At 50.1% G+C, this 56,870-nt stretch carries 55 protein-coding genes and 2 tRNA genes (2 of these 57 cut by a window edge); 37 read left to right on the plus strand and 20 right to left on the minus strand.

Annotation, left to right across the window (positions count from 1 at the left end; genetic code table 11):
- From bamA to ACF8PK_RS02450, 13 genes are all read left to right on the plus strand, one after another.
- Positions 1–2,146 carry the 3' portion of an outer membrane protein assembly factor BamA gene (gene bamA, locus ACF8PK_RS02390; protein ID WP_004724882.1) on the plus strand. 263 nt of this gene lie to the left of the window's left edge, so the window shows 2,146 of its 2,409 coding nt (coding positions 264–2,409); the start codon falls outside the window, past its left edge; it ends in the stop codon at positions 2,144–2,146.
- A 14-nt stretch (positions 2,147–2,160) separates the two neighbouring features.
- Entirely contained in the window at positions 2,161–2,670 is a 510-nt protein-coding gene (locus ACF8PK_RS02395; RefSeq protein ID WP_004724881.1) for an OmpH family outer membrane protein, read from the plus strand.
- Positions 2,671–2,680: 10 nt separating this feature from the next.
- Positions 2,681–3,715: a UDP-3-O-(3-hydroxymyristoyl)glucosamine N-acyltransferase gene (lpxD, locus tag ACF8PK_RS02400; protein WP_014204560.1), complete on the plus strand. Its 1,035-nt coding sequence runs from the start codon at positions 2,681–2,683 to the stop codon at positions 3,713–3,715.
- Positions 3,716–3,831: 116 nt separating this feature from the next.
- The gene (fabZ, locus tag ACF8PK_RS02405; protein ID WP_004724879.1) at positions 3,832–4,263 is read left to right on the plus strand and encodes a 3-hydroxyacyl-ACP dehydratase FabZ; all 432 of its coding nucleotides are present in this window, start codon (positions 3,832–3,834) and stop codon (positions 4,261–4,263) included.
- Position 4,264: 1 nt separating this feature from the next.
- The gene (gene lpxA / locus ACF8PK_RS02410) at positions 4,265–5,053 is read left to right on the plus strand and encodes an acyl-ACP--UDP-N-acetylglucosamine O-acyltransferase (protein ID WP_004724878.1); all 789 of its coding nucleotides are present in this window, start codon (positions 4,265–4,267) and stop codon (positions 5,051–5,053) included.
- A 125-nt stretch (positions 5,054–5,178) separates the two neighbouring features.
- Positions 5,179–6,318: a lipid-A-disaccharide synthase gene (gene lpxB, locus ACF8PK_RS02415; protein WP_055466480.1), complete on the plus strand. Its 1,140-nt coding sequence runs from the start codon at positions 5,179–5,181 to the stop codon at positions 6,316–6,318.
- 15 nt (positions 6,319–6,333) lie between these two features.
- Positions 6,334–6,954, plus strand: coding sequence for a ribonuclease HII (gene rnhB / locus ACF8PK_RS02420; RefSeq protein ID WP_004724876.1), 621 nt, complete (start codon positions 6,334–6,336; stop codon positions 6,952–6,954).
- Positions 6,955–7,028: 74 nt separating this feature from the next.
- Positions 7,029–10,508, plus strand: a complete 3,480-nt coding sequence (gene dnaE / locus ACF8PK_RS02425) for a DNA polymerase III subunit alpha (protein WP_392439952.1) — start codon at positions 7,029–7,031, stop codon at positions 10,506–10,508.
- Positions 10,509–10,552: 44 nt separating this feature from the next.
- Positions 10,553–11,512, plus strand: coding sequence for an acetyl-CoA carboxylase carboxyl transferase subunit alpha (accA, locus tag ACF8PK_RS02430; RefSeq protein ID WP_004724871.1), 960 nt, complete (start codon positions 10,553–10,555; stop codon positions 11,510–11,512).
- Between the two features lie 141 nt (positions 11,513–11,653).
- Positions 11,654–12,952, plus strand: coding sequence for a tRNA lysidine(34) synthetase TilS (gene tilS / locus ACF8PK_RS02435; RefSeq protein WP_392440603.1), 1,299 nt, complete (start codon positions 11,654–11,656; stop codon positions 12,950–12,952).
- Between the two features lie 66 nt (positions 12,953–13,018).
- Complete coding sequence (locus ACF8PK_RS02440) at positions 13,019–13,330, plus strand: cytochrome c (RefSeq protein WP_014204566.1); 312 nt, start codon at positions 13,019–13,021, stop codon at positions 13,328–13,330.
- Positions 13,331–13,440: 110 nt separating this feature from the next.
- Positions 13,441–13,779: a nitrogen regulatory protein P-II gene (gene glnB / locus ACF8PK_RS02445; protein WP_038150877.1), complete on the plus strand. Its 339-nt coding sequence runs from the start codon at positions 13,441–13,443 to the stop codon at positions 13,777–13,779.
- A gap of 220 nt (positions 13,780–13,999) precedes the next feature.
- Entirely contained in the window at positions 14,000–14,863 is an 864-nt protein-coding gene (locus ACF8PK_RS02450) for an endonuclease/exonuclease/phosphatase family protein (protein ID WP_392439955.1), read from the plus strand.
- On the opposite strand, the gene ACF8PK_RS02455 is transcribed toward ACF8PK_RS02450, so the two are convergent.
- The 3 genes from ACF8PK_RS02455 to gloB all read right to left on the minus strand — a co-directional run bounded on the left by ACF8PK_RS02455 (position 14,832) and on the right by gloB (position 17,908).
- A complete protein-coding gene (locus tag ACF8PK_RS02455) occupies positions 14,832–15,518 on the minus strand; it encodes a YIP1 family protein (protein ID WP_041942492.1) in 687 nt (228 codons plus the stop codon). The genes ACF8PK_RS02450 and ACF8PK_RS02455 overlap by 32 nt on opposite strands.
- Complete coding sequence (locus tag ACF8PK_RS02460) at positions 15,515–17,077, minus strand: LysM peptidoglycan-binding domain-containing protein (protein WP_038150855.1); 1,563 nt, start codon at positions 17,075–17,077, stop codon at positions 15,515–15,517. Before ACF8PK_RS02460 ends, ACF8PK_RS02455 begins: the two co-directional genes overlap by 4 nt.
- A 72-nt stretch (positions 17,078–17,149) precedes the next feature.
- A complete protein-coding gene (gene gloB, locus ACF8PK_RS02465) occupies positions 17,150–17,908 on the minus strand; it encodes a hydroxyacylglutathione hydrolase (protein ID WP_038150853.1) in 759 nt (252 codons plus the stop codon).
- A gap of 37 nt (positions 17,909–17,945) precedes the next feature.
- Here gloB and ACF8PK_RS02470 point away from each other — a divergent pair, with 37 nt between their 5' ends.
- Complete coding sequence (locus tag ACF8PK_RS02470; protein ID WP_004724854.1) at positions 17,946–18,680, plus strand: class I SAM-dependent methyltransferase; 735 nt, start codon at positions 17,946–17,948, stop codon at positions 18,678–18,680.
- A gap of 18 nt (positions 18,681–18,698) precedes the next feature.
- On the opposite strand, the gene rnhA is transcribed toward ACF8PK_RS02470, so the two are convergent.
- On the minus strand, positions 18,699–19,166 hold the full coding sequence (gene rnhA, locus ACF8PK_RS02475; RefSeq protein WP_004724848.1) for a ribonuclease HI: 468 nt from the start codon (positions 19,164–19,166) through the stop codon (positions 18,699–18,701).
- Positions 19,167–19,225: 59 nt separating this feature from the next.
- On the opposite strand from rnhA, the gene dnaQ reads away from it, so the two are divergent.
- Positions 19,226–19,966, plus strand: coding sequence for a DNA polymerase III subunit epsilon (gene dnaQ / locus ACF8PK_RS02480; RefSeq protein ID WP_004724846.1), 741 nt, complete (start codon positions 19,226–19,228; stop codon positions 19,964–19,966).
- Positions 19,967–19,974: 8 nt separating this feature from the next.
- Positions 19,975–21,225, plus strand: coding sequence for a TIGR03503 family protein (locus tag ACF8PK_RS02485; protein ID WP_014204571.1), 1,251 nt, complete (start codon positions 19,975–19,977; stop codon positions 21,223–21,225).
- Between the two features lie 106 nt (positions 21,226–21,331).
- On the opposite strand, the gene fadE is transcribed toward ACF8PK_RS02485, so the two are convergent.
- On the minus strand, positions 21,332–23,776 hold the full coding sequence (gene fadE / locus ACF8PK_RS02490; protein ID WP_392439960.1) for an acyl-CoA dehydrogenase FadE: 2,445 nt from the start codon (positions 23,774–23,776) through the stop codon (positions 21,332–21,334).
- A 301-nt stretch (positions 23,777–24,077) separates the two neighbouring features.
- On the opposite strand from fadE, the gene lpcA reads away from it, so the two are divergent.
- Positions 24,078–24,653: a D-sedoheptulose 7-phosphate isomerase gene (lpcA, locus tag ACF8PK_RS02495; RefSeq protein ID WP_004724840.1), complete on the plus strand. Its 576-nt coding sequence runs from the start codon at positions 24,078–24,080 to the stop codon at positions 24,651–24,653.
- Between the two features lie 82 nt (positions 24,654–24,735).
- A complete protein-coding gene (locus ACF8PK_RS02500) occupies positions 24,736–25,581 on the plus strand; it encodes a class II glutamine amidotransferase (RefSeq protein WP_014204573.1) in 846 nt (281 codons plus the stop codon).
- Between the two features lie 83 nt (positions 25,582–25,664).
- Here the strand turns inward: ACF8PK_RS02500 and purN are convergent, their stop codons facing one another.
- Positions 25,665–26,303: a phosphoribosylglycinamide formyltransferase gene (gene purN / locus ACF8PK_RS02505; protein ID WP_014204574.1), complete on the minus strand. Its 639-nt coding sequence runs from the start codon at positions 26,301–26,303 to the stop codon at positions 25,665–25,667.
- A 3-nt stretch (positions 26,304–26,306) separates the two neighbouring features.
- Positions 26,307–27,347 (minus strand): phosphoribosylformylglycinamidine cyclo-ligase, encoded by a 1,041-nt coding sequence (purM, locus tag ACF8PK_RS02510; RefSeq protein ID WP_004724837.1) that lies wholly within the window; start codon positions 27,345–27,347, stop codon positions 26,307–26,309.
- 317 nt (positions 27,348–27,664) lie between these two features.
- On the opposite strand from purM, the gene upp reads away from it, so the two are divergent.
- Complete coding sequence (gene upp, locus ACF8PK_RS02515) at positions 27,665–28,291, plus strand: uracil phosphoribosyltransferase (protein ID WP_038150875.1); 627 nt, start codon at positions 27,665–27,667, stop codon at positions 28,289–28,291.
- A gap of 65 nt (positions 28,292–28,356) precedes the next feature.
- On the opposite strand, the gene rluF is transcribed toward upp, so the two are convergent.
- The 3 genes from rluF to ACF8PK_RS02530 all read right to left on the minus strand — a co-directional run bounded on the left by rluF (position 28,357) and on the right by ACF8PK_RS02530 (position 30,345).
- Positions 28,357–29,391 carry a 23S rRNA pseudouridine(2604) synthase RluF gene (rluF, locus tag ACF8PK_RS02520; protein WP_392439964.1) on the minus strand — a complete coding sequence of 345 codons (1,035 nt, stop codon included), beginning with the start codon at positions 29,389–29,391 and terminating at the stop codon, positions 28,357–28,359.
- Positions 29,392–29,477: 86 nt separating this feature from the next.
- A complete protein-coding gene (smrA, locus tag ACF8PK_RS02525) occupies positions 29,478–30,056 on the minus strand; it encodes a DNA endonuclease SmrA (RefSeq protein WP_004724831.1) in 579 nt (192 codons plus the stop codon).
- 148 nt (positions 30,057–30,204) lie between these two features.
- A complete protein-coding gene (locus ACF8PK_RS02530) occupies positions 30,205–30,345 on the minus strand; it encodes a DUF3149 domain-containing protein (RefSeq protein ID WP_004724828.1) in 141 nt (46 codons plus the stop codon).
- A gap of 230 nt (positions 30,346–30,575) precedes the next feature.
- On the opposite strand from ACF8PK_RS02530, the gene ACF8PK_RS02535 reads away from it, so the two are divergent.
- A tRNA-Pro gene (locus tag ACF8PK_RS02535) sits at positions 30,576–30,652 on the plus strand.
- A 104-nt stretch (positions 30,653–30,756) separates the two neighbouring features.
- On the opposite strand, the gene ACF8PK_RS02540 is transcribed toward ACF8PK_RS02535, so the two are convergent.
- Positions 30,757–31,629 carry a TraB/GumN family protein gene (locus tag ACF8PK_RS02540; RefSeq protein ID WP_238820938.1) on the minus strand — a complete coding sequence of 291 codons (873 nt, stop codon included), beginning with the start codon at positions 31,627–31,629 and terminating at the stop codon, positions 30,757–30,759.
- A gap of 460 nt (positions 31,630–32,089) precedes the next feature.
- On the opposite strand from ACF8PK_RS02540, the gene ACF8PK_RS02545 reads away from it, so the two are divergent.
- Positions 32,090–34,741, plus strand: a complete 2,652-nt coding sequence (locus tag ACF8PK_RS02545) for a beta-N-acetylhexosaminidase (protein WP_154180313.1) — start codon at positions 32,090–32,092, stop codon at positions 34,739–34,741.
- 63 nt (positions 34,742–34,804) lie between these two features.
- Here ACF8PK_RS02545 and ACF8PK_RS02550 read toward each other — a convergent pair whose 3' ends face one another.
- Together ACF8PK_RS02550 and ACF8PK_RS02555 are read right to left on the minus strand one after the other, a co-directional pair.
- Positions 34,805–35,248 carry a DUF411 domain-containing protein gene (locus tag ACF8PK_RS02550; protein WP_392439967.1) on the minus strand — a complete coding sequence of 148 codons (444 nt, stop codon included), beginning with the start codon at positions 35,246–35,248 and terminating at the stop codon, positions 34,805–34,807.
- Positions 35,249–35,329: 81 nt separating this feature from the next.
- A complete protein-coding gene (locus ACF8PK_RS02555; RefSeq protein WP_392439969.1) occupies positions 35,330–38,095 on the minus strand; it encodes a heavy metal translocating P-type ATPase in 2,766 nt (921 codons plus the stop codon).
- A 226-nt stretch (positions 38,096–38,321) separates the two neighbouring features.
- Between ACF8PK_RS02555 and gltX the strand changes: the two genes are divergently transcribed.
- Positions 38,322–39,749, plus strand: coding sequence for a glutamate--tRNA ligase (gltX, locus tag ACF8PK_RS02560; protein ID WP_014204581.1), 1,428 nt, complete (start codon positions 38,322–38,324; stop codon positions 39,747–39,749).
- 274 nt (positions 39,750–40,023) lie between these two features.
- A complete protein-coding gene (locus ACF8PK_RS02565) occupies positions 40,024–41,022 on the plus strand; it encodes an OmpA family protein (RefSeq protein WP_392439971.1) in 999 nt (332 codons plus the stop codon).
- 84 nt (positions 41,023–41,106) lie between these two features.
- Here the strand turns inward: ACF8PK_RS02565 and ACF8PK_RS02570 are convergent, their stop codons facing one another.
- The gene (locus ACF8PK_RS02570) at positions 41,107–41,613 is read right to left on the minus strand and encodes a Fe3+-citrate ABC transporter substrate-binding protein (protein WP_004724816.1); all 507 of its coding nucleotides are present in this window, start codon (positions 41,611–41,613) and stop codon (positions 41,107–41,109) included.
- Between the two features lie 308 nt (positions 41,614–41,921).
- Between ACF8PK_RS02570 and ACF8PK_RS02575 the strand changes: the two genes are divergently transcribed.
- Positions 41,922–42,116, plus strand: coding sequence for an ogr/Delta-like zinc finger family protein (locus tag ACF8PK_RS02575; protein ID WP_392439974.1), 195 nt, complete (start codon positions 41,922–41,924; stop codon positions 42,114–42,116).
- Between the two features lie 204 nt (positions 42,117–42,320).
- Positions 42,321–42,887 carry a hypothetical protein gene (locus ACF8PK_RS02580; protein ID WP_392439976.1) on the plus strand — a complete coding sequence of 189 codons (567 nt, stop codon included), beginning with the start codon at positions 42,321–42,323 and terminating at the stop codon, positions 42,885–42,887.
- Between the two features lie 25 nt (positions 42,888–42,912).
- Here ACF8PK_RS02580 and ACF8PK_RS02585 read toward each other — a convergent pair whose 3' ends face one another.
- Positions 42,913–44,322, minus strand: a complete 1,410-nt coding sequence (locus tag ACF8PK_RS02585) for an adenylate/guanylate cyclase domain-containing protein (protein ID WP_392439977.1) — start codon at positions 44,320–44,322, stop codon at positions 42,913–42,915.
- An 836-nt stretch (positions 44,323–45,158) separates the two neighbouring features.
- Between ACF8PK_RS02585 and ACF8PK_RS02590 the strand changes: the two genes are divergently transcribed.
- Positions 45,159–45,305, plus strand: coding sequence for an ogr/Delta-like zinc finger family protein (locus ACF8PK_RS02590; protein WP_392439979.1), 147 nt, complete (start codon positions 45,159–45,161; stop codon positions 45,303–45,305).
- Positions 45,306–45,417: 112 nt separating this feature from the next.
- Here ACF8PK_RS02590 and ACF8PK_RS02595 read toward each other — a convergent pair.
- Positions 45,418–45,494, minus strand: a tRNA-Arg gene (locus tag ACF8PK_RS02595).
- 54 nt (positions 45,495–45,548) lie between these two features.
- On the minus strand, positions 45,549–46,682 hold the full coding sequence (locus ACF8PK_RS02600; protein WP_038150825.1) for a flagellar assembly protein FlgT: 1,134 nt from the start codon (positions 46,680–46,682) through the stop codon (positions 45,549–45,551).
- Between the two features lie 163 nt (positions 46,683–46,845).
- Between ACF8PK_RS02600 and ACF8PK_RS02605 the strand changes: the two genes are divergently transcribed.
- Both ACF8PK_RS02605 and flgP read left to right on the plus strand, forming a co-directional pair.
- Positions 46,846–47,481 carry a FlgO family outer membrane protein gene (locus tag ACF8PK_RS02605; RefSeq protein WP_014204584.1) on the plus strand — a complete coding sequence of 212 codons (636 nt, stop codon included), beginning with the start codon at positions 46,846–46,848 and terminating at the stop codon, positions 47,479–47,481.
- A gap of 6 nt (positions 47,482–47,487) precedes the next feature.
- The gene (gene flgP / locus ACF8PK_RS02610) at positions 47,488–47,925 is read left to right on the plus strand and encodes a flagellar assembly lipoprotein FlgP (protein ID WP_370447163.1); all 438 of its coding nucleotides are present in this window, start codon (positions 47,488–47,490) and stop codon (positions 47,923–47,925) included.
- Between the two features lie 95 nt (positions 47,926–48,020).
- Here flgP and ACF8PK_RS02615 read toward each other — a convergent pair whose 3' ends face one another.
- The 3 genes from ACF8PK_RS02615 to flgA all read right to left on the minus strand — a co-directional run bounded on the left by ACF8PK_RS02615 (position 48,021) and on the right by flgA (position 49,731).
- On the minus strand, positions 48,021–48,446 hold the full coding sequence (locus tag ACF8PK_RS02615; RefSeq protein ID WP_392439982.1) for a flagella synthesis protein FlgN: 426 nt from the start codon (positions 48,444–48,446) through the stop codon (positions 48,021–48,023).
- 31 nt (positions 48,447–48,477) lie between these two features.
- Positions 48,478–48,801 (minus strand): flagellar biosynthesis anti-sigma factor FlgM, encoded by a 324-nt coding sequence (gene flgM, locus ACF8PK_RS02620; RefSeq protein ID WP_004724805.1) that lies wholly within the window; start codon positions 48,799–48,801, stop codon positions 48,478–48,480.
- A gap of 162 nt (positions 48,802–48,963) precedes the next feature.
- On the minus strand, positions 48,964–49,731 hold the full coding sequence (gene flgA, locus ACF8PK_RS02625) for a flagellar basal body P-ring formation chaperone FlgA (RefSeq protein WP_392439984.1): 768 nt from the start codon (positions 49,729–49,731) through the stop codon (positions 48,964–48,966).
- A 56-nt stretch (positions 49,732–49,787) separates the two neighbouring features.
- Between flgA and ACF8PK_RS02630 the strand changes: the two genes are divergently transcribed.
- The 9 genes from ACF8PK_RS02630 to flgH form a co-directional block, all read left to right on the plus strand.
- Positions 49,788–50,714, plus strand: coding sequence for a chemotaxis protein CheV (locus tag ACF8PK_RS02630; protein WP_038150823.1), 927 nt, complete (start codon positions 49,788–49,790; stop codon positions 50,712–50,714).
- 10 nt (positions 50,715–50,724) lie between these two features.
- Entirely contained in the window at positions 50,725–51,552 is an 828-nt protein-coding gene (locus tag ACF8PK_RS02635) for a protein-glutamate O-methyltransferase (protein ID WP_004724800.1), read from the plus strand.
- Between the two features lie 291 nt (positions 51,553–51,843).
- On the plus strand, positions 51,844–52,239 hold the full coding sequence (flgB, locus tag ACF8PK_RS02640; RefSeq protein WP_038150821.1) for a flagellar basal body rod protein FlgB: 396 nt from the start codon (positions 51,844–51,846) through the stop codon (positions 52,237–52,239).
- Positions 52,240–52,243: 4 nt separating this feature from the next.
- Positions 52,244–52,660, plus strand: a complete 417-nt coding sequence (flgC, locus tag ACF8PK_RS02645) for a flagellar basal body rod protein FlgC (RefSeq protein WP_004724796.1) — start codon at positions 52,244–52,246, stop codon at positions 52,658–52,660.
- Between the two features lie 17 nt (positions 52,661–52,677).
- Entirely contained in the window at positions 52,678–53,385 is a 708-nt protein-coding gene (gene flgD, locus ACF8PK_RS02650) for a flagellar hook assembly protein FlgD (protein WP_004724795.1), read from the plus strand.
- Between the two features lie 28 nt (positions 53,386–53,413).
- Positions 53,414–54,718 carry a flagellar hook protein FlgE gene (gene flgE / locus ACF8PK_RS02655; protein WP_004724793.1) on the plus strand — a complete coding sequence of 435 codons (1,305 nt, stop codon included), beginning with the start codon at positions 53,414–53,416 and terminating at the stop codon, positions 54,716–54,718.
- 187 nt (positions 54,719–54,905) lie between these two features.
- On the plus strand, positions 54,906–55,655 hold the full coding sequence (gene flgF / locus ACF8PK_RS02660; RefSeq protein ID WP_004724791.1) for a flagellar basal-body rod protein FlgF: 750 nt from the start codon (positions 54,906–54,908) through the stop codon (positions 55,653–55,655).
- Between the two features lie 17 nt (positions 55,656–55,672).
- Complete coding sequence (flgG, locus tag ACF8PK_RS02665; RefSeq protein ID WP_004724789.1) at positions 55,673–56,461, plus strand: flagellar basal-body rod protein FlgG; 789 nt, start codon at positions 55,673–55,675, stop codon at positions 56,459–56,461.
- Positions 56,462–56,487: 26 nt separating this feature from the next.
- Positions 56,488–56,870, plus strand: the 5' portion of a protein-coding gene (gene flgH / locus ACF8PK_RS02670) for a flagellar basal body L-ring protein FlgH (protein WP_232658088.1). It continues 397 nt past the right edge of the window; 383 of the gene's 780 nt are visible here — the first part of the coding sequence; its start codon is at positions 56,488–56,490; its stop codon lies beyond the right edge, outside the window.

A 56,870-nucleotide genomic window follows, 5' to 3' on the forward strand; every position in this document is an offset into this window, starting at 1 on the left:
TAAAGAGCGTCCGACCATTGCGAGTGTTTCTTTCTCGGGCAACAAAGCGATCAAAGAAGAACAGCTGCAACAAAACCTCGATGCTTCCGGTATTCGTGTGGGTGAAGCGCTGGATCGCACCAAGCTAAGCAACATCGAAAAAGGTCTGGAAGACTTTTACTACAGCGTGGGTAAATACAACGCGACAGTAAAAGCGGTGGTGACGCCACTGCCACGTAACCGTGCGGACCTGAAGTTTGTCTTTACTGAAGGTGTCTCGGCCAAAATTCAACAAATCAACTTCATCGGCAACGAAGTCTTTTCTGACAAAGAATTGCTGTCACGCTTCAACCTGAAAGTGGATGTTGCGTGGTGGAACTTCCTGTCTGATGACAAATACCAGAAGCAGGTGTTGGCGGGTGATATTGAAGCGCTGCGCACGTTCTATTTAGATCGTGGCTACCTGAAATTCCAAGTCGATTCCACGCAAGTGTCTATTTCGCCGGATAAGAAAGGCGTTTACATCACCATGAACCTCGATGAGGGTAAACCGTACACGGTCAAAGATGTGCAGTTCCGTGGTGAGTTGATTGGTAAAGAAGACGAATTCAAATCACTGATCCCGTTTGAAATGGGTGAAACCTACCGCGGTTCGTCGGTCACACAACTGGAAGAAAGCGTGAAGCGCGTGCTGGGCGAAGCGGGTTACGCTTACCCACAAGTGCGTACCATTCCAGAATTTGACGATGAAACTCAGCAAGTGTCGCTGGTGGTGCACGTTGAAACCGGTAAACGGATGTACGTGCGTGACATTCGTTTCGTCGGCAACAACGCAACCCGTGATGAAGTGCTGCGTCGTGAAATGCGTCAGATGGAAGGCGCTTGGTTGAACTCGAAATCGATTGATACCGGTAAAGCGCGTCTGAACCGTTTGGGTTTCTTCGAAACCGTTGATGTACAGACTGTTCGTGTTCCGGGGACCGAAGATCAAGTGGATCTGGTGTACACCGTGAAAGAGGCTAACTCGGGCAGCGTGAACTTCGGTGTCGGTTACGGCACGGAATCAGGCGTGAGCTTTACGGTGGGCCTGACTCAGGACAACTTCTTGGGAACGGGGAACCGTGTGGGCATTAACGCCACCACCAACGACTACCAGAAGAACGTCACGTTGGAATACCGTGACCCGTACTGGAACCTCGATGGTGTCAGCTTGGGCGGTAAAGTGTTCTATAACCAGTTTGAAGCGTCAGAAGCCGGTATCGTTGACTATACCAACGAAAGTTATGGTACCAGTCTGACGTGGGGTTTCCCATTTGATGAACTCAACCGCTTTGAATTTGGCGTCGGCTACACCCACAACAAGATCGGCAACCTAACGCCTTATCTGCAGGTGGAGCAGTTCCTGTGTAACTTAGGGGATTGTAGTCCAGATAACTTGATCACCGATGACTTCGATGTCAACGTTGCGTGGACGCGTAACAACCTCAACAAAGGTTACTTCCCAACCGCCGGTAACTACCAGCGTGCGTCGGGTAAAATTACGGTGCCGGGGTCGGATGCCAAGTATTTCAAACTGCAATACGATGTGCGTCAGTATGTGCCGCTCACCAAAAAGCATGAGTTTACGCTGTTACTGCGTGGCCGCTTAGGGTACGGTAACGGCTACGGTCAAACGGATGGTAACGATAACCTGTATCCATTCTATGAAAACTTCTATGCGGGTGGTTTTACAACATTGCGCGGATTTGGCTCTAACACAGCGGGTCCGAAAGCGGTGTATCGTGATTACTCGGGCTCCAACAATGGTAGCGATACCGCAACCGACAACTCCGTCGGTGGTAACGCCATTGCGCTGGCCAGTATTGAGCTGATTGTACCGACGCCGTTTGCTTCAGATGAAGCTCGCAGCCAAGTGCGAACCAGTATCTTCTACGACATGGCAAGTGTGTGGGATACCGAATTTGATTACCGCAGTAGCGGTGCCGATTATGGCAACAATTACTACTACGATTACTCGGATCCAACCAACTACCGTTCATCATACGGTGTGGCATTGCAATGGATGTCGCCGATGGGACCTCTGGTCTTCTCGCTGGCGAAACCTATTAAGAAATACGAAGGTGACGACGAAGAATTCTTCACTTTCACTATCGGACGAACCTTCTAATAGAGGAAACTATTTTGAAACACATCATCAAAGCAGCAGGTGTTAGCCTTATTGTTCTTAGCTCATCGTTTTTTGCTCAGGCTGCTGAAGCGGCGCAAAAAGTGGGATTCATTAACACCGCACAAGTGTTCCAAGCTCTGCCACAACGTGAAGTGGTTCTGCAACAAATGCAGGAAGAGTTCAAAGATAAAGCTGCTGAGTTGCAAAGCATCAAAGCAGACGCTAAGACTAAAATTGAAAAACTGAAACGTGATTCTGAGCTGATGAGCCAGGATGACGTGGAAAAACTGCGTATCGAAATCGGTCAACTGGACAGCGCTTACAAGATCAAAGCACAAGCTCTAGAACAGGCATCAGCTCGCCGCGAAGCGGAAGAGAAGCAGAAACTGTTTAAAGTGATTCAAGATGCGGTCAAGAAAGTCGCTGAAAAAGAAGGCTACGATATGATTGTTGATATCAGCGCCATGCAATACGGCAAGGCGGAGTACAACATTTCAGAAAAAGTAATCAAAGCAATCAAATAATTAAAGCATTATGACAACACTAACTTTAGCCGAATTGGCAACGATTACTGGGGGCGAACTGCATGGCGATAGCCAAGCTGTGGTGCGTGGGTTAGCCCCGATGGATCGTGCGCAGGAAGGCGATATCACCTTCCTGTCGAACCCAAAATACAGTAAACATCTCGCATCATGTAAAGCGACCGTCATCATGGTGAAGGCAACTGAGCGAGAATTGTGTCCATCAAACGCCTTGGTCGTCGCCGACCCGTATGTGGCGTTCGCGAAAGTGACGCAGGCGCTGGATACCACGCCAGCGCCGGCTTCGGGTGGCATTGCGCCGAGCGCGGTCGTGGCTGACGACGCTAAGTTAGGTGAAAACGTGTCCATCGGCGCCAATGCCGTGATCGAATCCGGCGTTGAGCTGGGCGATCACGTGATCATTGGTGCGGGCTGCTTTATCGGGAAGAACGCAAAAATCGGCAATCACACCAAACTGTGGGCCAATGTCAGCATTTACCACAATGTGGTGCTGGGCGAGCATTGTTTGGTTCAGTCGAGCACCGTGATCGGTTCTGACGGTTTTGGCTATGCCAACGAGCGTGGTGAGTGGATTAAGATTCCGCAGCTGGGCTCGGTGCGTATCGGCAATCGTGTGGAAATCGGTGCGTGTACGACGATTGACCGCGGTGCGCTCGATGACACGGTGATCGAAGACAACGTGATTCTTGATAACCAACTGCAAATCGCCCATAACGTGCACATCGGATATGGTACGGCGATGGCCGGTGGTACTATCGTTGCTGGCAGTACCACGATTGGTAAATACTGCATCATTGGTGGCGCTTCTGTTTTGAATGGTCATATCCAAATTGCCGATGGTGTCACCATTACCGGTATGGGGATGGTCATGCGCAGCATTGAGGAGAAGGGCATGTATTCGTCCGGTATTCCGCTGCAAACCAATAAAGAATGGCGTAAGACAGCCGCGCGTGTGCATCGAATTGATGACATGAATAAGCGTTTGAAAGCGGTCGAAAAGCTGCTTGAGCAGAAATCGGACGCTTAATTCCGTGTTTTTGCTGAAAAGGCTCGCAATGTGCGAGTCTTTTTCGTCTATAATGCCGTAAACAATTTTATGTATTTATAAATAGGAATATGACTTTGACTACTGAAAAGAAAATGATGAATATCACTGAAATTCAGGAGCTTCTTCCTCACCGTTATCCATTCTTGCTGATTGATCGCGTGACTGATTTTGAAGAAGGTAAATACCTGATTGGTTTGAAAAATGTTTCAGTGAATGAACCTCAGTTTACCGGTCATTTCCCACAGCTTCCTGTTTTCCCAGGGGTACTGATTCTTGAAGCCATGGCTCAGGCAACGGGCTTGCTGGCATTCAAAACGTTTGGTGCGCCAAAAGAAAATGAACTGTATTACTTCGCTAGCATCGATAACGCAAAATTCCGTAAGCCAGTGGGCCCGGGTGATCAACTGATCATCGAAGTGGAATTTTTGAAAGAGCGTCGTGGCATTGCACTGTTTAACGGCGTCGCTAAAGTTGATGGCGATGTGGTGTGCTCTGCTGAACTGAAATGCGCACGTAGAGAGTTTTAATATGATCCACGAAACGGCACAAATCCACCCAATGGCGGTGGTCGAAGAAGGCGCAGTGATTGGCGCTAACGTAACGGTTGGGCCGTTTACCTACATCACGTCGGGTGTCACCATCGGTGAAGGTACTGAAGTGATGTCGCATGTTGTCATCAAAGGCAACACTGTGATTGGTAAAGAGAACCGTATTTTCCCGCACGCTGTGATTGGTGAAGAAAACCAAGATAAGAAATACGGTGGTGAAGATACACGCGTGGTGGTCGGCGATCGCAACGTGATTCGCGAAGCGGTGCAAATCCACCGTGGCACAGTGCAAGATAAAGCGGCTACTGTGGTGGGCGATGACAACCTGCTGTGTGTGAATGCGCACATTGCACACGACGTGATTGTGGGCAATAACACGCACATCGGTAACAACGCCATTCTGGGTGGCCACGTGACCGTGGAAGACCACGCAGGCGTGATGGCGCTATCGGCCATTCACCCGTTCTGCACTGTCGGCGCTTACGCCTACATCGGTGGGTGTTCTGCGGTCGTGCAAGATGTACCTGCGTACGTTCTGGCGCAAGGCAACCACGCGACACCATTTGGCTTGAACTTGGTGGGCCTGAAGCGCAACGGCTTCGAGAAAGATGAAATTCGCGCACTGCAAAAAGCATACAAAGAGATTTACCGTTCAGGTAAAACTCAGGCTGAAGCATTGCCGGTTCTGAAAGAAATGGCCGAACAATGGCCATCGATTCAGCGTTTCATTACGTTACTGGAGACATCAGAGCGTGGCATCATTCGCTAAGCTTTGCTGAATTCACATCATGAAAAGATCGCCCGGCAGCGGGCGGTCTTTTGTGTTTTATGGACAGTCTCTTTTTTCAAGGGATTGTCCATAACACTCATCAAAGCTTAAAGAGGACGTTTAGCGTGGAGAGACCATTACGCATTGGCATCGTCGCAGGCGAATTATCCGGTGACACATTGGGCGAAGGCTTCATTAACGCGGTGAAAGCTCGCTATCCCGATGCTGAGTTTGTCGGGATTGGTGGGCCAAAAATGATCGCGCAAGGCTGCCAATCACTGTTTGATATGGAAGAGCTGGCTGTGATGGGGCTGGTGGAAGTGCTAGGCCGTCTGCCGCGTCTTCTGAAAGTGAAAGCGGAACTGGTGAAGTACTTCACCACCAATCCGCCGGATGTGTTTGTTGGTATTGATGCGCCGGATTTCAATTTGCGCTTAGAGCACGATCTCAAGCAAGCGGGCATCAAAACCGTTCATTACGTCAGTCCATCGGTGTGGGCGTGGCGTCAAAAACGCATCTTCAAAATTGAAGCTGCGACCAATCTGGTGCTGGCGTTCTTGCCTTTCGAAAAAGCCTTTTACGACAAATTTAACGTGCCATGTGAGTTTATTGGCCATACGTTGGCGGATGCGATTCCATTTGAATCCGACCGGCGTGCGGCGCAAGACTTGTTGGGCCTTGACCCTAATCAGCGCTGGTTGGCCGTATTGCCGGGCAGTCGCGGAGGGGAAATGAAGATGCTGGCGCAGCCGTTTATCGAAACTTGTCAGCGTTTGCAACAGCGCTATCCAGACCTAGGGTTTGTGGTGGCACTGGTCAATCAAAAGCGCCGTGAACAGTTCGAAGCGGCTTGGCAACAATACGCGCCGCAACTGAATTTCGTCTTGGTGGACGATACTGCGCGTAATGTGATTACAGCGTCGAATGCAGTGATGCTGGCGTCGGGCACGGTGGCACTGGAATGTATGCTGCTCAAACGCCCGATGGTGGTTGGCTACCGCGTCAATGCGATCACCGCCTTTTTAGCCAAGCGTCTGCTGAAAACACCGTATGTGTCGCTGCCGAACATTCTGGCTGACCAAGCGCTGGTGAAAGAGCTATTGCAGGAAGATTGCACGGTCGACAATCTGTATCACGAAGTGTGTCGTCTGCTGGATAACGACAACCGAGAGATGCTGGCGAAGTTTGACGAAATGCATCACTGGATCCGCAAAGGCGCGGATGACCAAGCCGCGAACGCGGTGCTTCATTTAATTCAACATTGATTCGGATAGACTCCCATGGCGAAGAAACCTGAAAAAGAACTGCCTCCGTTTGAGATCCCTAGCGGTTATCACTTGATTGCCGGTGTCGACGAAGTGGGCCGTGGCCCCTTGGTGGGGGATGTGGTCACCGCGGCGGTGATCTTGGATCCGAATCATCCGATTGAAGGCTTGAACGATTCGAAAAAATTGTCCGAGAAAAAACGTCTGGCGTTGTTGCCAGAAATTCAGCAAAAAGCACTGGCGTGGTCGGTTGGGCGTTGCAGCCCGCAAGAAATTGATGAGCTCAACATTTTTCAAGCGACCATGTTGGCGATGCAGCGAGCAGTCGACGGGCTGGCCATCAAACCCGACCTTGTGTTGGTGGATGGCAATAAGATTCCATCATTGCCGATGGATGCCCAAGCCGTGGTGAAAGGCGACTTGCGCGTCGCTCAAATTAGCGCCGCTTCCATCATTGCCAAAGTCGTGCGCGATCAGGAAATGGAAGAGCTCGACAAAGCCTATCCGCAGTTTGGGTTTGCCAAACACAAAGGCTACCCAACCAAAGCGCATTTTGAGGCGATTGAACAACATGGTGTCATTGATCAGCACCGCCGTAGTTTTGGCCCCGTAAAACGGGTACTTGGGCTGGAATAAGCTCTGTAACTCCGCCCAGATTCACGTAGAATAACCGCCAGTCTCCAATCTCAGATACTCCAGGACAGAATTGAATGTCAGACCCGAAGTTTATCCACTTACGCATTCACAGTGATTTTTCCATGGTTGACGGCTTGTCAAAAGTGCCGCCACTGGTGAAGAAAGTGGCTGCGATGGGCATGCCAGCAATGGCGCTGACAGATTTTACCAACCTCTGTGGCTTGGTAAAGTTCTACGGCACGGCACACGGCTGCGGCGTTAAGCCGATTGTTGGCGCTGATTTTCTTGTGCGTTCGGAAGAGTTTGGCGATGAGTTGACTCGGCTCACCGTGTTGGCGAAAGACAATGTTGGGTACAAAAATCTCACGTTGCTGATTTCAGATGCCTACCTGCGTGGGCACGTGCAGAACCAACCTGTGATCGACAAAGAGTGGTTGATTAAATACGCCGAAGGTTTGATTCTCCTGTCCGGCGCCAAAGGCGGCGACATTGGCCGTGCGTTGCTCAAAGGCAACCAAGCGCTGGTGGAAAAATGCGTGGCGTTCTACCAAACCCATTTCACAGACAACTTTTACCTTGAATTGGTTCGTACCGGCCGCGCCGACGAAGAGAATTACCTGCACTTTGCTTTAGAGCTGGCTGAACAAGCCGATTTGCCGGTGGTCGCGACCAACGATGTGGTCTTTATTGACCCCGACCAATTCGATGCGCACGAAATTCGTGTCGCCATTCACGACGGTTACACGCTGGAAGATCCGCGTCGTCCGAAAAACTACAGCGCGCAGCAGTACCTTCGTAGCGAAGAGGAAATGTGCGAGCTGTTTGCCGACATTCCGGAAGCACTCGAAAACAGCGTCGAGATCGCGAAGCGGTGTAACGTGACTGTGCGTTTGGGTGAATACTTCCTGCCCGCGTTCCCAACTGAAGGGATGGAAGAAACCGAGTTTCTGGTCAAGAAATCTCACGAAGGCTTAGAAGAGCGCCTAGAATTTTTGTTCCCCGATCCGGCGGTGCGCGCTGAGCGTCGCCCGGCTTACGATGAGCGTCTGGAAATTGAGCTCAAAGTGATCAACCAGATGGGCTTTCCGGGCTACTTCCTGATCGTCATGGAGTTCATTCAGTGGTCCAAAGATAACGACATTCCCGTGGGGCCTGGCCGGGGGTCAGGTGCGGGTTCCTTGGTTGCGTACGCGCTGAAAATCACCGACCTTGATCCGCTGGAATACGATCTGCTATTCGAACGTTTCCTGAACCCGGAACGGGTATCGATGCCCGATTTCGACGTCGACTTCTGTATGGATAAACGCGATCAGGTGATTGATCACGTGGCGGAGATGTATGGTCGCGACGCGGTATCGCAGATCATCACGTTCGGTACCATGGCGGCCAAAGCCGTTATTCGTGACGTGGGCCGTGTGTTGGGGCATCCGTTTGGTTTCGTCGACCGTATTTCGAAAATGATCCCACCCGATCCGGGTATGACGCTGGAAAAAGCGTTCAAAGCGGAACCTGCGCTACAAGAACTGTACGACGCAGACGAAGAAGTGAAAGAACTGATCGACATGTGTCGCATTCTGGAAGGGTGTACGCGAAACGCCGGTAAGCACGCGGGTGGGGTGGTGATCTCGCCAACGGCGATCACCGATTTTGCGCCCATCTACTGTGACTCCGAAGGCCACCATCCCGTGACGCAGTTCGATAAGAACGACGTGGAATACGCTGGTCTGGTGAAGTTTGACTTCTTGGGGCTGCGAACGCTGACCATCATCGACTGGGCATTGGGTTTGATTAACCCGCGCCGTGAAAAAGCCGGTGAACCGCCCGTGCGAATTGAATCGATTCCTTTAGTGGATCCGGCCTCATTCCGCATGCTGCAAAACTCGGAAACCACCGCGGTGTTCCAGCTTGAATCGCGCGGCATGAAAGAGTTGATCAAACGTCTGCAACCCGACTGTTTTGAAGACATCATCGCCTTGGTGGCCCTGTTCCGTCCGGGCCCGCTGCAATCGGGCATGGTGGACAACTTTATCGACCGTAAACACGGCCGTGAAGCGATTTCTTACCCGGATGAAAAGTGGCAGCACGAGTCACTGAAAGAGATTTTGGAGCCGACCTACGGCATCATTCTCTATCAGGAACAGGTTATGCAGATCGCTCAGGTGCTGGCGGGCTATACGCTCGGCGGAGCGGACATGCTGCGTCGTGCGATGGGTAAGAAAAAACCAGAAGAGATGGCCAAGCAGCGTGCCGTCTTCCAGTCTGGCGCCGAAAATAACGGTGTTGACGGCGAACTGGCGATGAAAATCTTCGATCTGGTAGAGAAATTTGCTGGATATGGCTTTAACAAATCGCACTCAGCAGCCTATGCTTTAGTATCGTACCAAACCCTGTGGCTGAAAACGCACTTCCCGGCGGAATTCATGGCGGCGGTGATGACGGCGGATATGGACAACACCGAGAAAGTGGTGGGCCTTGTCGATGAATGCATGCGCATGGGGCTGACTGTGTTGCCGCCAGATATTAACTCGGGACTGTACCGATTTAACGTCGATGACACGGGCGCCATTGTGTACGGGATCGGCGCGATCAAAGGGGTGGGTGAAGGCCCGATTGAAGTGATTCTTGAAGCGCGCAACAAAGGCGGCTACTTCAAAGACCTGTTTGATTTCTGCGCGCGCATTGACATTAAGAAAGTCAACAAACGTGTGATTGAAAAGCTGATTTTAGCTGGCGCACTGGATCGCTTGGGGCCGCACCGTGCAGCGATGATGGCGTCACTTGATGATGCGGTGAAAGCTGCCAGTCAGCACCATCAGGCGGAAGCGTTTGGTCAAGCAGACATGTTTGGCGTGTTGACTGATGCGCCGGAAGAAGTTGAACGAAAATACATTCAGGTTCCTGAGTGGCCGGAGAAGGTCTGGTTGGAAGGGGAGCGCGAAACGCTCGGCCTTTATTTGACCGGGCACCCGATTAACGCCTATCTCAAGGAACTCAATAAGTACACCAGTTGTCGATTGAATGAAGCCATGCCGACGCGTCGCGATCAATCGCTAACTGTGGCTGGGTTGGTGATTGCCGCCCGCGTGATGACCACCAAGCGGGGAAACCGCATCGGGTTGATGACGCTGGATGACCGCAGCGGCCGAATGGAAGTGATGCTGTTTTCTGATGCGCTGGATCGGTATGCAGAATTGTTAGAAAAAGATAAAATTCTGGTGATTTCCGGACAGGTCAGCTTTGATGACTTCAATGGTGGCCTTAAAATGTCGGCGCGCGAAGTCATGGACTTGGGCAGCGCGCGTGAAAAATATGCCCGTGGTTTATCGATCTCGATTGAACAGTCACAGGTTGATGAACAGTTTTTTGAGCGCTTTAGTCAGATCTTAGAGCCTCACCGAGCAGGGACTGTCCCTGTCAATGTATACTACCAGCGCCCCGATGCGCGCGCGCGCCTGACGTTAGGCACTGAATGGCGTGTGACTCCAAGCGATACATTGTTAGACGAATTAAAACAGCTACTTGGCAATGACCAGGTAGAACTTGAATTTAACTAAAATTCAGCTGCGCGATGGTGAGCTGAGTAAAAAAGGATCGGTAGATGAGCCTAAATTTTCTAGAATTTGAAAAACCTATTGTAGAACTGGAAGCTAAAATTCAGGCGCTTCGTGACGTGTCTCGTCATGGCGGTGGAACTTCCGTAGATCTTGAAAAAGAGATCGAACAGCTAGAAAAGAAAAGCCTAGAGCTTAAAAAGAAAATTTTCGGTGATTTAGGGGCATGGCAAGTGGCACAGATGGCTCGCCATCCACAACGTCCTTACACCTTAGATTACATCAACAACATGTTTACGGAGTTCGATGAACTGGCCGGTGACCGTGCATTTGCTGACGACAAAGCGATCGTGGGCGGCATGGCTCGCTTAGATGGTCGCCCTGTGATGGTGATTGGTCATCAGAAAGGCCGTGAAACCCGTGAAAAAGTAAAACGTAACTTTGGGATGCCAAAGCCAGAAGGTTACCGTAAAGCCCTGCGTTTGATGGAAATGGCTGAGCGTTTCAACATGCCAATCATTACCTTCATCGACACGGCGGGTGCCTACCCAGGTGTTGGCGCAGAAGAGCGTGGTCAATCAGAAGCGATCGCGAAAAACCTGAAAGTGATGGCTGGCCTGACCGTGCCTGTGATCTGTAACGTGGTCGGTGAAGGCGGCTCTGGTGGCGCTCTGGCTATTGGTGTGGGTGACTATGTCAACATGCTGCAATACTCGACTTACTCGGTGATTTCACCTGAAGGGTGTGCGTCGATTCTATGGCGTGATGCGGATAAAGCACCACAAGCTGCAGAAGCGATGGGGCTGATTGCGCCGCGCCTGAAAGAGCTGGAACTGATCGACGAAGTGATTGAAGAGCCACTGGGTGGTGCGCACCGCGATCACGTGCAGATGGCAGAGAACATGAAAGCAACGCTACTGCGTCAGTTGGCGGATCTGGAACAACTAGACCACGAATCGCTGCTTGAACGCCGTTACCAACGCTTGATGAGCTACGGTTACTGCTAAGCACCGCTTGCAATTGGATGGAAAAAGGTCGGACATTGTCCGGCCTTTTTGTTTTTCCGCATGAGACCCCATTCAGCCCGCTGCCTGCGTCAGCGCTTTACGGTATACTCAAGCGGTTCTTTTGACTCAATCGACATTGCCATGGATTTGTACGCCCATACTCGTCAATTACTTGATGCACAGCCCTCACGCCATTTTGTGCTCGCCTTCAGTGGCGGCGTCGATTCGCGTGTGTTACTTGCGTTGATCGCGCGTTATCGTCAAGAGCGTGACATCAGCGTGCAAGCGGTGCATGTTCACCATGGGTTGAGTGTGAATGCCGATGAGTGGGCACAGCGCTGCCAGCACTGGTGCCAAGCCGCTCATGTGCCACTTGCCATTGAACGAGTCAGCTTGGCGACTGCCAGTGGCGAAAGCATTGAAAAGTTGGCGCGTGAGGCGCGTTATGCTGCGTTGGCGACACACATGCACCCTGGCAGCACGCTTTTGCTGGGTCAGCATGCTGATGATCAACTGGAAACGTTTTTGTTAGCGTTGAAACGTGGCAGCGGGCCGAAAGGGTTGGCCTCCATGGCGCAGCAAGCCCCGTTTTCTTGTGGTCAATTATTGCGTCCACTGCTGAGTGTCTCCCGTGCGCAGATCGAGCATTTTGCCCTGCAGCATCATCTGCAATGGGTCGAAGATGAAAGCAATCAGGATGAGCGCTATGAGCGGAATTTTTTGCGTCATCGCGTGACACCGATATTGAGTGAGCGATGGCCAAGCATTCGTCAGGCGGTTCAGCGCAGCGCACAGCTCTGTGCCGAGCAAGACGAATTGCTGGCAGAACTGCTGCGCGATGCGCTGCACGCGGCGACCCAAGGGGATGGCAGCTTGTCGGTCGCCATGTTGACGTCGCACAGCGATGCATTACGTCGCCAATTGTTGCGTTATTGGTTGGCTGCGCAAGGACTTGCGATGCCCAGCCGCATACAGTTAGACGTGTTGTGGCGCGAAGTGGCATTGGCAGAGGCGGATGCCAACCCGAAACTCAAGCTGGGGGAGTGCGAGATTCGCCGCTTTCAGCAGTGTTTGTATTGCGTGCCATTGGTGCAAGATGTGTCGGCTTGGCAGCAGCCCTTGGTGCTTGGCTGTGCGTTGGCTTTGCCGGATCACCTCGGGCAGTTGACTCTTGCTAAAAGCGAGCAAGGGACACTGCGTTGTCCTTCAGATCCCGAACATTTGTGGGTCACGTTTAATCCTGAAGGTCTGTCGGCTTGTCCCGTAGACCGAGGAGGAACGCGCAAATTAAAGAAACTCTTTCAGGAATATCAAGTGCCTAGCTGGCTAAGACGCCGTATGCCGATCGTGATGCATCACCAGAACGTGGTGGCGGTAGCAAATTTGTTCGTGGATCGTGACTTCAGCGGGCAAGATTGTGAACTCATCTGGGACAAGTGATGTTTTTTCGTGCCAAAATTGCATTCATAAATACGTATAATCACTATGGACAAATAAGGGTGAGCAATGAATAAAGTCGCAATGGGAATGATGTTGGGTTTATCGCTGTTGGCTGGCAATGCAGTGGCCGGTGATGCGGCGGCAGGGAAAGCCAAAGCAGCGGTCTGTGCCGCTTGTCATGGCGCAGATGGGATCGCGGTGATCCCGGGGTATCCAAACCTCAAAGGCCAGAATGAGCAGTACATCGTGACTTCCATTAAGGCCTACAAAAACAAAGAGCGTACCGGTGGTTTAGCGGTCGTGATGCAAGCGCAGGCATCGATGCTGAGCGATGATGACATTGCCAACCTTGCGGCGTACTTTGCAAGCCTGAAGTGATCGCCTCCTTGAGTTTGTGAGACAGCCCAAGCCTTGCTTGGGCTTTTTATTGATTGTTTACAACGGCTAGCAGATAATGCCAGCAACGAAACGAAGTTTAAGGGATGAACATGAAAAAAATCGAAGCCATTATCAAGCCATTTAAACTCGATGATGTCCGTGAAGCGTTGGCGGAAGTGGGAATTACCGGGATGACGGTATCCGAAGTGAAAGGATTCGGTCGCCAGAAAGGCCATACGGAGCTGTATCGCGGCGCGGAATACATGGTCGACTTCCTGCCTAAAGTGAAACTGGAAATCGTCGTGACTGAAGATGTGGCTGATCAATGCGTCGATACCATTATCGAAACCGCGCAAACCGGTAAGATTGGTGACGGTAAGATTTTCATCACCAATGTTGAACGTGTCATTCGTATTCGCACGGGCGAAGAAGATGAAGATGCGATTTAAGCCAAAGATGTCATAAAAATAAGGAGCTTCGGCTCCTTATTTTTTTTGCTGGTGTAAGGCTTGTTGTGGCCGTTTTCACTTGAGCGCTCACTTTGACGAGTGCTATGGTTTGTCGGTGCTGTGGCTCGATAGGGCATGGTTTTATAGCGCATGCCTCGATAGTGAATGGCTCGATAGTGCAAGGGTGAGGCCGTGCCATGTTGTGTGAGTTGGATTGCTGATGAAAAAACGTCTTCTGTGGTTAGTGCTGCCGATTGGGGTGATTTTGGCGCTGATTGGTTTTTCGCTGGTGTTTACCGTTCCCGCTGAACCCCAATTGTTCACGATCGGAAAAAATGAGCGTGGCCAGCCCTTGGTGTGTTACCACGATCCTGATGCTGAGGCATTGGATGACAACGGGACGCTGAAGCTGGTGGTGTGGAATATCTACAAGCAAAACCGCGACACTTGGCAGGCGGAGCTCAATCGCTTTAGTCACGATGCGCAATTGGTCTTGCTGCAAGAAGCGAGCATGACCCCTGCCTTGCAGCGCTGGATCTCCGAACACCATTGGGGGGGCACGCGAGTCAACGCATTTCAGGTGCTGGGTGAGTCGGCGGGCGTGTTGAATTTATCGCGTCACATGCCGCAACTGGCGTGTGGCTACACGGAAATGGAGCCATGGTTGCGCCTGCCTAAATCCGGCATCTACGCCTTGTATCCGCTAAGCAATGGTCAAGTGCTGGCGGTGGTGAATCTGCACGCGGTGAACTTTTCATATGGTACGCAGGAGTATCTCGAACAACTCACGGCGCTGATTCAAGAGCTGCGCCAGCATAAAGGGCCGATCCTCGTGGCCGGTGACTTTAACAGTTGGAGTGAAAAGCGGACCCAAGTGTTGCGCGATGCACTGAGCGCCCTCGGGATGCAGGAAGCAACCTTCAGTCCGGATAACCGAGCTCGTTTTATCAATGGCTTACCACTCGATCATGTGTTTTATAAACAACTGACGCTGAAAAAAGCAAAAGCGCCCGAATCGGACGCTTCTGATCATAACCCATTGTTACTTGAATTCAGCTTATCAGGATATACAGCGCCCAGATAAGGTAGAACGCAATCCATGGCAGCGTGGCAATCACCAATGCTTGGCCGCGCTCTAACGGGGTCCAAGTGCCGACGGCCGCATAACCCAGCACAATGTACCATGGCAGCAAAATCGGGAATGCGCTGGCAAATTGTGACCAATCGCTGGTCAATGGCAGTTTCAATAAGCCGTTGAGGCTGTTGAGATCCGCCGCGTAGCTCATCACATGGCCATGTTTGAGGATCAAGCTGGCGTAGCTGGCCAGATCGCCGAGCACGGCCGGAAAGATCACCACCGTGCTGGCGGCAAACCATTTCCAGAATCCCATTGCCGGCTGCACAGGTTTGGTTGCCAAACGAAACCACAAGGCCAAGACAAAAATGGTCAAGGTGCGGCTAACGATGTCGCTGATGATCTCACTTGCCATCAATGTGTTGGCTTCAAGCAAGTCCAACTGCGCGGGGTTCGTGCTTGCCAGTTGCGCGGCCAGTCCCTGTTTGAGCCACTCAAAATTGACATTGTCAAAGTAGGCCCCCCAGAACAGGAACGGTGTGATCATCAAGACAATGTAGGTTTGCCATCCCCACATGCCGCGCTGGTAGAGCGCAGCAAAGCAGTCGCTGGGGGAACGGAAAATGTCCACTAACATGATGAGTGGGTTTGCAGAGGGTTTCATACACTCACCTTCGTGACGTCCACGTACAGTTTCAATTTTTGACCTGGTTTCAGGTACTTCTGGTTGGCCAAATCGTTCCACTTGACGATGTCGTGTGTTTTGACACTAAAACGCGCCGCAATGTCACTCAGCGTGTCGCCATTACGAACTTGATAGAACACGGTTCGAATGATGGCGCCATCGGTACTGTCTTTCCAAATCACCAGCTTTTGCCCCACGCGCAATGTATCGCGCGGGCCCATGCCGTTCCATTTCGCCAACGCTTGGTGAGAGACGTTATTGGCACGAGCAATGGTCCACAGGCTGTCGCCTGAGCGTACGGTGTGGGTTAATTTGTATTTGCCTCTTGCCAGCGATTGCGTTTTAGCCAGACGATTGCTCGCGCTGAGCGCGTACGCTTTCTCATCTTTGACCGAGGTGGGGATCATCAAATACTGGCCGACACGGATGGAGGTGCCGGACAAATTGTTCGCCGTTTGAATCACTTTGGTGGTGGTGCTGTGTTTGGTCGCGATCACGCTGAGTGTGTCGCCACTTTTCACTTTGTAGCGCACCAATTTCATGCCTTTGCCGCGATTTTCTTCGACGTTTTGTTGGAAACGCGCCACCGTATCGATCGGCAGCAACAGTTGGAATGGTCCATCCGGTGCTGTCGCCCATTGGTTGTAGGCCGGGTTATAGCTTTGCAGCTCTTTGACGCTGATGCCGGCATAATTGGCGGCAATCGCTAAATCAAGCTGCTCTTCTGGATCTACCAATTTCAACACGGGTTTGTTGGCAATCGCGCGCAGCGAGACGCCGTATCGTTCTTGATTGGCAATGATGTCTGCTAGTGCGAGTAATTTCGGCACGTAGCCACTGGTCTCTTTGGGTAAATCGAGTGAGAAGAAGTCGGTCGGTTTGCCCAAATTGGTGTTTTTACGAATGGCGCTGGAGACACGTCCGCCGCCACTGTTATAGGCCGCAATGGCGTTGTACCAATCGCCGTTAAAACGATTGCTTAAGTAAGTAAGATAATCGAGCGCGGCATCGGTAGCGGCATCGACATCGCGGCGACCGTCATACCAGAAGTTTTGCTCAAGCCCGTACATTTTGCCGGTGCCCGGCACAAACTGCCATAACCCGGCAGCGCTGCCGTGGGAGTATGCAAAGGCATCGAAAGAGCTTTCAACGATCGGCAACAGCGCGAGTTCAAGTGGCAAATTGCGTTGTTCGATTTTCTCAGTGATGAGGTACAGAAAGGGCTCGGCGCGCTTGGCGACGATCTCTAAATGGCCGGGGTGTTTGATATACCATGTCCGGTAGTAGTCGACGGTTTTGTCGTCCGGAATGGGGAGCTGGAGTTGCATGGCAATGCGCTGCCACACGTCGTCCTGCTCCTGAGGCGTCAGCACTTTAGGCGCGACAACCACCGGTGTTTTTTTAGGTTTGGTGGGTGGTGTGACCTGAGATGCTGGCGTGTTTTCCTCGTTGGTCTCTGATGTATTTTGACTCAAGGGCTGGGTAAGTTGGCATCCGGCTAATAGTAGTGCAATTACCCAGCTGAATTGTACTCGCATGTAAGACAGCCTTTTTAATTCTTGGCTGCTGATAATACTTTCGGGATGAATGGCCTGACAAGCAAGAAAACGTCAAAATTCGTTCTTCCACTCACGTAATGCGGTAAATATTGAGAGTGCATCGGTTTGTGGCGTGCGGTTGGCTACCGACTTCATCACACTTGGTTCTTGTGTTCTCAAAAATGGGTTAATCCATTTTTCGCGGCGCACGGTGCTGGGCAAGGTGGCATAGCCTTGCCCACGCAGGCGAATGACTTCATCACGATAGATCTGTAATTGTTCATTGTCTGGCTCCACTGCCATCGCAAACGCCACGTTGCTGGCGGTGTATTCATGGGCGCAGTACACCTCGGTTTCTTCGGGCAGCGCGACCAATTTGCTGAGAGAGGTGAACATCTGTTCCATGGTGCCTTCAAACACGCGGCCGCAGCCCGCGGAAAACAGCACATCCCCACAAAAGAGCTTGCCATCGCCAACGTAACCGATGTGGCCGAGTGTGTGGCCGGGTAGCCCCAACACCATAAAGCGCTCGTCAAACAGCTCGATTTGATCACCTGCGTCCACTGGGTGGGTCAGGGTGGGAATGGGCTCTTGCGATGGGCCCACCACATCCACGTTTGGATACTGACGCACCAACTCCGGCACTCCCCCGATGTGGTCGTGATGATGGTGGGTGATCAGAATCGCTTCTAAGGTTAAATCGTGCTGAGACAAGTACGCTAAGACCGGCGCAGCATCGCCCGGATCGACCACGGCACAACGGCGATCGCTATTTTGTATCAGCCAGATGTAATTATCATTAAATGCGGGTATGCTTTTGATATGTAACATGAGTTATCTCCAGTCACCGTGGTGAAGCGAGTTAGCAATGAAACCAGCGCGCAGCGAAAAAAATCTTGAGAAACCCCATTCTTGGTCTCAATTGAAGAACGGCCAATGGGTGAGTGAGTCGATTCAAACTCGGCTCGATGAATGGTGCCCGAAACTCTTCGGTTACCACATGCTAAAACTGGGTGGCCTGAGCTGCGAGCTCGTGAGTTGTAATTGTAATATTCAACACCAAGTTCAACTCGATATCCAGAACCCTTTGCACAACGTGATTGCCGATGCGTACGATTTGCCGTTTCTGGAAAAGAGCATTGATGCGGTGATTGTCGCGCATCAGTTGGACTATTGTAACGATCCGCACAGCATCTTACGGGAAGTCGACCGCGTGCTCATCGACGATGGTTACATTATTTTGACCGGATTTAATCCGCTGAGTTTAACCGGGCTCGCGAGTTTGATGCCGTGGCGCAAGCACAATTTGCCATGGAGTGGGCGAATGTTCACCCCAAACCGCATCAAAGACTGGCTGAGTGTGTTGAATTATCAAGTGATTGAATGTGACCAATACGCGCTGTTTCCGATGCAAAAATATCGCCCGCTGTGGACGTGGCTGGAAAACAGTTTCGGGGATTGCGGCGCGCCGTTTGGCAGTCTGTATTTTATCGTCGCCCGCAAACGCACCTATCCGCTCAAGCCGATTAAACCCCATTGGCGTCTGAAACGACGCTTGTCACCTGTTGGGGTCAACTACCGAGTTAAATCGGATTCGCAATAAAAAAAGAAGTGAGTGAACTCACTTCTCTGGTTGGTAGCCGACGTCGTCTTCGGTTGGATTTTCTGCCGCGCTGCGTGCCAGTTCGTCACACATTTCGTTTTCACGATGGCCAGCATGGCCTTTGACCCAATGCCATTCCACCTGATGACGGGCGGTTTCGGCGTCTAAGGCTTGCCATAAATCGGCATTTTTTACCGGTTTTTTGTCCGCCGTTTTCCAGCCGCGTTTTTTCCAATTGTGGATCCACTGCGTGATGCCTTGGCGCACGTATTGGCTGTCGGTGGTTAAACTCACGTGGCACGGCTCTTTGAGCGTTTTTAAGGCCACGACGGCCGCCATCATTTCCATGCGGTTGTTTGTGGTCAGACGATAGCCTTTGGCGAGGGTTTTCTCGACTTGTTTATAGCGCATGACGACGCCATAGCCCCCCGGCCCCGGGTTGCCTAAACAGGAACCATCAGTGAAAATTTCCACCTGTTTCTTCATGATTATTTGATACTATTGGGTTTCGCACACAATTGGCATAGTCTGACACACATATCCTCATGAATACTAGCAACAATTCTGAATACAGTCGCATTGTGGTTCTCGATACCGAAACCACCGGTATGAACCTCGAAGGCGGCCCACACTATGAAGGCCACCGTATCATTGAGATCGGTGCCGTCGAAATCATCAACCGGAAGCTGACTGGGCGTCACTTTCACGTCTACCTCAAGCCAGACCGTGCCATTCAAGACGAAGCGATTGAAGTACACGGGATTACGGATGAATTTCTGGTCGATAAACCGGAATATAAAGATGTGCATGAGGAGTTTTTGGACTTCATTCGCGGCGCTGAATTGGTCGCGCATAACGCGCCCTTCGACGTCGGCTTCATGGATTATGAATTCAGCAAGCTGAGCATTCCGACGGCGAAAACCGATGAACTGTGTAAGGTGACCGATACGTTGGCCATGGCGAAGAAAATCTTCCCGGGCAAACGGAACAACCTCGACGTCTTGTGTGATCGCTACGGCATTGATAACTCGCATCGTACGCTCCACGGGGCATTGCTCGATGCGGAAATTCTGGCGGATGTGTATCTGTTGATGACCGGTGGCCAGACGTCACTGCAATTTTCAGGGAGTTCGCAAGAGAACGGAATGGGAGCGGGGGCAATAAAACGCGTCGCCGAAGGACGAAAAGCGCTAAAGGTTTTGCGCGCAACGGCCGATGAAATACAAGCACACCAGGATCGCCTGGATATCGTAGAAAAAAGTGGCACTTGCCTTTGGCGTCAGTAGGAGAAGCTATGTTGAGGATGGGATTGGCTTTATGGGCATTGCTGCTCAGCGCGAGCGTATTTGCCAGCAATGAGTCAAGTATGTCCTTGTTGGACAATCGGTTCCGCGTCGACCCGACCATCACTCAGATTACGTTCGTCGTCTACCGGGAGAACAACTCTCAACCGGTGGTGCTGGTGCGCCCGGATGGCAAAAAGTATTACGCATGGCGCAGCCCAGACAACGTGCGTTGGTATGAAGAGCCATCGATGGACATCATTTCCATCGATAACCCGATGCCGGGTCCGTGGCAAGCCGTGGGAAAAGTGTCGCCCAAGAACAACATCAAACTGATTTCGCATTTGCAGCTGGCTGCCGATGCGCTGCCAAACCGCCTTTATCAAGGCGAACAACTCAAATACACCGCTCGTTTGACGTCTGACGGCAAGCCGCTGCTGCTGCGTGACTTTCTTGATCGCGTCAACCTGAAGGTGACGTTCACTAAGTACATCGAAAATGAAGACCAATTGGTCAAAGAAGCACGCCCCGTGCCCACCGTGATTGGTGAATTTGCCGATGACGGGCAGGGACTGGATGAAAAACCGGGCGATGGTGTGTTTACCGTGGCGCTTCCCATTTCACCCGAGCCGGGGAAATATCGTGTGCGCATTACCTCCGGAAACGGGGTCTTTTTGCGCGCGCAAGAGCAAGAAGTGTTGGTGTACCCAAGCCCTATCTCCACCACCTTTATTCAATCCCGCGAAAATGATCAGCCGCACCTGATCGTGTTCAGCGGCGAGCAGGGCATGATTCAACCCGGCTCGATGGCGGCGCACGTTGAACACAGTAATCCGGATAAAGCGGTGATCGTCACACAGGGGCAGTCGGACAAAGACGCGCTTAAAGTCTCGTTGACCATTCCGTATTCAGGCAACTTTGGCAATTATGCTTGGCATGGCAAGCTGTATGCGACCGACTTGGCCACCCAGCGTCCGCTCTATTTCCCAATCAAAGAGCACACCTACAGCGTGGTTGGGGACATTGACCTCGAAACCACGCGCCGAATGCAGGAAGAAGAAGCGGCCAAGCAACGTAAGATTGCGCAGGAAAAACTGATCATTCAGATGCGCGAAGAGGCGCGTCAACGCAACATCATGTATATCGCCGTGGGCAATGTGGTGGTGATTGTTCTGGTGTTGGTGGGATGGCTGGTGAGCCGTAAACTGCGTGCCAGCAAAGAAGCCACGCCAGAGATGCAGCTCAACATGCCGAAGAAATAATGGCTTGAGTATTTAGAGATAATAAAAAAGGAGGCATTCAGCCTCCTTTTTTTGTTGCTCAGCGGCGCTTATTTACTCGCTGGCTGGCTCGTCTTCTTGCGCGTGGTCACGCGACTTCGACCAGCTTGGGTTGTGACTTTTTTGCTGCTAACTCCTGCGGCGCAAAGTCATCCACATTGATGGTGTATAAGCGGTGCTGCTCGGCTTCGATCAGCAGTTCGGCTTCTTGCTCGGTGATCAGCTTTTGCTCAAGGCCACGTTGTGCCACTTGATCCAATTGCGTGAATGGGCGACGTTCGTTCAGCGCTTTGCATACCTTGTCGAACACCGGTTCTGCTTGCAGAATCACATTCAACGCCAGTTCAATCTTGCCGACCGCGTTATGTGCAGTCGGTTCGAGATACTGATGACGACCGATGCGTGAGCGGGTCGCACTTGGCGTTTGAATGATCTGCGCCACTTTGCTGTCGAGCTTGTCGTTTGGTGCTTTGCGCACGCGGCCAAAGGGCATGATCAAGACACGCAGGGCTTTGCCGATCACCTTGTTCGGGAAGTTCGCCAAGAACTCATCAATCGCCACTTCGGTCTGTTTCAAGCTGTCTTGCAGCCCCCAATGCACCAAGGCCAAATCTTCCGCTGGGCGACCATCATTCTCAAAGCGCTTCAGCGTTGCTGAGCTGAGATAAAGTTGGCTTAAAATATCACCCAAACGCGCGGACAGGCGCTCTTTACGTTTGAGTGATCCACCCAGTACAGCCATGGAAATATCGGCCAGCAGGGCAAGGTTTGCACTGTAACGGTTGAGTTGCTGATAGTAACGTTTGGTGGCGTCTTTGGTTGGCGCTGCAGAGCCGAACCCGTCGGTCAGGCCAAACCAGATGCTGCGCACCAAGTTACTCATGGTAAAGCTGACATGGCCAGCCAGCGCGGCGTCAAATTGTTCGACCGCATTGGCGCTGTCTGAATACGCTGCTTCCATCTCTTTCAAAACGTACGGATGGCAGCGAATAGCACCCTGACCAAAGATGATCATGGAGCGGGTCAGAATGTTGGCGCCTTCCACGGTGATCGCGATAGGGGAACCTTGGTAACCTCGCGCAAGGAAGTTCGATGGGCCCAAACAGATGCCTTTGCCGCCGACGATGTCCATGGCATCGATGATTGAACGCTGGCCGCGGTGGGTACAGTGATACTTCACAATCGCAGAAATAACCGATGGTTTTTCGCCAGCATCAATCCCCGCGACGGTGAGGTTGCTCGCTGCATCCATCACGTAAGCGTTCCCTGCAAGGCGCGCCAAAGGTTCTTCAATCCCTTCCATATGACCAATGGGTTGCTTGAACTGACGACGAATGCGCGCATAAGCGCCCGTTGCCATTGCCGCTGCTTTGATGCCGCCAGTTGAGTTCGATGGCAGAGTAATACCGCGACCCACTGATAAACATTCCACCAGCATACGCCAACCTTGGCCGGCCATCGATGGACCACCGATGATGAAGTCCAGCGGGACAAATAGATCGTTCGCGCGCGTCGGGCCGTTTTGGAACGGCACGTTCAATGGGAAGTGACGATTGCCGATTTCTACCCCTTTGAGGTGTGTCGGGATCAAAGCACACGTGATGCCAATCTCTTTTTGTTCGCCCAGCAGCCCGTCAGGGTCGCGCAGTTTAAAGGCTAAACCAAGAACCGTCGCAACTGGCGCCAGCGTGATGTAGCGTTTGTTCCATGTCAGGCGCATGCCCAGCACTTCTTTGCCTTCCCATTCGCCTTTGCACACGATGCCGTAATCCGGAATCGAGCCCGCATCAGAGCCCGCTTCTGGACTGGTCAGCGCGAAACATGGAATCTCTTTGCCTTCCGCCAAACGAGGGAGGTAGTAATCTTTCTGATCGTCGGTGCCGTAATGTTGCAGCAGTTCGCCCGGGCCGAGAGAGTTCGGCACGCCGACGGTGGAAGAGAGCACGCCCGATACGCCCGTCAGCTTTTGCAGCACCAGCGATTGCGCGTACGCGGAAAATTCTAGGCCGCCGTACTGCTTCTTAATGATCATGGCGAAGAATTTGTGGTCTTTCAGGTATTGCCACACTTCCGGAGGCAAATCCGCCAATTCGTGAGTCACCTGATAGTCGTTCACCATGGCGCACACTTCGTTCACTGGGCCATCGAGGAACGCTTGTTCTTCGGCAGAAAGTGTGGGCGCTTTGATATGGCTCAGCTGTTGCCAGTCCGGTTTGCCTTTGAACAGTTCGGCTTCCCACCACACGGTGCCAGCATCAAGCGCTTCTTTTTCTGTCTGCGACATCGCAGGCAGTACTTTTTTGAATACCTTTAGTGTCTTACCGCTGATGAGACTTTGACGGATTGACGGGACTGCCAATACCGCGATAGCGGCTAAGTACAGCGCCCAGCTGATGATACCCACTGGGCCAAACAACGACAGGACCAACATGGTCACGGTCAGTGCGGCTAAGGCAGTCATTAATGAGGTTCTGTGGTACAGGCAGCCGCTTAACACGACCACGAACCCTAAGATTGAGAGCAAGATGTCCATATTTTTATCCTTTGTGCAGACCGGAATTTGGTTTACATGTTTGGTGGTCTTACCAGTTAGAGTGTAATCAAAGTATTAATGAAATGTAAAACGTTGCTGTGTTTAAAAAGTGATCTGAATAGAGCAAAAATTCTAATTTGTGCTCTCAACGAGAGTTTTTCCCCTCGATCCGCGTTCGAATCTTGCAAATCTTGGACGCTGACTATCGACAGAGAAAATCGTTTGGGTAAACTCAGGTTAACGAAACTCTCGTTTTCTACGTGAGTTTGTCTGCCAGCAGATTAATAAAGAGAAAAAACCTATGTACCAGGATCTGATTAAAAGTGAATTAACCGAAGCTGCCGATGTTCTGAACAAGTTTCTGAGCGATGATCACAACATCGCGCAAATTGAAGCGGCAGCAAAAGTGATTGCTGACTCGTTCAAGCAGGGCGGTAAAGTACTCTCTTGTGGTAATGGTGGTTCTCACTGTGATGCGATGCATTTCGCCGAAGAGTTAACAGGCCGTTACCGTGAAAACCGTCCGGGCTACCCTGGTATCGCCATTTCTGACCCAAGCCACCTGTCTTGTGTGAGCAACGATTTTGGATACGATTTCGTCTTCTCTCGTTATGTGGAAGCCGTGGGCGCAAAAGGTGATGTGTTGTTCGGTTTGTCGACCTCGGGGAACTCCGGCAACATTCTGAAAGCGATTGAAGCGGCCAAAGCGAAAGGCATGAAAACCATCGCCCTGACAGGGAAAGACGGTGGTAAAATGGCGGGGCTGGCGGATGTTGAAATTCGAGTGCCTCATTTTGGCTACGCCGACCGCATTCAAGAAATCCACATTAAGATTATCCACATCGTGATTCAGTTGATTGAAAAAGAGATGGCATAATCAAAGTGCCCCGGCATGCAGGCTGGGGCGCGAATGACCGCTACCGTGAATGAAGTGGTTTAAAGAAGGAGTAGTTTAAACCATGTGTGAATTGCTCGGCATGAGCGCCAATGTACCCACCGATATTTGTTTCAGTTTCACTGGCTTGATGCAGCGCGGTGGCCGCACGGGCCCGCATCGTGATGGCTGGGGCATTACCTTTTACGAAGGCAAAGGCTTTCGCACCTTCAAAGATCCAAGTCCAAGCTGCCAATCGAAAATTGCGGAGCTGGTGCAGAATTACCCCATCAAAAGTTGCGCGGTGATCAGCCACATTCGTCAAGCGAATCGTGGGGGCGTCAATTTGGAAAATACCCATCCATTTACTCGTGAATTATGGGGACGTTACTGGACGTTCGCGCACAATGGGCAACTCGCCGATTACCAAGATTTGCCGTCTGGGCGTCATCGCCCGGTGGGTCAGACAGACAGTGAAGCTGCATTCTGCTGGCTGCTGGATGAATTGGAAAAACACTATCCGGATATTCCACAGGACATGGCGGGTGTGTTCGCATTCGTGGCTCAATTGTGCGATCAACTGCGTGAGAAGGGCGTGTTCAACATGCTGTTGTCCGACGGTGAATACGTGATGAGTTATTGCACCAATCATCTCTATTGGATCACACGTCGCGCGCCGTTTGGTCATGCCACCTTGCTCGATGAAGATGTCGAGATTAACTTTCAGGAAGAAACCACGCCCAATGACGTGGTGTCGGTGATTGCGACTCAGCCGCTGACGGGCAACGAAGTGTGGCAGAAGATGAAACCTGGAGAATATAACCTGTTTCATTTTGGTGAGTTGATCGACAGTAACGTGGGGATGCTCAGCGACGTCGCGTATGTGGCCGGTCGCCCTGGCGATCAGTCGCCGAAATCGCCGCTGGAATAGACGCGTTAAGCAATCAAACGGACATAAAAAAGGGTTGATCCACGATCAACCCTTTTTCTTTTTTCAACCGAGTGGTCTGTGACTTACTCGTCGGCGTAACCATGCATGCCGAGTGGTTGCCCATCTAAGAAGGCTTTGCCTTCTTTCATCTCAAGGCGACCTTCGACGAACCATTGCGTGACCAACGGGTAAATGCGGTATTCTTGCGATTGCACACGCTTGGTCAGTGTTTCGACCGTGTCTTCATCAAAAATAGGCACGCGCGCTTGCAGAATGACCGGGCCACCATCGAGTTGCTCGGTCACGAAGTGAACACTGGTGCCATGCTCTTCGTCACCGGCGTGAATCGCACGTTGGTACGTGTTCAGGCCCGGATATTTCGGGAGCAATGACGGGTGCAGGTTAATCATACGGCCAAGGTAATGGCGTACAAATTCGTTGCTCAGAATACGCATGTAACCGGCAAGGACAATCAGGTCCGGCTGATATTCATCGATCTGTTGCATCAACGCGTAGTCAAAAGCATCACGAGTCTCAAACGCTTTTGGATCGATAAAGATGGCAGCCGCCCCTGCTTTTTTAGCTCGTTCTAAGCCATAAGCAGTTGCTTTGTTTGAAAAAACAGCCGTTACTTTGCCATCGTGAATACTTGTTTCACAAGCATCGATGATCGCTTGTAAATTGGAACCATTTCCTGAAACTAAAACAACAATACTCTTCATGGATTATTTGATCTCTACTTGTTCTTCATGGTCCTGAGCTGTTGCGATTTCACCGATCACCCATGCGTTTTCGCCTTCTTGTTTCAAAAGCGCAACCGCTGCTTGTGCTTGATCTTTTGGCAGCGCAATCACAAGGCCAACACCACAGTTGAATGTACGGTACATTTCGTGCGTGTTGACGTTGCCTTTCTCTTGCAACCATTGGAAGATCACCGGCCATTCCCAGCTGCTACCGTCGATCACAGCTTTGGTGCCTTGTGGCAGAACGCGAGGGATGTTTTCCCAGAAGCCACCGCCAGTGATGTGAGAAATCGCATGAATGTCATGCTCAGCAATCAGTTTTAAACCTGATTGGATGTAAATTTTGGTTGGTTGCAGAAGGTGTTCACCGATGGTTTTCCCTTCCAGCATTTCGTTTTTATCTGCGCCCGATACTTCTAGAATCTTACGAACCAGAGAGTAACCGTTGGAGTGTGGACCGCTTGAACCGACGGCGATCAGTGCATCACCCGCAGCCACTTTGCTGCCATCGATGATGTCTTCTTTTTCGACCACGCCGACACAGAAACCGGCCACGTCGTAATCTTCACCTTCGTACATGCCCGGCATTTCAGCGGTTTCGCCGCCAATCAGCGCACAGCCGGCTTGTACACAGCCGTCAGCGATGCCAGATACTACATCTGCTGCCGTGTCTACGTCCAGTTTGCCAGTGGCGTAGTAGTCAAGGAAGAACAATGGTTCTGCACCTTGAACGATCAAATCGTTCACACACATCGCGACCAAGTCGATACCGATGGTGTCGTGCTTTTTCATATCCAAAGCAAGACGCAGTTTCGTGCCCACACCGTCTGTACCAGAAACCAGTACAGGCTGTTTGTATTTTGTTGGGAGTTCACACAATGCACCAAAGCCACCAATGCCACCCATTACTTCAGGGCGACGAGTACGCTTTACTGCACCTTTAATTCGTTCAACAAGCGCATTGCCTGCATCGATATCTACGCCTGCATCTTTGTAGCTAAGAGAAGTGTTGTTGCCGCTCACGGGGAAAGTCCTCGATCTAGTTGGATATGAAAACGGCGCTATTCTACAGGGCTTAAATCAAAAAGGAAAACGTTTGCGTCAGTTTTTTTGCACTCTTTTTTAGCGCAAAAGCCTTGACTGAACGTTTGCGTTTTACTTTCGTCGATGGCGTTCATTTGAGCGGGTGGCGCGTTTTGTTTGACGATGCCAACGTGCTACATATTGACGAGGCAAGGCCATGACGACATTGACCCGCTAAAAAACATGGAGAAACGTCAACATGCCTAGTAAATCGGTGTATAATCCGAAGGTTTGTTTAAATTATGCCGGAGATGGAAATGAAAGTTGTTGAAGTTAAGCACCCTCTAGTGAAACATAAAATTGGCCTGATGCGAGAAGGTGATATCAGCACAAAACGTTTTCGTGAGCTAGCGACCGAAGTCGGTAGCCTGCTGACTTATGAAGCGACTGCGGACTTTGAAACAGAGAAAGTCACCATCGAAGGTTGGAATGGTCCGGTTGAAGTTGACCAGATCAAAGGGAAGAAAGTGACCGTGGTGCCGATTCTTCGTGCGGGTTTGGGCATGATGGACGGCGTTCTGGAGCACATTCCAAGTGCGCGCATCAGTGTGGTGGGGATCTACCGTGATGAAGAAACCTTGGAACCTGTTCCTTACTTCAACAAGCTCGCATCAAACATTGAAGAGCGTATCGCGCTGGTGGTTGACCCAATGCTAGCCACAGGTGGTTCTATGATTGCGACCATCGATCTGCTGAAAGAGAAAGGCTGTAACCAATTTAAGATTTTGGTTCTCGTTGCGGCTCCAGAAGGGATTGAAGCGCTGGAAAAAGCCCACCCAGACGTTGAACTATACACGGCAGCTATCGATAAGAAACTGAACGACAAAGGTTACATCGTTCCGGGTCTTGGCGATGCAGGTGACAAAATCTTCGGTACGAAGTAAGCCACGAATACTTCGCGAAACAGATCAAAAAGGGAGCCTGCGCTCCCTTTTTCTTCATCTGCAATTTATTTTTTCAGACGCAACGTGCCACCTTGGCGTGCTGCGGCAGGTTTACCGGCGGATGCGGGTTTACCTGAGTGATGGAAACCTGTGTTTTTCGGTTTGCGAGCCGCTCGATTGTCGGCTCGGCTGTTGTCCGAGCGTGTTTTGCCTTTTTTAGAATTTGGCGCGTGACGAAACTCATCGGCATTGTGGCCGCGGAACGTTTTCGGATTGCGGCGCGCTTTCGACGGCTGGTTTTCTTCACGGCTATCAAACAGCTTGGCATCGGTCGCTTTGCGAATGCGTTGGCCTTGGCTATCCACACGTGATGCCTCTTCTGTGCCGCTGGATGCTTCACACATCGCCAGAATTTCAGCCACTTCCGCATCGGTCAGGTAGCGCCATTTGCCGTTTGGAATGCCATCGAGCGAAATGTTCATGATGCGCACTCGACGCAGTTTGAAAACCTCATAACCCAGCGCTTCACACATACGGCGAATCTGACGGTTGAGTCCCTGAGTGAGCACAATTCGAAATGAGAATTTGGTTTCTTGTGTCACTTTACATGGCAAGGTGACCGTATCAAGAATTCGCACGCCAGATGACATCAGTTTGATGAAATCGGCGGTAATCGCTTTGTCCACACGCACCACATACTCTTTTTCGTGGTTATTGCCAGCGCGCAGGATCTTGTTGACAATGTCGCCATCATTGGTCAGAAAAATCAAACCATCGGATGGTTTATCCAAGCGGCCAATAGGGAAAATTCGTTTGTGGTGACCAATGAAGTCGACGATGTTCCCCGGAACGTCACGTTCAGTCGTACAGGTAATACCGGTCGGTTTATTGAGCGCAATGTATACGGGTTTTTCTTTGCTGCGCAGCGGCTTGTCGTCAATGCACACCTCGTCGTCATCGCTGACTTTGGTGCCCATTTCTGGCAGTTGGCCATTGATGGTGACACGGCCTTGTTCAATCAATTTGTCTGCTTCGCGGCGAGAACAAAAGCCAGTTTCACTGATGTATTTGTTCAAACGTTTTTCGGTTGGTGTCGACATAGGATCTCCTGACGTTTCACAACGGAATGGTTAATTTATCAACAGCGATGCTGTCAAAAGAGCGGCATTGTACCAGCTCACAGGCTTCAGCCAAGTCGTTTCTGATGACGTTCGCGGTTTTCACTTTTCTTGTCGACGCTTTTTTTCAGCAAAACGTATACGGCGCCACTGCCGCCATGAAAGCGTTGTGCGCTGTGAGCACATTGCACATCCTGAATCTGGCTCAGCCAATGGGCGACAAAACTTTTCATTAATGCTGGTGGGGTCGACCGTTCGCCGCGGCCATGCACGATGACGACGGTGCGAATGTCCAAGCGCATGCATTGTTTTAAGAAAGAGACCACCTCATCGCGGCCTTCTTTCAGGGTTTTACGGTGCAGATCCAAACGGGCTTGAATGGGGTATTTCCCCAACCGCAGTTTGCGATACACACCGTCCTGCACGCCGTCGCGTTTGAATTCAATCAAATCGTCCGGTTTGATCATCGGGGCGTGATCAATCGAAAGAAAATCGGGGTCGCCATCGGAGAGGCTAACTGCCGCTTCGCGTTTGGCCAGTTGAGCATCGCTGACGGTGTGGTGTTTCTTGAGTTCGGCCGTGTCGTTTTTAAGCGGTTTGACATCGCCCATCATCTGCTGAAACAGCTCGAAATCATCCTGAGACATAGTGGCATCTCGAAATCAGTGTGGAATGCGGGAATTATACCAACCGAATGGGCAATATGATCAATTGCAGGCAATAAAAAACCGGAGTAGACAAGCAATCTACTCCGGTGCATAGCGTCACTCTATTGTTCAATAGAGGCTAAGCGATCTAGTGAGGAGATTTGTCGTTCATGACTTTGTAGACGAAGAAACCGCCGTAAAACAGCATCAGACCTAAAGCGCCAAAAATTACTATCATGGAAGATAGTCCCACAGCATTACCAAATAGGAGATCCAGCCAAAAGTCCATGTTTCCTCCAAAGCGTTCGAAGACAGGGCTAAGGTAAAAGCTGCACAGCATCGCGACACTGATCTGGATCAATTGTGTTTCATAGGTTGCTAAAATGTTTACATGGTTGTGTATTTAGTCACATTTTTTACGGGGTTGATTGAGTTTTAGGCGAACGAGCAGTGTTTCGAAAAAATTTCAGGGAAAGGACTTGCGTCACGAAACAGAATCCGTAATATACCCAGCGTTCTCGGTGAATAGCGCAGTTTGGTAGCGCATCTGGTTTGGGACCAGAGGGTCGGGGGTTCGAATCCCTCTTCACCGACCATATTTAAAGCCTCAGCAGCAATGCTGGGGCTTTTTCGTATTTGGCGTTTATTCTTGTACCAAACCAAACCCGCAGCGTGTACCGAGGGTTTGGTGGTGGACCTGTCAGTAGAACTGACACCCAGCCTTGGTCGATTGGTTGAGGCGGGTGACGGTAAAGCCGTTTTGACTCAATAATGCCAGCACATTGTCGTGACCGATCAGATGCAGCGCGCCCACCACCATCAAGTATTGGCCTTGGGGATTGGGTAGAAAGTTACCGGACGTGAGTTTGTTCACCCAATCGTGATTGCGGTTGGTCACGAGAGTGCTTTCCAATTCACTCGAAAATTCATTCAGTTTCATCATATTTTCTAGGTTGGCTTGATCTCCAGCCACCCAGCTATCAATCATGCAGCGCGTCATGGCGTCGCTTTTTTCCCAATCGTCGATGAGTGCTGTCAGCATCTCTTTGCCCGCATCGGGCTGACGCGTGAGCGCATCAATTTGAAACTGCACCGTTTCCAGTGGCAGCACGGCGATGTCATTGGCGGTGGCTTTGGTCATCAGACTAAGATCAACCCCTTCTCCCGGATGAAACCCAAGTTGAAGCAACTGACGAAACTGAATCGATAGTGCTGATTGCCATGGCGGCGCTTGGCGCAGGGTGGGAGGTGTGAGTTCGAGATCGTGGGCAATTTGGTCCAGCATGAACAATTGCTCTTTCGTCAAAACTTGTTCGCTGCTCGGTTGGTTATGTGGGTACACAAGGTCCTGATTCTTTCTGACATCGGCTTCAATGATCAAGCCATCAGCCTGATTGAGTGCCTGATAAATGGGGGTTGGCAGTGGATACATCGACGGTGCCCCGACGTGAATCGAGCCGAGTAACGTGATGGTTAACGAGCCCTTGGTCGCTTGCCAATACAGGGGCTCGGCATGTAGGGCGGGAGCGAACAGCCAGAGAACACAGAAAACCCAGCGGGAGATGTGATGCATGTATCATCCTTTTCGTTGCGAAACGTCGACGTTAAATACGTTGCTTTCCCTGCATTTAAACAGATTTGACAAATAAAACCATTTGATGCGCTTCACAGATTTCTTTTTGAGTTTCTGTTGCGGGGGCGATTGTTTGTCAAAACGGTGTGATTGAACTCACTGAAATGCACGGGAAGCTGTGAGTTTTGTCGCGATATTCTCGTCAATTTAGAAATGTTGATTTTGACGTTGTTTTTAAGTGTTTGATATTTAAGTTTTTATATTTATCTATAAATCTAAAACTTGAACAGGATCACTGCCGTTAATGAATAATTTTACGCTGAAAAATAACTCGCGTTATGGTGGCGGTGTTCATTAAGTAGGGCCATTGGCCGATGTCGTTTTGAGAAAGGAAATAGAGCACCCGGATTGGTTTCTTATCGGCTGTGCGTTTCGTTTCGAGAAAGTAAGGTAAGTTATCATGTTGAAGAAAAGTATAATTGCGGGTGCGGTTGTTGCCACGTTAGCAGGATGTTCAATGACGAATTCGTCGACTCAGTCGGTTGTGAATTCACTCGCGAACAATTTAGATATTCACTACACCGTTCTGACGAACCATGGCGCCGATGATGGCCTTGGTTGTCAGGAGCTGGGCGCGGAATGGGCGTCGTGTAACAAAGTCAATATGACGCTGGTGAACCAAGGTCAAGCCATCGATTCCAAAGATTGGGCGATCTACTTCCACAGCATTCGTATGATTCTGGATGTGGGTAATGATCAGTTCAAAATCACTCGCCTGACGGGTGACCTGCACAAACTTGAACCGACTGACAAATTTGACGGCTTCGCAGCAAACGAAACCGTGGTGGTTCCGCTGATTGGCGAATTCTGGCAACTGTTTGAAACCGACTTCATTCCGGGCGCGTTTGTGACGGCGCCGAACGCTGAACCGAAGCGTATTGTATCCCTCGATACCGAAGACGTGGCTCAGTTTGTTCGTGGCCTTGAAGGCGACAACTTGAAACGTACGCCGGACGACAACAATATTTTCGCAACTGCAGCGACTCGTTTTGCGAAAAACCAAGATGTGACGCTACAAGACGTGTCGTCTGCATTGATCCCAACACCAACACACATCACGGCGCAAACGGGCGTGGTGTCAATTGCGCAAGGCATTGCTTGGAACAGCCAAGTGCTGGATTCGGCACAAAATGCGGCACTGGCCGAGCGCGCAAGCCTGCTGGGCGTGAATCTCAACGGTTCGCTGGCGACAGATGTTCGCATTGAACCGACCGCGTTTAGCGGCGACATGGCGAAATCGGGCGCTTACACGCTGCAAGTGACAGCCAATGGCATCACCATTCGTGCCTTCGATGAAGCGGGTGCATTCTACGCGATGCAATCGGTTCTGGGTTTGGTGGATATCGCCAACGCGGATCACCTGCCGCTCGTGACGGTGGAAGATGCACCGCGCTTTGACTACCGTGGCATCATGGTCGACGTGGCACGTAACTTCCATTCCAAGCAAGCGATTCTGGCAACACTGGATCAAATGGCCGCGTACAAGATGAACAAACTGCATCTTCACCTGACGGATGATGAAGGTTGGCGTCTTGAAATTCCGGGTCTACCAGAGCTGACCGACATCGGTTCACAGCGTTGTCTGGACCTCACGGAAACCACCTGTTTGCTACCACAACTGGGTTCGGGTCCAGACACCAATAACTTCGGTTCGGGTTACTTCAGCAAAGCGGATTACGTGGAAATTTTGAAATACGCGAAAGCGCGTCATATCGAAGTGATTCCAGAAATTGACATGCCAGCGCACGCACGCGCGGCGGTGGTCTCGATGGAAGCGCGTTACCAACGTCTGATGAATGAAGGTAACGAAGTGGCGGCGAATGAATACCGCCTGATGGATCCAAACGACACGTCGAACGTCACCACGGTGCAGTTCTACAACCGTCAAAGCTTCATCAACCCATGTCTGGACTCTTCTGAGCGCTTTGTAGACAAAGTGATCGCTGAAGTGGCGGCCATGCACAAAGAAGCGGGCACACCGTTGACCACGTGGCATTTTGGTGGCGATGAAGCGAAAAACATCAAGCTGGCTGCGGGTTACCAAGACATCAACACTGCGGAACCGGTGAGCTGGAAAGGCTCGATTGACCTGTCACAACAAGACAAGCCATTTGCGAAATCACCGCAGTGTCAGGCGCTGATTGCCAGCGGCGAAGTGAGCGACTTTGCTCACCTACCAAGCCACTTTGCTGAGCAAGTGTCGAAGCAAGTGAAGAACCATGGCATTCCGCACTTCCAAGCATGGCAAGATGGCTTGAAGTACAGCGACAGTGCGCAGTCATTCGCAACTGAATCGACGCGCGTGAACTTCTGGGATGTTCTGTACTGGGGCGGCACTTCCTCTGCGTATGAATTTGCGCAGAAAGGCTACGATGTAATTGTCTCTAACCCAGACTACGTCTACATGGACATGCCATACGAAGTGGATCCGAAAGAGAGCGGTTACTACTGGGCAACACGTGCAACGGATACCCGTAAGATGTTTGGTTTTGCGCCAGAAAACTTGCCTCAGAACGCAGAAACTTCGCTTGACCGTGATGGCAACGGCTTCACCGGCAAAGGTGAATTCAACGGCAAACCGTTCTTGGGCCTGTCAGCGCAGCTGTGGTCTGAAGTGGTCCGTACTGACGAGCAATATGAGTACATGGTGTTCCCACGCGTTCTTGCTGCCGCAGAGCGTGCATGGCACCGCGCTTCATGGGAGAACGACTACAAAGTGGGCGTTGAATACTCTCAAGAGACACAACTGGTGAATCAGAGTGCGTTGAACGCGGACTGGAACCGCTTTGCGAACGTTCTGGGTCAACGTGAACTGGCGAAGATGGAAAAAGCCGGCATTGATTACCGCCTACCAGTACCGGGTGCCACCATCGAGAACGGACATTTAGCGATGAACGTTCAATTCCCTGGTGTGACCCTGCAGTACTCGCTGGATGGTGAGCAGTGGCTGAACTACGATGCTGCGAACGCGCCAGAAGTGACGGGCACGGTTTGGATTCGTTCTCTGTCGGCAAGCGGTGAACGTGCAAGCCGCGTGACCACACTGAACTAATTCGGTATTGAATATGCAAAGGCCTCCCATTGGGAGGCCTTTTTCATTGGCACGGCAAAACGATTACTGATTGCCAGGGTGCTGACGGTACTGAAAGACCTGACCTTTGTCATTCAACGCATACACCACATACGCATCTTTTTGATCGCCATATTCCATGCCCGGCGAACCCATCGGCATGCCGGGGACCGCTAAGCCAATGGCGTTTTTCGGTGGATTGGCGAGAAACGCTTTAATATCGTCGGCCGGAATGTGGCCTTCAAACACATAACCATTGATTTCAGCGGTATGACACGAGGCCAATTTAGGGGTGATGCCCAGTTTTTGCTTGATGTTGTTCATGTCGTCATGCAGCACTTCTTTTACGGTAAACCCTTGCGCTTGCATGTGTTTACCCCATTCGCCGCAGCAACCGCAATAGGGGGATTTGTGGTTAATCACATCGGTCGCCAGTGCTTGCCCAGACATAAGGGCCAGCAGCGCTAGGCTGAGAGATGATGTCTTCATAATAAACCTCTTCATTTCGCGGAATAGGTGAAGAAACGCCAACGCATCGGTCATTCAATACATTGGCGTGTTCGGTCAACTTTAGGAGTGAAAACGTGTTTTCACCAAACGCAGTCGGTTAGCATTGCTGACCACGGTAATCGATGACAGCGCCATCGCCGCTCCCGCAACCACCGGACTGAGTAAGAATCCAAACGCTGGGTAGAGCACGCCAGCGGCAATTGGAATGCCTAATGTATTGTAAATAAAGGCACCCAACAGGTTCTGTTTCATGTTTTTCACGGTTGCTTTCGACAACTCAATCGCGCTGACGACGGCAAGCGGCGAAGAGTTGAGTAGCGTCATCTGCGCGCTTTCAATCGCCACATCACTGCCGCTGCCCATGGCAATGCCAATGTCGGCTTGTGCCAGTGCAGGCGCATCGTTGATGCCATCACCAATCATTGCCACACGGCGCCCTTGGCTTTGCAAGGTGTCAATATGCTGCGCTTTTTCATCGGGCAGCACTTGTGCGATGACCTGTTGAATGCCCAACTGTTTGGCGATTGCATCGGCGACGCTTTGGTGGTCGCCGGTGAGCATCACGGTGCGAATCCCCGAGTCATTCAATGCCTGTACGGCTTGAATGGCGCTCTCTTTTACGGGATCGGCAATGCCAATCAAGCCGATCAGGCGTCCATCACGGGCGACAGCAACCGGTGTCCATGCTTGCGCGGCAAAGCGTTGCATGTCGGTTTTCGCCCCTTGCAGATTAATACCAAGATGCGTGACGTGATCCAGCGAACCAATTTGAATGACATGCTCTAAATAGTGCGCTTGCAGCCCTTTACCGCGCAGGTTTTCGAACTGGGTAACCGCAACCGGTGCGACCGACAATTCACGGGCATGCTGAATGATGGCTTTGGCCAGTGGGTGTTCGGAGTGTTGTTCCAGTGCCACAGTCAGGCTCAGCAGTTCCGCTTCATCAATGCCATAGGTGACCACTTGCTGCACGACGGGTTTGCCTTCGGTCAGGGTGCCGGTTTTATCAAACACAACGGTGTCAATTTTGCTCGCGGTTTGCAGCACGTTCGCATCACGAATCAAAATGCCCATTTCTGCGGCTTTGCCCACCCCGACGGTGACGGATAATGGGGTCGCTAATCCCAGCGCACAAGGGCAGGCAATGATCAACACGGTGGTGGCAATGACCAGCATATAGCTTGCTTTCGGATCCGGGCCAACCCAGAACCATACGGCGGCAGCAATGATGGCGATCGCAACCACGGTGGGCACGAAAACGGCGGAAATTTGGTCGGCCATTTTGGCAATCGCCGGTTTGCTACTTTGCGCTTGACGCACCATTTGAATAATACGCGCCAACATGGTTTGAGAGCCAATGCCGGTTGCTTCAATCAATAGGCTGCCATCTTGGTTGATGGTGCCCGCCGACACGGAATCGCCGGGCGCTTTGTGTACCGGGATCGGTTCGCCGGTCAGCATCGATTCATCGACGTACGACTCACCCTGCAGTACGTTGCCATCGACGGGCGATTTCTCGCCGGGTTTGACTCTTAACCGCATCCCTTGCGTGATTTGCGCCACCGCGATGATTTGATCGCCATCGTCAGTAACCTGTGTGGCGTGTTGGGGTTGCAGGTTGATCAACGCTTGCAGCGATTGTGTGGTTCGCGCTTTGGCTTTGGCTTCAATGTAATGGCCAAGCGAAATCAAACCGATGATCATCGCAGACGCTTCGAAGTAAACATGACGCGCTGCGTCTGGGAACCAAGCAGGGAACACCACCACCAGCATGGAATAGAACCACGCGGCACCGGTGCCAAGGGCCACCAAGGTATCCATGGTGGCGCGGCCGTGAGTGAGCGCTTGCCAAGCGTTGGCAAAGAAGCTGCGCCCTGCGGTGGCGAGTAAGATCAGACACAGCACACCGATGGCGCCCCAAGCGATTTGATCGCTGGTGGCACGAATCATCATGTTGCCGCCAAACACACCCCAAGCCATTAATGGGACACCCAGAATCAGGCCCATGAGGGCGCTGCGTTTGTGCTCTTTTTGCACCTGTTCGAGCTGCGCCTGTTGTTTTTGTTGCTGCTCGGCGGGGTCATCGACCGGCTCGGCCTGATATCCTGCGTGTTTGACCGCCTTGACCAGTTCGGCATTCACGGCATGGTCAGCCATGACCCATGCACTTTGTTCGGCCAAATTGACTTGGGCTTTGCGCACGCCCGCCACAGAGCGGAGCGCTTTTTCGACCGAAGAGACACAGCTGGCGCAGGTCATGCCTTTGATCAGTAAGTGCGTACTCACTTGATTCTCATCGACCGCTGGCGCAGCGGTTTCTGTGGTCGATGACGGAATGGTTGATGACGCAATGCTCGGTGCTGGAATGGTCGATGCAGGTGCTTCGTCGGCGAATGGCTTAGCGGCGTCTGGCATTTCAACCTCGCTCCGAAGCGGGGCATCGCTGTGCAGCGTGGCTTGATAACCGACTTCGGCCACTTGCGCGATGATGGCATCGGCACTGAGTGAGGTGCGTAGCGACAGCGTGGTTTTGCTAACGGACAGACGCGCAATCTGCGCCGACTGTGCCAGATGTTGGGTCAGTTTGTTGACGCAACCGCCGCAGCTCAGCCCTTGCAAATCAAATTGCAGCAATTGACCGGCTTCATAACCTAAGGATTCAACACTATCGAGCACGCTATCGAGTGGCGCATCTACGTCAAATTCGATAAAAGTGGGGGACAGGTCTTGAATCTCAACCGTAAAGTCCGCGTTGAGTTGGCGCTCGAGTTTACGCGCGCAGCCCATGCAATGTAACCCGGACAAAGGTAAAGCAAAGTGGCTCATGTATCTTTCCTCCAAGACGTTATGTTCGCAAGGATAAACCTTCCCCTTGCGGCAAGGTCAAGCCTTCTGCGGCGATTACAGAATTTCTTGCTATGCCTTGCCGGAAAAGGTGGGGGGAATATGTGGAATCAACGTTGTGATATGGGAGAAGTGGGTGCTAGAATACTGCCCAAAATTTCGCTCATGCTGAACTCTCGGCAGACGTTTCTGATAAAGGTAAATCATAATGACGGTTAAAACTCGTTTTGCTCCTAGCCCAACTGGCTATCTTCACGTAGGCGGCGCTCGTACCGCACTGTACTCATGGCTGTATGCGAAAAGCCAGGGCGGTGAATTTGTACTACGTATCGAAGACACTGACCTAGAGCGTTCAACTCAGGCTGCAGTGGATGCCATCCTGGAAGGGATGACTTGGCTGGGTCTGGACTGGGATGAAGGTCCTTACTACCAAACAAAACGTTTTGATCGTTATAACGAAGTGGTGGAACAGTTGCTGGCGGAAGACAAAGCCTACAAATGTTACGCACCAAAAGACCTGTTAGACGAAATTCGTGCCGAGCAGGAAGCGAACAAAGAGATGCCTCGCTACGATGCGGATCATCCAAAAATTAAAGCGGTCAACGAAGCGGCAAAAGAGGGTGACCCTTGCTGTATCCGTTTCCGCAACCCGAAAGAAGGCAGCGTGGTTTTTGATGACCAAATTCGTGGCCGCATCGAGATCCGCAACGACCAAATGGATGATCTGATCATTCGTCGTACCGACGGTTCACCAACCTACAACTTCTGTGTAGTGGTGGATGACGTGGATATGGGCATCACTCACGTGATTCGTGGTGAAGACCACATCAACAACACGCCACGCCAAATCAACATCTACAAAGCGATGGGCGCAACGATTCCAACGTTCGCACACTGCGCTATGATTCTGGGTGACGATGGTGCGAAACTGTCTAAACGCCACGGCGCCGTCTCTGTTATGCAGTACCGCGATGAAGGTTACCTGCCAGAAGCGCTGATCAACTACTTGGTTCGTCTGGGTTGGGGTCATGGCGATCAGGAAATCTTCTCTCGCGAAGAGATGATTGAACTGTTCAGCCTGAACGCGATTTCAAAATCAGCGTCTGCATTCAACACCGACAAACTGTTGTGGTTGAACAACCACTACATCAAAACGTCTGAACCTGAGTACGTTGCAAAACACCTAGAATGGCATTTTGACCATCAAGGTATCAACAAAGCGAATGGCCCAGCGCTGGCTGACATCGTGAAGCTGGTGGGTGAGCGTTGTCATACGCTGGTTGAACTGGCGCAACAGTCTCGCTACTTCTACGAAGACTTTGCTGAGTTCGATGCAGATGCGGCGAAGAAACACCTACGCGGTGTGGCCAAAGAGCCATTGGCGTTGGCTCTGAGCAAAATCGAAGCACTGACAGAGTGGAACACTGAAGCGCTGCATCAAGTGATTGCAGACGTGTGTGCTGAGCTTGAAATCGGCATGGGCAAAATCGGTATGCCACTGCGCGTTGCAGTGACTGGCGGTGGTCAATCGCCATCAGTTGATGCCGTGATGAACCTGATTGGCAAAGCACGTGTGATTGCGCGCATCCAGATGGCACTAGCATTTATCGAAGCACGCGAAGCAAACGCGCAATAATCGTTTCGAACTGAACAGAAAAGCCGCAACATGAATGTTGCGGCTTTTTTTTATCCAAATGACTCATATATCAACGAATTGTAGCCAGCGTTTTGACGAAATTTCGCAGTTACGTGACAAAAGATTAACAGTGTAGATGTGAAACTTTTTGCTTCATTCATTATAGTTATCCATGGTGGCCTGAATTCATATCGGGCGCGTGGACACCAGATGCCATAAGGCGTTGCGTTATTCACACACCATACAATCACAATAATGATCGGAAGGAAGTTTTATGAAAAAGTTAGCCGCTATGGTTTCAGCATCGTTGCTGGTTGCCTCGTCTGCAGCAATGGCCGATGTGTACGTTGGTGCAAAAGTGGGGAAAACCTGGCTGGATGATGCCTGTAACAACACCGAGTCGTGCGATTTAGACGGCACAACCGCGGGTGCGTTGTTGGGCTACAATTTCAACGATTGGTTGGCTCTGGAAGGGGGCTACGATTACCTAGGCAAGTTCAATGGTGCGGGTTTGGATCGCGACACGATTCAGGCGTATACATTGGCTCCGAAGCTCAGCTATGCACTGACTGAACAGTGGGACCTTTACGGGAAAGTGGGTGCTGCGCGCGTTCGTTACGGTGATGCATCGGATTACTCATACCTTGGTGCGGCAGGTGTGGAATACGCAGCGACCCGCAATCTGGGTGTGCGTGTTGAGTACCAATACCTGAGCGATATGAACAATGATGTGGTTCGTGCCAAAGCGCACACCACCACGTTGGGTTTGGTGTACCGTTTTGGCGGCAACGATAACCAACCGGCCCCTGTGATGGCGGAAGAGCAACCTGTGGCTGAGCCACAACCGGTTGTGGAACAAGCGCCAGTGCAGGAACCCGTGGCTGCGGCGCCGAAAATGGTGACCAAAACGGTGGCGTTCCAAAAACTCGACAGCAAGAGCTTTGCTCACAACAGCGCGAAAATGAGTGAGGAAGGCAAAGCTCAGCTAGGCGATCTGGTCGCGTTTTTGAATGAGCATCCGCAAGCGAATGTTGAAATCACGGGGCACACCGATTCGACTGGTGCGGAAGCGTACAACCAGAAACTGTCTGAGAAGCGTGCGCAAGGCGTGTCGGATGCGCTGCAAGAAAAAGGCATTGATGCTGCACGTATTACCGCCAAAGGCGAAGGGGAAAGCAACCCAATCGCATCCAATGCGACAGCGGCTGGCCGTGAACAAAACCGCCGTGTTGAGATTGTGATCCCTTCGTTTGAGTACCAAGTCGAAGAGTAATGACAACCTCATGACAAAGCCCACCAAATGGTGGGCTTTTTTGTGTTTGATACTTGGCGCTAATTACATTTGATGTGGAGAGGGTTATTTCAAATCGATGCTGTTGAGTCGGCCCATGTAAATCAGAATATCCAGGCAATCTTTGTGCGCATCTAGCAGCGCCTTTTTGGTTTTGGAGTATGCCGCGAGTTTGCCGTGTTTGTTGATGGAACACACCACACTTTTAAAGGTGCAATGTCCTTTCTCATCGTAATTACGCCAAGCGGCAATGTAGCAGGCGTCCCGGCAATCGGGGTTGTCCAGCGTGGGTCTGGGTTTGTAGATGATCTTCGGCTCTAAGCTGTGTGGCAAACGCGTCATCAGGTACGGATCTTTTAAAATCCGTCGCCAGTGGCGTCCCCACATTTCCCGTCCCAGTTCATTGCGCAGTTTAATGGCTTTCTTTAACCCTTTGCGCTCACCGATACGGATGTAGCCGACCGACCGATGCAGCACTTTGTCATCGGGTGTATGAATATGGATCTTATAGGCCGTTTTGGCTTTCGAGATAAAGCGGTGACCAGTATTGGTTTCCAGGTTACTCTTTGTCATACATGTGGCTATAGATAATTTTGTTAATAGTAATAGTAGAAGAAAATCGTAAGAATAGTAGCCACAGAGTAGAGGATTCATGGAAGCCAACATCAGAAGCATGTCAGATTTGTGCGAAACTTAAGCCGGGAAAGGCTCGAGAAGCGAATGAAGGTGATGAGCGTTAAAGGGATTCAATGTCTGCTGCGGCCGCTCTCGCTGGGCGCCAAAATCCCGATAGATAAACACACCACGATAAGCCTGAGAAATCAGCGATTGGTGGTGACGTAAAGTCACCGTGTTTAGGTCAGAAGAGAACGAGAGGGGACATGCTATTCACTTGCCCCAAGTGTGAATGCAAAGCGCGATTTGCTTCATCAAAACAGCTCGATAAAGAAACGTACGAAGCGTACTGGCAATGTATGAATTTGAACTGTGGGACGGTTTTTGCGACACATACGTTGGTTAGTAAAGTTATTGAGCCCATCGAAAGCAAACCCGGTTTAGAACTACAAGCAGGCTAATGCCACGCGAAAAATCTAAATCAGCACCAAAGAAATTTTTAACAGACTTTTTACGTGAGTTAAAATTAATTAAATAGAATACTTCGGGCAACTACTCCATATCTTCCACATCATTAGAAGGTAAAATTACATGAATATGTTATGATCATCATCAATACGTAATCTCACTGTATTTATATAAGGCGATTGAACAAGGATATTAAAGTGATAGACAAAACGCACATGCTCTTTGAGTCATTACGAAGAACAGATAACTACACATTAGCAGCTGATCAAAAAGCATCTTTTTGTCTAGCTGCTGCTGTTACATTTTTAGGTATTTATTCTACGTTGTTTTATAACATTATAACTGATGACGATGTTGTAATATTAGTAACACTGATTGTTGCAATTCTAGGGGTGGTACTTTTACCTTGGGTTATGTTCTTTTACAGTATAAAGAATGTATTTTCACCAAATCTAAATCCATCAGCAAAAGAATCAATCATATCCTTTGCATCTATAACTTCAAAATTTACTAGTTTCGAACAATTTAAGGCTTATTATGAAAGCATAAGTAAAGATGATGACATATTTTTAAAAAATATAAATGAAGATCTCCTTGAGAATCATTGGATTTGTTCGGGTATATGCTTAAATAAAATGGATAAATTCAAAAAAAGTTTACACTGGCTATGGTGGGCTTTATCCGTTTCTTTAATAGGTTTGGCAATTGTTGTTTATTTTATTGAACATCATGAATTTGTTGAATTTATGTCAATATGTAAATAAAATGAGGGGGTCCCCCCCCATTTTATTACTTAATGAAGACTCCGATTATATCACTGTATATAACTAGTTTTGGGTTTGATTTTGGTGATATCGAGACCTCCATAGTGTGAAGTCCTCGATATGCAGTACCTTCAGGGAAATCAAGTGTAATCGAGCTTTGATACATATTAATAGGTTTGTCTATCTGTTTGATGTTGCTACTTGTAAGGCCATTTTTTTCGTTTTCAATAGCTTCTTTTCCATGGTTGTTCTTTGTAAACTTTGCACTAAGAGGATATAAAGATGAAAGTTCATGGGGATGGAATATCTTCAACTCAAACTTTAATTTCATTTCTTTTTCTAAGAAATAAGAAACGGATTTATATTCATTCCAGTCCTCAGAATCACTCTTCCTATAATAACATCTAAATTCTATATTATTTCGATAGGTTAATCGACTGTTTCCAAGGGTTTTCCAACTTAATGGAATAGGTAACAAATCTTGATACATGGCCATTTTTAATAAACGACATCTACGATTTATTGGTCTGCCATTTTCATCGGTCATATTAGGCAATATATATCGTTCTTCAACGTAATCTTCACCTACGGTTTTAATTTCAGAATACCTATCAGGAAAATCAACATGATCTAAAATTCCTTGCCCCAACATAGCTGTGTTTGTTCGTGCTTGAGATTGGGCCTTTGAGGCAAGATCTACAGGTATACCGAGAGCAGTAACTTCCGATGCATCACCATAACCATAATTGGCCCAGACAACTTCTTCGTGAGAGCCATAATCTAACCCAACACGAACTCCTAGGTTAACGTTTTTACGTATAAGTTTGTTGAGTTCTGGGAAAACAGTTTCAGTAAGAATTAACTTTAACGCTGAAGATGCGTTTAGAGCATTAGCTATCGCATCTTCAGGGCATTGGTTTTTCCCACCAAAAAAAGCCATGACGGCATCTCCCATAAGGCGATGTGGGTAACCATCTAATGCACGGATCACATCAACGCATGCTTGAAGAATTCGGTTTTTTACCACATATGCATCTTGTAATGACATCAACAAAGACAGTCTAGAGCTTCTTTTTATGTCTACAAACATTGTCACAATATGATGGAATTCTATTTCATCCGAATCCTTTAAGTGAGCGAAGTCTGGATGGGGGCCGACTTTACTTTGGTTTAATCCAACCTTATTGAACCATGGTCTTAAAGCGTCCTGATAGGTGTATTCTTCTGGTGAGGTTAGTTCCCTGCTTGACTCCGCTTTTAAACGACGCGAAACGCTAGCACTTTTATATAAATCAACCGATTCACTAAACTCTTCAAGTGAATCGGTTGCGAAATGTTCATTACCTGTAATTGCTTTACTACGCTTTCTTTCTAGCCCGTCTCGAATGTCCGAAAAATACTTTTCCGTAATTTCCTCTAAACTTTGTACTGACACGGATACCTCCAAATGATCATTGTTGCTTAATTATTTATGACACTATAGCCCACTTGTTATGCATTGGAATAGATAGCAATTTATTGCTTATTGATATAGGTCAAAATAGTTTTAATGCTATAGTCGGAGGAGGGTTGTGATGTTGACTTTAATGATAATCACATGTGTAGGAATTACGCCACTTAGTGAAAAAGAATATGAAACTCTCATAAAAATAGGACACACAATGAAGATAAATCATCCTCTAGCAGTGTTCACCTCGAAGGTCGAAAAACCTATAACATTCCCTCTTAACGTCAAGACGCAGGCCTAGTACCAGAAATCTTTTCATTCATTTCAGATGTCAGAGGATTTTCGAACTATGGAATAGGAACACTAAAAAATTTGTCAATTGCTTCCTGCACATTCACAAGACAGGTTTGGTCAATTGTTCATACTAAAACTATTGCCATCCAGCGACGAAGAGCAACAACTGAAAAATGTTTTTTTCCATAAACGATTTGTCTACCCCTTAGCACTCAAAAAGTAATTAGTGTGAACCAAACGAAGAAAAGCGCACGTTTGCGATCTTGCCTTTTTCCCCTTCGCTCCCTCAAACCTTTGCCAATAAAGGATCTAAAATCCCTCAAAGGATCATTTCTGTTTGCGTTTTTTTAACGTGCTGAATTTTGGTGCGGAGGGAGGGGTGAGTCCGAATTAGGTCTGCGCGCCCGTTCTGGGGAAATCCTACCGCGCTCAAGTCATTTCTATATCCATCATCTAGAAGTCGTTTAAGTACGCATGCCGCAACGGGTGAAGTTTAATAGCTTCACATTCTAGTTACGGGAAATAAAACGATGCTAGTGACGTGCCCTGAAGGCCAATGCAAGGCAACCATCGTTGAGCGAAAGCCAACACACAATCAAGACGTTGAGCTCTATTGCCAGTGTCAGAACCTCAATTGCTCCACAACGTTCAGCGTGGCGGTGGAGGGCGGTTGTTAAGCTGAATCAGTATAAAAACTTCGCTTAAATGGCCAAATTGAGAGTCGTGGCCATTATGTGGACATAAACGAAAGCGCCTTAGCTCAAATTAAAGCTAAGGCGCTATTTTATTTGGCGCTCCCGACAGGATTCGAACCTGAGACCTGCCCCTTAGGAGGGGGCCGCGCTATCCAGCTGTGCCACGGGAGCTGAGATGTTTATCTTACCTAATTCTTTGAATAAGTTAATCGCTTGCAGCCCTCACTAGAGCTGTTTGTGCATTACGTCGCCAATTTGAATGCTTGAAGCCAGTTCTGGTTGGTCAACGGTTAGCTCGGCATCGCTCTCGTACACGCGGGTCACGGTGAGCGTGATGTCACTTTGGCTGACCTTATTGCGTGGCAAGCCGCGTTGATCGATAAAGGCACCGGTGTGCCACAGTTGCAGTTTGTCGCCCGTTTTCACGCCGTGAATTCGGCCCAGATCCATGGTGATGGTGTTGCCAAATTTGGCCACCACTTCCGGTAGCGTGATCTTGCATGAAATTTCAGCTTCTAAATCGAGCATCACGTTACGACTCACGCGCAGTAGCATCTGGCCGTAGGTGGAGGCCCAGAAACGTGCGCTGCGGGTATCCACTTGGCTGGTTTTGGCAAACGGCCAGCTTGCCACTTCACGGTAGTTGTGTTTGAACACTTCATTGCCGGTCTTGCCGTCGAATACGCGCATCTCTAACGCGAACTGACGGTTGATCACATCATCTTTTAGTAGTTTTTGTTCGATGGTCGCGGTGAGATCGGTGATCACGCCGCCGATGATGTACTGCGCGCCAGAATCTTGCGCGATCATTTTGATCCGCTCAGGGTTGCGAGCATCAATGTCGTAATTGGTGGTGCCAACGGAGACGAAACTGTGAGATTCCTGCGCTATTTGACGATCAATCACATGGGCGAAGTCATCGCCGACGTCATAAATCTGACCCATCACCGCTTGCTGCGGCGATGCCACATCGATATTGCCGACCAAAAAAGTCTTTTTGTACTGATCAATGTGGCAAGCTGTTGCCGATGGATAGAGGTCGATCCGCGCGCGAACCTGCATGACATTGCCTCTGACCTTTCGATCTTCAATCAGGATGTAGCGCACTTCGTGGTTGGTAAACAGGTACTCTTTGCGGTCTGTTTCCAGCAGGGGCATGAGGTTACTGATGCTGCCGATATCTGCTCCGGCAAAATTTACCGCCTTATAGATGGCATCTTCCAATGCATGCAGGCGCGCCGCTTCTTCCGATGACACAATGGTGGCAGTCCCGGTGACTTCATACCACGCTGCTTGAGCGGTCGGCATCCAAAGGCTTAAGAAAAGCATTGAAACTAAAGAAGAAATATTTTTTTTCATCATGATTTACCAGTTAGGTATAAATTTTGCTTTTAAAATCTTAGCTGATGTAGGCATTTGCATTTCTGAGTTGTCGCAGGTTTAGAAAAGCAAAGAATGTTCCAGTTTCATCCGAGAGAGTGAGATTGAGCGAATTGCCTTAGTATATCTGGAGATGAAGAGAATGAAAAAATGGCTTTCTTTAGTGCCCGCGGTGTTTTTAACTGCATGTGCCTATGCCCCGATTTATAACGGTAAAGAGCCATACAATGGTTCACAGTTTATGTTGATGGAGAGTCCGCGTCACACGTTGGATTTCTTTGTCGACAGCCTGACCGAAGATTTGGTTCAATCAAACACCAGTGTCACGGCGCGTACGCCGATCGCGGTGACCTCGTTTGTGGATCTGCAAAATATGGATACCACCAACTGGCTGGGCAATTCGGTTTCAGAAGGCTTTATTTATCAGTTCCAACGCCGTGGTTTTAAGGTGGTGGACTACAAAACCACCGGGTCAATTCAAGTGACTCAGCAAGGTGATTTTGCCTTCAGTCGTGATTGGAAAGATCTTGCCCAGCAACAAGAGATTCAATACGTGCTGACAGGTACCATGTTGCGTCAAGAAGGCGGGGTGTTAGTCAATGCTCGTGTGGTTGGCATGCAGTCGCGTGTGGTGGTTGCGACCGCGCAAGGGTTCTTGCCGGCGGATCGCATTGGCCGTGATTTGGATACGCTCAACAGTATTCGTACGCAAGATGGTGTGCTGATTCGTTCAGATCCCACCATCACTCAGCCCTACACCGTAATTTTGCGTCCATAGGAGTCGATGATGAAACAGTGGTTATTCCTGCTTGTGGCCGCCCTGGTGATGTCGGGTTGCCAGCCGTTACAAACGATGCGCCCCGATGACTGGTTGACGGCGGTGGGCTATGCGAGCATCAGCGAGCAGAAAGGACGTGATGACGAAGAGAAGCAAGTGCGTGCGATGCGTGCGTCGAAAATCGATGCGTATCGTGAGCTTGCTGAGCAAGTGTACGGCATGCGTGTGAGCGGCCGTGCGGAGCTACAAGATCAACGTTTGGGGACTGAGCTCACCTCTGGTGCGGTGGATGGGGTGATTCGCGGTGCGGAAGTGGTACGCAGCTACAAAGTGGGTGACAGCTATGTGACCGAGCTGCGTCTGGACATTCGTAAAATGGACCGTTTGCGCGACTACGGTGAAGTGCAGCAGGTTCCCGAAAAGCGTCAGCAAACCTTGTTCTAAACTCTTCTCTCTCCAGATAGCAAAAAAGCGGCAATCATTGCCGCTTTTTTTATGTTCATTGAGTCACTTCGATCTTGATGATTAGATTTTGATGCTTAGGCTTTGATATTGGTGCCGAGTGTAGACACGGTATGCGTTTGGCCGGTGGCGTTATAGGTCATGCCCACTTTGCCGTGGCTTTGCTGCATCAGGTTATTGAGCTTGTTGAAACTTAATTGCGCGCGCGCCAAGGCTTCCCCATTGACGGCATTGGCTTGCTGGCAATCAAACACGATAGAACGGATTTGATTGACGATGGTATCTAAATGTTCATCCTCAGACAGGCTCGAGACATGAGGGTGATTAGAAATACGTTGATCCGTTTGCTGCAGTTGATTCACCAGCGTGATTTTTTGTTTGGCAAGCGCTTCGATCTCCGCCGAAATGCGGCTGGTGATCGCAATTTTTTCCTGCTCCAGCAACGCCGACAAATCTTGCGCATTTTTTAGCTGGAACTCGACTAAGTCTTTCAGTGCTGCCATTACTCAATCGCCTTATGCTCAAACCGGGGAATTAAAATCCGCCCAGTTCTTTTTCAAACTTGATCATGTTGTCGGCCAGTTTGTCTGGATCCACAACATAGGAGCCGTTCGCGATCGCTTCTTTGATCGCAGCGACTTTTGCGCTATCGAAGCTGGGTTTGCTTGCCATTTCTGTGTGCATTTCACCAATGGCTCGCCCTTGTGAGCTGAGCGATACCGCATCGTGTTGCGGCCCTGCGCTTTGTCTCACAGCGCCGGATGTCGATGATGAAGATGCATTCGATTCTGAACGTGCAGGCGCGCGGTTAGTCGTCGCTAACGAGTTGCCTGAACGAATGTTATCAATGCCTGCCATAATTGAGCCTTTTAAAAACTTTGAACTTGTATCGTCAATATCGACTGAACAACGACGAACTTTAGCGTTTTATTTCACCAATGCGTAAATAATTCCTACGCGCAGTCTTGAGAAAGTGAATCAACGGGAAGTTGAAACCCTCAACCTGCGGCGATGGGACCATTAAAATTGCACCGTGACTTCACCGATTCCGCTGACTTTTCCATCTATTATACGGTTAGATTTATCATTTTTCACTTTTATCTGGTCGCCCAGTGTACCATCAGACAAGGCGGTGCCTTTCGTGGTGATGCTCATTCCTGCGCTGATTGCGCGAATCATCACACTCTCATTGCGACAAACAACACAAACGTCGTTTTGTTCGATAACATCACCTAACTTGAGGTTTTTTTTCGTTTTTGCTCCGACCACTAGATCTTGCGAGGAAAAACCTTGCCGTCTGAAGCGCAGCAGATCTACCATACTGATAGTCACATCATTCGCCGTGATAATTTGACCGCGCGTGATGGGTGTTAACGCAGTCACCATGGGGACGGTCAGGGTCAGACGAACCGGCACATAGACTTTCCAGTTGTCGGCTGAACACTCGACCAACACGGTGATGGCACTGGCAGAACCGTTGCTTGAGGACGACGAAGTACTCAAGGGGTCGGGGCAGTCAGTGGCAAAAATTCGCTCGTCGATATTTGCCGCATTGACCACTAATTCACCGCCGACAGGTTTATCGACTGTGCTCAGCACATGGCTTTGTGCTGCCTCTTGAATCTTTACGATCTGCTCTGGCGTTGCAGAGTGCACAGAAAGGCTAAAGAAAAACAATAAAAAGCCGATAGAGTTATAAAAAAAGCGGTAGAAAGCTCTACACTTACATTTGGTATGTGGACATACACGGGTATTCGAAAGCATTGTTCGTTTCTCTGGTTTCTTCATAGCCTTGAGTAGACTATCACTTTTTTCGTTTAAAAGTTTGAGATGGAGATAAGCTTATGACGGGTATTCTTGATTCTGTGAATCAGCGTACGCAACTCGTCGGTCAAAACCGACTGGAATTGTTAACCTTCCGTCTTAATGGACGCCAACGTTATGGTATTAACGTATTTAAGGTGAAAGAAGTTCTCCAGTGCCCGAAGCTTACCGCCATGCCGAATTTGCATCGTCTTGTAAAAGGGGTTGCTCATATCCGTGGACAGACGGTGTCGGTGATTGATCTTAGTTTGGCAATCGGGGGCCGTCCCACGACGGATGTCGAGAAAAGTTTTGTGGTGATCGCGGAATTTAACCGTACGATTCAAGCGTTTCTGGTGAGTTCGGTTGAACGCATTATCAACATGCGTTGGGAAGCCATTTTGCCGCCGCCGGAAGGGGCAGGCAAAGCCAACTACCTGACGGCAGTCACCAACATTGATAATGAATTGGTTGAGATTCTCGACGTCGAGAAAATTCTGGCCGAGATTGCACCTGTTGATGAGTCGATGGATGCGAGCATTGGCCAAGAAATTGCCCATGCCGAGCAGGAAAAGCAAATTGTTCGCCGTATCTTGATTGCGGACGACTCGAGTGTGGCACGTAAGCAGGTTCAGCGTGCGATTGAGTCGATTGGTTTTGAAGTGGTGCTGACCAAAGACGGCAAAGATGCGTATGAAAAATTGCTTAGCATGGCCAAAGAAGGCAGCATTTATGACCAGATCTCGCTGGTGATTTCAGATATCGAAATGCCTGAGATGGATGGTTACACTTTGACGGCGGAGATTCGCCGCAACAGTGCCTTGAAAGATTTGTACGTCATTCTTCACTCTTCGTTGAGTGGCGTGTTTAACCAAGCCATGGTTGAGCGAGTGGGAGCCAACTCCTTTATCGCGAAATTTAACCCCGACGAGCTTGGTAATGCGGTGAAAGCTGCGCTAGTAGAATAAAGAGAACTGAATGACTGCGATTACTATAAGCGATCAAGAATATCGTGACTTCTGCCGGTTTCTGGAGTCTCAGTGCGGCATCGTACTGGGCGACAGCAAACAATACTTGGTGAGAAGTCGCCTCAGTCCGCTCGTGACCAAATACAAGTTGGCGTCGCTCTCTGACTTGTTGCGTGACGTCGTGACTGGCAGAAATCGCGAATTGCGTGTGGCAGCCGTGGACGCCATGACGACCAACGAGACGTTGTGGTTCCGAGATACGTATCCTTTTGCTGTGCTGGCTGACCGCTTATTGCCGGAATTGGCGAAGAACAAACGCCCGCTGAAAATTTGGTCGGCGGCAAGTTCATCGGGCCAAGAACCTTACTCAATGGCCATGACCATTTTGGAAGTGCAGCAGCGCCGCCCGGGGCTACTGCCTAGCGTGGCGATTACGGCAACCGATATTTCTGCCAGCATGCTCGACATGTGTCGTGCCGGTGTGTATGACAACCTCGCGCTTGGCCGTGGGTTATCTCCAGAACGTCGCCGCATTTTCTTTGAAGATGCCGGCGATGGCCGCATGAAAGTCAAAGACAACGTGAAGCGTTTGGTGAACTTTCGTCCGCAGAACTTGATGGAAAGTTATGCGCTGCTGGGTAAGTTTGACATCATCTTTTGTCGTAACGTGTTGATTTACTTCTCGCCAGAGATGAAATCTAAAGTCTTGAACCAGATGGCGAACAGCTTAAACCCTGGTGGTTACTTGCTGCTGGGCGCATCGGAATCACTGACGGGGTTAACCGACCGGTTTGAAATGGTGCGCTGTAACCCTGGCATCATCTACAAGTTGAAATAAGCGAGACTCGCTTCAAAGCCCGGCAATGCCGGGCTTTTTGTTTTTGCCGCTTTGCCGGGGCTGCCTGACGGATGTTTTTCCTTACTTGCCGCCTGCGCGCCAGTGTTCCCGCCTTTCTTTGCCAGCCTCGATACGCTATACCTGAAGTGAGACATTCCAAACTCGGTGATTCGGCTTGTTCTTTGCAAGCTGACTCGCGATGACGCGTAATCAGCGGATGAATGAAAAAGTTGGTACGCTAATTGCTTTTAAATCATTAGTAACGGTCAGTTCTTATCGAAGAGGCAAAACATGGCTATTTCTTTTGACAACGCACTCGGCATACACCAGTACACGGTGGGTGTTCGCGAACGCAATGCTGAAGTCATTGCGAGCAACATTGCACAAGCGAACACGCCTGGGTTCAAAGCGAAAGGAATGGATTTCCAGAAGGCATTGCAGGCGGCAAGTTCGGGGGCAAGCATTGGTCTTAGCCGGACGGACGGTCGGCATATTCCTGCCTCAACGACGGTGACAGGGGAAATGCTTTACCGCGTCCCTACGCAACCTGATACCGGTGACGGCAACACGGTTGACGTGGATTTGGAGCGTAACTTGTTTATGCAAAACCAACTGCGTCACCAAGCGTCACTCGACTTCCTCGGAAGTAAATTCAAGAACTTAACGAAAGCGATTAAAGGGGAATAATTAGATGAGCTTATTTAATGTATTCAATGTGACTGGTTCTGCCATGAGTGCTGAATCTGTTCGTCTAAATACGACCTCAAGTAACCTGGCCAACGCCGACAGTGTCAGCAGCTCTGCGAAAGATACTTATAAAGCGCGTCATGCCGTGTTCGGCGCAGAGTTAAGTAAGGCACGTTATAACCGCGACCCGAATGTGCCGGTGAAAGTATTGGGGATTGTAGAAAGCGATAAACCGCTTAATGCGGAATTTAACCCAGATCACCCCCTTGCGAATGACGAAGGCTATATCTACAAGCCAAACGTCAACGTGATGGAAGAAATGGCCAATATGATCTCGGCATCTCGTTCATACCAGACGAACGTCCAGGTGGCGGATGCGAGTAAACAAATGCTGCTGCGTACGCTGCAGATGGGTCAGTAAGGATAAGGAGGTAGCGAATGGCCGGAATTAATAACGTTGGTCAAAGCGGCTTGTCCTATGTTGATCAGCTGAAAGCTCTTCAAGAGAAGAATAAGCCAACCGAGACAACGGGTAAGCAGGATCTGAAACAAGAAGATTTCCTGTCGTTGCTCACGAAGCAACTTGCTCAACAAGATCCTTTCAAGCCGGTTAGCAATGACCAGATGATCGCGCAAATGGCTTCATTTGCGACGGTAGATGGCATTGGCAAGATGAACTCTCAGTTTGAGAATCTCAACTCGTCCATGACATCGAATCAAGCACTGCAGGCATCATCACTGGTCGGTCGTGATGTATTGGTACCAGGTTCTGCGGGTGTGAAAAAGGATGACGCCGGATTGGCGGCGATGGTGAAGCTTCCTCAATCGGTCGACAACTTGTTTGTCCGTATCGAAAACGAAGCGGGCCAATTGGTTCGAACCTTTGAGGTTGGTGCCAAGCCAAGCGGTGATAGCCGTGTCGAATGGGACGGCAACGATCAAAACGGTAATCCATTGCCGGGCGGCAAATACAAAGTGAGAGCTTCGGGTTTGCTGGATGGAGAAAGTAAAGACTTTGCGGTATCGACCTATGCAAACGTCAACAGCGTTCTTCTGGGTAAAGGTGATGGTAACGTACTGCTCAATCTGGCTGGTTTTGAATCGCCAGTTCGACTTGCTGAAGTACTAGAAGTTGGCAAAGCATAATCATGCTAGCTAGATAGGAGAATTTGGAATGTCATATGTATCTCTTAGCGGTTTGTCCGCAGCTCAATTAGATTTGAACACCACCAGTAACAACATTGCGAACGCCAACACGTTTGGTTTTAAAGAGTCGCGTGCTGAATTTGGTGATGTGTATTCGAACTCTTTGTTTACGAACGCAAAAACCACCCCGGGTGGCGGTGTTCAGGCGAACAAAGTGGCGCAACAATTCCACGAAGGTTCAAGTATTTATACCAACAACCCAATGGATCTGCGTATTTCAGGCACTGGTTTCTTTGCCGTGGCGAAAGATCGTTTAGTCCCTCAACAAAATGAGCTGACACGTAACGGTGCGTTCCATCTCGACAAAAACAACTACATGGTGACCTCAAACGACGAATACTTGTTGGGCTACCAAGTCAACCCAGATACAGGTGATGTGCTTTCTTATGAGCCAGCACCACTGAACATTCCAGCTGAGTTTGGTAAGCCAAAACAGACGTCAAACATTGAAGTGGGTGTAAACCTACCTGCCAATGGCGATCTGAAAGATCCAACATTGTTTGATTTTACGGATCCAGACACGTACAACCGCTCAACATCATCGACCATTTATGACTCGATGGGGCAGGCGTACAAACTGACGACGTACTACTTGAAAGATCAGACTCAGCCAAACACATGGCAAACCTACTACACCGTGACTGATAAAGAAGGCGAGAAACCCCTGAACATTACCGGTGGTGACGCGACAACTGCATCGGGCCAAGTGGGTCACACCATGAAATTCAACAATGACGGTACGTTGGCAAGCCTGAACAACGGGCAGCCTATCGTTTCTGAACCTCTGGGCGGCGGTACGAATCCGGTGAACTTAAACGGCGCTGATGTGAATCAGGTGCTGTCGTTCGGTCTGGATGCGGCCACTCAGTTTGCAGCGCCATTTGAATTGACGAAGTTTGATGAAGACGGTGCTACAACGGGCTTCCTGACGAAAATCGATTTTGACGAAAACGGTAGCGTGCTTGGCACTTACTCGAACGGCGAGAACATCACGCTGGGTCGTGTGGCGCTGGTGCGTGTGCCAAACGAGCAAGGTCTGGATAAGAAAGGCGGTACACAGTGGGATTCAACTCAGTTCTCGGGTGACAAGATCTGGGGTGAATCAAACAAAGGGTCTTTCGGTACCATCAACAACGGTACGCTGGAACAGTCAAACATCGACATGACGCAAGAGCTGGTGGATCTCATCTCCGCGCAGCGTAACTTCCAAGCCAACTCACGTGCGCTTGAAGTTCACAACCAACTGCAACAAAACATCCTACAGATTCGATAATTCGAACATCTGGTCTGTCAAACCGGCGGCAACGTCGGTTTGATGGGATTGCCAGTTTGCCACCTTGCCGCGGCAAAAATACCCTCCTCCTCGCTCTATCCTTATCAAACTCCTTGATTAAAAACACATTTTAATATTGGCACGCCAATTGCTTTATTGCTCTTAACAACGATTTCTGGAGCAAATTATGGACCGTGCATTGTTTCTTGCCATGAGTGGCGCAAAACAAAATATGCAAGCGATGCAGCTACGAGCAAACAACCTGGCCAACGTCAGCACCACGGGTTTTCGTGCCGACTTGGAACAGGCGCGCTCGATGCAAGCGTACGGTGATGGCCTGCCAAGCCGTGTGTTCAGCATGACCGAACGTCCTGGACACAATTTTCAGCAGGGCAGTGTGATCACCACGGGCCGTGATTTGGATGTGACCGTTCAAGGTGATGGCTGGATTGCCGTGATGGATAAAACCGGCAAAGAAGGGCTGACCCGTAACGGCAACCTCAATATTGATGCCAATGGCCTGCTGTTGAACGGCAATGGTCATCCGGTTCTGGGTGAAACTGGCGCGCCAATCACCTTGCCGGTGCCGCTGGCCAAAGTAGAAATCGGCAACGATGGCACCATCTCGGTTCGTCCTCAAGGGGCGCCTGCCGATGCCATGGAAGTGGTGGACCGCATTAAGCTGGTTCGTCTGGATAACCAATCGTTGTTTAAAGATGTGAACGGTCTGTTCCGTTCGAAAGATCCAAACGCAGCATACGATGCAAACGCCAATGTGAAGATTCTCACCGGCGCAGTAGAAGGCAGTAACGTCAACGCCGTTGGCGAAATGACCAGCCTGATTGACCTGCAACGTCAGTTTGAGATGCAAGTCAAAATGATGAGCACCGCAGAAGACATGGACAAGTCGTCCGATTCTCTGCTTCGTATGAGCTAACCGACTAGGAGATAACGATGCAACCAGCATTATGGGTAAGTAAAACTGGCCTAGACGCGCAGCAAACCAACATTGCGACGATCTCGAACAACCTGGCCAACGCCTCCACCGTCGGCTTTAAGAAAAGCCGCGCGGTGTTTGAAGATTTGTTCTATCAGAATATTAACCAGCCTGGCGGTCAGTCGTCGCAGAACACTGAATTGCCAAGCGGCCTGATGCTTGGTGCCGGTTCGAAAGTCGTGGCCACGCAAAAAGTGCACACGCACGGCAACGCGCAGACCACCACCAACAGCCTGGACATGATGATTGAAGGGGATGGATTCTTCCAGATCCTGATGCCAGACGGCAACATCGGCTATAGCCGCAACGGTCAGTTCACCTTGAACGATGAAGGGGTGATTGTGACCTCCGGCTCGGGCTACCCGTTACAACCTGAGATTGTGATCCCAGATGATGCGATCTCCATTACGGTCGGCAACGATGGTGAAGTTTCCGTGCGCGTACGCGGCCAGCAAGATAACCAAGTTCTGGGGCAAATCACCACGGTCGATTTCATTAACCCAGGCGGCCTAGAACCGATTGGTCAGAACCTTTACTTGCCGACTGGCGCCAGTGGCGACCCACAAGAAGGCGTGCCGGGATTAGACGGTTTAGGCAACGTGCGTCAATCGATGCTGGAAAGCTCCAACGTGAACGTGACCGAAGAGTTGGTCAACATGATTGAAGCGCAGCGCGTGTACGAGATGAACTCTAAAGTGATCTCGGCCGTTGATAAAATGATGAGCTTTGTGAACCAACAGCTTTAAGCCTTAATTAGCAAGAGAATGCCGCGATGAAACGTATACTCAGCTTGATGCTCATTTCATTCCTGTCGGGGTGCAGCTTGTTGCCGGAGCCGATTGAAACGGCCGATGTGACGCAAGGCACCACGGTTGTGGATGCGGTCGAAGGTGATAAATCGTCAGACAGCAGCACGGGTCTGGTGGATACCCTGCGTAACCGCACCGACCCGGTGGCTGGCGATCCCGCTTGGGCGCCGATTTATCCGAAAGATAAGCCAGAGCACTACGCGGCAGAAACCGGTTCGTTGTTTAACCTGTCTCGTGCGAACAGTTTGTATGATGATTCAAAACCCCGTGGCATTGGCGACATCATTACCGTGACGCTCAATGAAAGTACCAAAGCGGCTAAAAGTGCCGATGCGGATCTGAAAAA

Origin of the sequence: Vibrio sp. CJQ_6 (assembly GCF_043106745.1) — a bacterium.
Lineage (GTDB): Bacteria > Pseudomonadota > Gammaproteobacteria > Enterobacterales > Vibrionaceae > Vibrio > Vibrio furnissii.

What these genes read in the sequence shown, in the direction of transcription:
- lpxD (WP_014204560.1), top strand. Translation starts at nt 2,681, where the DNA reads ATGACAACACTAACTTTAGCCGAATTGGCAACGATTACTGGGGGCGAA.
- gloB (WP_038150853.1), bottom strand. Translation starts at nt 17,908, where the DNA reads ATGTTACATATCAAAAGCATACCCGCATTTAATGATAATTACATCTGG.
- flgF (WP_004724791.1), top strand. Translation starts at nt 54,906, where the DNA reads ATGGACCGTGCATTGTTTCTTGCCATGAGTGGCGCAAAACAAAATATG.
- gltX (WP_014204581.1), top strand. Translation starts at nt 38,322, where the DNA reads ATGACGGTTAAAACTCGTTTTGCTCCTAGCCCAACTGGCTATCTTCAC.
- lpxA (WP_004724878.1), top strand. Translation starts at nt 4,265, where the DNA reads ATGATCCACGAAACGGCACAAATCCACCCAATGGCGGTGGTCGAAGAA.
- ACF8PK_RS02590 (WP_392439979.1), top strand. Translation starts at nt 45,159, where the DNA reads ATGCTAGTGACGTGCCCTGAAGGCCAATGCAAGGCAACCATCGTTGAG.
- purN (WP_014204574.1), bottom strand. Translation starts at nt 26,303, where the DNA reads ATGAAGAGTATTGTTGTTTTAGTTTCAGGAAATGGTTCCAATTTACAA.
- fadE (WP_392439960.1), bottom strand. Translation starts at nt 23,776, where the DNA reads ATGGACATCTTGCTCTCAATCTTAGGGTTCGTGGTCGTGTTAAGCGGC.
- flgB (WP_038150821.1), top strand. Translation starts at nt 51,844, where the DNA reads ATGGCTATTTCTTTTGACAACGCACTCGGCATACACCAGTACACGGTG.
- lpcA (WP_004724840.1), top strand. Translation starts at nt 24,078, where the DNA reads ATGTACCAGGATCTGATTAAAAGTGAATTAACCGAAGCTGCCGATGTT.
- dnaQ (WP_004724846.1), top strand. Translation starts at nt 19,226, where the DNA reads ATGAATACTAGCAACAATTCTGAATACAGTCGCATTGTGGTTCTCGAT.
- ACF8PK_RS02635 (WP_004724800.1), top strand. Translation starts at nt 50,725, where the DNA reads ATGACTGCGATTACTATAAGCGATCAAGAATATCGTGACTTCTGCCGG.
- flgA (WP_392439984.1), bottom strand. Translation starts at nt 49,731, where the DNA reads ATGAAGAAACCAGAGAAACGAACAATGCTTTCGAATACCCGTGTATGT.
- flgP (WP_370447163.1), top strand. Translation starts at nt 47,488, where the DNA reads ATGATGAAACAGTGGTTATTCCTGCTTGTGGCCGCCCTGGTGATGTCG.
- ACF8PK_RS02550 (WP_392439967.1), bottom strand. Translation starts at nt 35,248, where the DNA reads ATGAAGACATCATCTCTCAGCCTAGCGCTGCTGGCCCTTATGTCTGGG.
- upp (WP_038150875.1), top strand. Translation starts at nt 27,665, where the DNA reads ATGAAAGTTGTTGAAGTTAAGCACCCTCTAGTGAAACATAAAATTGGC.
- ACF8PK_RS02530 (WP_004724828.1), bottom strand. Translation starts at nt 30,345, where the DNA reads ATGGACTTTTGGCTGGATCTCCTATTTGGTAATGCTGTGGGACTATCT.
- ACF8PK_RS02455 (WP_041942492.1), bottom strand. Translation starts at nt 15,518, where the DNA reads ATGAAACCCTCTGCAAACCCACTCATCATGTTAGTGGACATTTTCCGT.
- glnB (WP_038150877.1), top strand. Translation starts at nt 13,441, where the DNA reads ATGAAAAAAATCGAAGCCATTATCAAGCCATTTAAACTCGATGATGTC.
- ACF8PK_RS02570 (WP_004724816.1), bottom strand. Translation starts at nt 41,613, where the DNA reads ATGACAAAGAGTAACCTGGAAACCAATACTGGTCACCGCTTTATCTCG.
- ACF8PK_RS02555 (WP_392439969.1), bottom strand. Translation starts at nt 38,095, where the DNA reads ATGAGCCACTTTGCTTTACCTTTGTCCGGGTTACATTGCATGGGCTGC.
- accA (WP_004724871.1), top strand. Translation starts at nt 10,553, where the DNA reads ATGAGCCTAAATTTTCTAGAATTTGAAAAACCTATTGTAGAACTGGAA.
- ACF8PK_RS02545 (WP_154180313.1), top strand. Translation starts at nt 32,090, where the DNA reads ATGTTGAAGAAAAGTATAATTGCGGGTGCGGTTGTTGCCACGTTAGCA.
- rnhA (WP_004724848.1), bottom strand. Translation starts at nt 19,166, where the DNA reads ATGAAGAAACAGGTGGAAATTTTCACTGATGGTTCCTGTTTAGGCAAC.
- ACF8PK_RS02540 (WP_238820938.1), bottom strand. Translation starts at nt 31,629, where the DNA reads ATGCATCACATCTCCCGCTGGGTTTTCTGTGTTCTCTGGCTGTTCGCT.
- rnhB (WP_004724876.1), top strand. Translation starts at nt 6,334, where the DNA reads ATGGCGAAGAAACCTGAAAAAGAACTGCCTCCGTTTGAGATCCCTAGC.
- ACF8PK_RS02470 (WP_004724854.1), top strand. Translation starts at nt 17,946, where the DNA reads ATGAAACCAGCGCGCAGCGAAAAAAATCTTGAGAAACCCCATTCTTGG.
- tilS (WP_392440603.1), top strand. Translation starts at nt 11,654, where the DNA reads ATGGATTTGTACGCCCATACTCGTCAATTACTTGATGCACAGCCCTCA.
- ACF8PK_RS02605 (WP_014204584.1), top strand. Translation starts at nt 46,846, where the DNA reads ATGAAAAAATGGCTTTCTTTAGTGCCCGCGGTGTTTTTAACTGCATGT.
- flgG (WP_004724789.1), top strand. Translation starts at nt 55,673, where the DNA reads ATGCAACCAGCATTATGGGTAAGTAAAACTGGCCTAGACGCGCAGCAA.
- flgE (WP_004724793.1), top strand. Translation starts at nt 53,414, where the DNA reads ATGTCATATGTATCTCTTAGCGGTTTGTCCGCAGCTCAATTAGATTTG.
- flgM (WP_004724805.1), bottom strand. Translation starts at nt 48,801, where the DNA reads ATGGCAGGCATTGATAACATTCGTTCAGGCAACTCGTTAGCGACGACT.
- fabZ (WP_004724879.1), top strand. Translation starts at nt 3,832, where the DNA reads ATGAATATCACTGAAATTCAGGAGCTTCTTCCTCACCGTTATCCATTC.
- ACF8PK_RS02450 (WP_392439955.1), top strand. Translation starts at nt 14,000, where the DNA reads ATGAAAAAACGTCTTCTGTGGTTAGTGCTGCCGATTGGGGTGATTTTG.
- ACF8PK_RS02630 (WP_038150823.1), top strand. Translation starts at nt 49,788, where the DNA reads ATGACGGGTATTCTTGATTCTGTGAATCAGCGTACGCAACTCGTCGGT.
- ACF8PK_RS02440 (WP_014204566.1), top strand. Translation starts at nt 13,019, where the DNA reads ATGAATAAAGTCGCAATGGGAATGATGTTGGGTTTATCGCTGTTGGCT.
- ACF8PK_RS02500 (WP_014204573.1), top strand. Translation starts at nt 24,736, where the DNA reads ATGTGTGAATTGCTCGGCATGAGCGCCAATGTACCCACCGATATTTGT.
- dnaE (WP_392439952.1), top strand. Translation starts at nt 7,029, where the DNA reads ATGTCAGACCCGAAGTTTATCCACTTACGCATTCACAGTGATTTTTCC.
- ACF8PK_RS02565 (WP_392439971.1), top strand. Translation starts at nt 40,024, where the DNA reads ATGAAAAAGTTAGCCGCTATGGTTTCAGCATCGTTGCTGGTTGCCTCG.
- ACF8PK_RS02615 (WP_392439982.1), bottom strand. Translation starts at nt 48,446, where the DNA reads ATGGCAGCACTGAAAGACTTAGTCGAGTTCCAGCTAAAAAATGCGCAA.
- ACF8PK_RS02600 (WP_038150825.1), bottom strand. Translation starts at nt 46,682, where the DNA reads ATGAAAAAAAATATTTCTTCTTTAGTTTCAATGCTTTTCTTAAGCCTT.
- rluF (WP_392439964.1), bottom strand. Translation starts at nt 29,391, where the DNA reads ATGTCGACACCAACCGAAAAACGTTTGAACAAATACATCAGTGAAACT.
- smrA (WP_004724831.1), bottom strand. Translation starts at nt 30,056, where the DNA reads ATGTCTCAGGATGATTTCGAGCTGTTTCAGCAGATGATGGGCGATGTC.
- flgC (WP_004724796.1), top strand. Translation starts at nt 52,244, where the DNA reads ATGAGCTTATTTAATGTATTCAATGTGACTGGTTCTGCCATGAGTGCT.
- ACF8PK_RS02575 (WP_392439974.1), top strand. Translation starts at nt 41,922, where the DNA reads ATGCTATTCACTTGCCCCAAGTGTGAATGCAAAGCGCGATTTGCTTCA.
- ACF8PK_RS02485 (WP_014204571.1), top strand. Translation starts at nt 19,975, where the DNA reads ATGTTGAGGATGGGATTGGCTTTATGGGCATTGCTGCTCAGCGCGAGC.
- ACF8PK_RS02460 (WP_038150855.1), bottom strand. Translation starts at nt 17,077, where the DNA reads ATGCGAGTACAATTCAGCTGGGTAATTGCACTACTATTAGCCGGATGC.
- flgD (WP_004724795.1), top strand. Translation starts at nt 52,678, where the DNA reads ATGGCCGGAATTAATAACGTTGGTCAAAGCGGCTTGTCCTATGTTGAT.